Raw genomic sequence first — 54862 nt, 5'->3', positions numbered from 1 at the left:
CGGATGTGCTCGACGAGCTCGGCTTCCGGCGGCACCCCGTACTGCGTCAGGTAGAAGGCGATGGCGCCCGGCCACAGCCAGGTGCCGTCGGTGTGCCAGGTGCCCGGCACGGACGCGGTGCGCTCCGGGTCGAGCTGGTCCTCCTCGTCCTCGCGGGACGCGAGCACGATCGGGGCGTTCTCCAGGTACTGGCGCAGCGCCCCGACCTCTTCGGCCGGGATCGGCTCGCGCTCGGCGACGACCGGGCGGCCCTGCTCGTCGTAGTCGTCGAAGACGTTGGCGACCTGGAATCCGTCGGCCGGCTCGGCGATCCCCGGCTCCGGGATCGGCGTTTCGGCGACGGCGGGTTCGGCCGCCGGCGGGGTCTCGAGCTCGATCGGGTCGACGACCGGTGCCTCGGCGATCGGCGGCTCGACGTTCGGTGCCTCGGTCACCGGCGCCTCGGCGACCGCCGGCTCAGCGGTCGGTGGCTCGGCGACCGGCGGCTCGGCGGGCTGGGACTGCGCGGGGCCGTCGAAGCGGTCCCGCATCCAGTCCGGGATGTTCTCCTCGGCGCGCGGGTAGCGACGCAGCTCGTCGACGTACGCGGCGCGCGGCAGCGGGCGGTGCCACTGCGGTTCGGAATCGAAGTTGATATCGATGCGGTAGCTCGACGGGCGCTCCACGACGTAGAGGGCGCTGAGCCAGGTGCCCACATCGGGCCGGTACATGCCTTCGCGCAGGCGCTCGAAGATCTCCTGCAGTTCGGTCGGCGGCTCCCAGGGGTGGGAGCTGCCGTCCTGAGCGGCGACCTCACCCAGCAGGTCGTGGTACTCACCGGTGGCGCGGTACTCCACCGTGATCTCCTGCCAGTCCTCGGGAGCGCCCTGTAACAGCAGAACCCCGATCCTGCGGGCGATCTGCTCCTGCTCTTCCGGACTGATCGCTGTCGGACGCGACATGGGTGACATCCTCCCCCTCTCGACGAGGCAACCCGACTCCACCCCGCCAAGACGCTACTCGACGCGGGTGCGGTCATGTGCGCTGTGTGCGAGTTCGGTGCCGTTCATCCAGCACACGTCCTCGCGCACAAGATCCTTGTCACAGCGCGCGGTGATCTCGTCACGAAAGCCTGCCTGTTGGGCGGGCGGATGAACATCACACCACCAGGTGTATCGATCAGCGGCGCCACGTCGGCGGCGGACGGTCGACGAAATTCGGTAGCGGCACGGGCGTGCCAGAAGCCAGAGTGAGGCACGTGCTTCGTCCCTACCGACTTCTGGCGGCGGTTCCGCATGCGTCGAGCCTGATGGCCTTCAGCCTGCTGGGACGCCTGCACATGCCGGCGCTGGCGATGGTGCTGGCCTTCCTGGTCGTCGACTGGACCGGTTCGTACGCCATCGGCGGCGTCATCGGGATGATGGTGACGGTCGGCCAGGCCATCGCCGGACCGCTGCGCGGCCGGGCCGCCGACCGCAGCTCGGCGCCGAAGCTGCTGGTCGTGACCGGTCTGGGCTCCGGGCTGGGGATGGTGGCGCTGGTCCTGGTGACCCGCTGGGTGGATCCGGCGCAGTGGTGGCTGATCCTGCCCGTGGCGATGTTCACCGGGCTGTCGCACCCGCCGATCACCCAGATCGGCCGGGCGATCTGGCCGCGGCTGACCGATGGTCCGGCGCGGGAGGCGGCCTTCGCGGTGGAGGCGACGCTGCAGGAGCTGCTGTTCGTCGTCGCGCCGATGCTGGCGACCTTCGTGGTCGCGATCTGGGGCACGGTCGTCGCGATGCTCGCCTGCGCGGCTTGGGCGACTCTCGGATCGATCATCTTCGCGGCGTCCTTGCTGCGCGCCGGGCTGCGCGAGGCGCCCGCGGAGGGCACGAGCGGCGCTCGTGAGGCGGGATCGCTGTTCCGGGTGCGCGGTTTCACGTCGTTGCTGCTGTTCTACGCCGCGTTGGTGGGCGGCCTGATCTCGATCGACCTGGTGCTCGTCGGCTGGGCCCGGGAGCGCGGTGCGCCCGAGCTTGCGGGGCTGCTGGCCATGGTGTGGGCGGTCGGGTCGCTGACCGGCGGCCTGGTGTCGGGCGGCTTCGCGGCGCGACCGCGGCTGTGGCTGCGGGTTCTGCTGGCCGCGCTGGGGATGGCCGCGCTGGTGCCGGCGCTGCCGCCGATCGCCGATCCCGGTTCGCCGTGGCTGGTCGGCGCCATCCTGCTGATCGGCGGCGCGGCGATCGCGCCGACGCTGGCCGCGGGCAACGGGCGGATCGCGGACCTGGCGCCCGCCGAGCGGCGCAGCGAGGCGTTCGGCTGGCTGACCAGCGCCACCACGCTGGGCGGGGCGATCGCCTCGCCCCTGGCGGGCTGGATGCTCGACATCTCCGGCCCGGCGATGGCCGCCGCAGCGGCGGCCGGGCTGGCCTTCGTGGGCTTCGGGTTTGTCGCACATCACAGCGCCCGGGCGTCGCGTGCGCCGCGGGAGAGGGAGCAGACTGCGGTTACGTGACTGTTTCTGCGTTGCGACACCAGGAAGACCGGCCGAAGACCCGGGAACGGACGCTCGGCATGGTCGGCGCTGCTGGGGTCGGGGTGTTGCTCGCGATCCAGGCGCGGATCAACGGCGCGCTCGGCGTGCGGATGGACGACGGCATCGCAGCCGGGCTGATCTCGTTCTTCGGCGGTTTCGTCGTGCTCCTGGCCGCCACCTTCGCGTTCCCGCAGGCGAGGCGCGGGTGGCGGAACCTGCGCACGGAGCTGCGCAGGCCGGGCGGGTTGCGGCCGTGGCAGTGCCTCGGCGGCGTGTGCGGCGGATATCTGGTGTTCACCCAGGGCATGGCGGCGGCCGCGCTCGGCGTCGCGATGTTCACCGTCGCGGTGGTGGCCGGGCAGGTCAGCAGCGGGCTCGTCGTCGACCGGCTCGGGTTGGGCCCCGCCGGGCCGCAGCACGTGACGCCCGCGCGGCTGCTGGGAGCGGGACTCGCCGTGGTGGCGGTGGTGATCGCGGTGTCCGCGAAGCTGGGCAGCGGCGAGGCCAGCTGGTTGGTGCTGCTGCCCGCGCTGGCCGGGATCGGGCTCGGCTGGCAGGCGGCGGTGAACGGCCGGATGAAGCAGGCGGCCGACTCGGCGGTGTTCGCGGCCATGTTCAACTTCGGCATCGGGATGACGGCCCTCGCGGTGGCCTTCGCGGTCGAAGTGGCGCTGCGCGGCCTCCCGCACTTCCCGGCGGAGCCGTGGCTCTACACCGGCGGTTTCCTGGGGATCTTCGTGATCGGCGGCTCGGTGGCGCTGGTGCGCTTCACCGGCGTGCTGGTGCTCAGCCTCGGCATGATCGCCGGCCAGCTGGTCGGCGCGCTGCTGCTCGACGTGTTCGCCCCGGCCGCCGGGACGGGCATCCCGGCGTCCACCGTGCTCGGCGTCCTGCTCACGCTGGTTGCCGTCGGCGTGGCGGCATTGCCGGACCGGCCGGGACGCGCCGGGCGCCGTCTGCCACGATGAACAGCCGTGAGCGCGACGATTCTGGACGGCAAGGCCACCAAGGACGCGATTTTCGACGAGCTGCGACCGCGGGTCGCCCGGCTCGTCGAGCAGGGGCACGCCCCCGGACTGGCCACGGTGCTGGTCGGCGATGACCCGGGTTCGCAGTCTTACGTGCGTGCCAAGCACAACGACTGCGCCAAGGTCGGTATCAAGTCGATCCGCAAGGACCTGCCCGCCGACGTCAGCCAGGCCGACGTCGAGGCGGTGCTGGACGAACTCAACGCCGACCCGGCCTGCACCGGCTACATCGTGCAGCTGCCGCTGCCCAAGCACCTCGACGCGGGCCCGCTGCTGGAGCGCATCGCGCCGGAGAAGGACGCGGACGGGCTGCACCCGATCAGCCTGGGGCGCCTGGTGCTCGGCGAGGAGGCGCCGCTGCCGTGCACGCCGCGCGGCATCATCGAGCTGCTGCGCCGCTACGACGTGCCGTTGAACGGCGCGCAGGTCGCCGTCGTCGGCCGCGGCATCACGGTCGGCCGCCCGATCGGCCTGCTGCTCACCCGGCGCAGCGAGAACGCCACCGTCACGCTCTGCCACACCGGCACCAGGGACCTCGCCGAGGAGGTGCGCCGCGCGGACATCGTCATCGCGGCGGCCGGCAAGCCGCACCTGATCATGGCCGACATGGTGAAGCCGGGCGCGGCGGTGCTGGACGTCGGCGTGAGCCGCACCGACGCCGGGCTGGCCGGGGACGTGCACCCGGACGTCGTGCAGGTCGCCGGTTTCGTGTCGCCCAACCCGGGCGGGGTGGGGCCGATGACCCGCGCGATGCTGCTGACCAACGTCGTCGAGGCCGCGGAACGCAACGCCGGCTGATCCGCAGACGGCACGACGATGGGAGGAACGGCGTGAGCGAACGGTTCGACGGCAGGTCGCGCCTGTCGGTGCACGTGCCGTTCGGCCTGGTGCTGCTGATCGTGCTGATCGGGCTGCTCCTGGTCTCGATGGGGCACTGGCGGCGGGGTACAGTGCTGCTCGGCGTCACGCTGCTGCTCGCGGCGACGATGCGCGCCGTGATCCCGCCGGAGCGGACGGGGCTGCTGGCGATCCGCAGCCGGGCCGTGGACGTCCTCGTCTACAGCGGGTTCGGCTTGGCGATCATCGCAGTGGCGATCACCATCAAGGACAGACTGCTGGGCTGAGCCCCCGTAGGGTTCCCCGTCGTGAGCATCGATCACCGGGCGGATGAGCCGGTTCGTTCCGGAATCCCGGAACACGGCCGGATTCCGCGCTACTACGCGGCGAAGATCGAGCTGCTCGAACTGGTCGAGGAGCTCGGAGAGGGAGCCGCGCTGCCTGCGGAGCGGGAGCTCGCGGAGCGGTGCGGCGTCTCGCGGGTGACGCTGCGGCAGGCCGTCACCGAGCTGGTGCTCGAAGGCCGGCTGATCCGCCGGCAGGGTAGCCGGACCGTCGTGGCGCCGCCGAAGATCGTGCAGCCGTTGGCGCTGGCCAGCTACACCGAAGGCGTCCGGGCGCAGGGCAAGGAGCCCGGCCGGACGGTGATCACCGTCGAGTCGCGGTCGGCGGATCCGCGCTTGGCGGCGGATCTCGGGCTGGCGCCGGGGGCCGAGGTGGTGCACCTGGAGCGGGTGCTGATGGCCGATGGCGAGCGGGTCGGGCTGGAGTCGAGCTATCTGCCGAAGCAGCGCTTTCCGGAGTTGCTGGGGGAGTTCGACCCGACCGGTTCGCTGTACGCGTTCCTGCAGGAGAAGCTGGGTGTGCGGTTCGGCGAAGCCGAGGAGCGCATCGAGACGGTGCTGGCGACGCCGCGCGAGGCGCTGCTGATCGGCACCAACCCGGCGACGCCGATGATCCTGCTGCACCGGTGCTCGTGGACCCCGGACGGTGAGCCGATCGAGCGGGTCCGCTCCCTGTTCCGCGGCGACCGCTTCAGCCTCGTCACCCGCCTCCGCGACTGAAAACCCCTTTGCGGCCGTGTCGTCGCCGGTGCACACGTGAGTGCTTTGTGTCGCTATAGAGGCTGTTCTGGATGTGGTGGCGCGGCGTCGTGGTAGGTCGGCTGGTGGCTTCGAGGTGGCGGAGTGAACGGCCTATTCGCCCCACCTATCGAGATGAACGGGCCGTTCACTCCACACCGACCGATCCCCGCCGACGCCGGACGGCTGCAGTGAACGGACCGTTCACCTCACCTATCGAGGCGAACAGGCCGTTGACTCCACACCAGCCAACGACGACTCATCACTGCGCCAACGGGTCAAACTGTCGCCATAGCAGCCAAAAGTACGCATGGCAGCTGACCAGGCCGAACCTTTCTCCGAAGACATCAAAAATAACGAACAGATAACTGATCTAGTCCTTCTGGTGGTGTTCACCTGGGGTTCGCCGCGCCTGCACTGGCTATTCGTCGTCGGCCGCGAGTGTTTGCGCCGTGCGAGTTCTGATTGTTGGCGGCGGCGTGCTGGGCACCATGCACGCGCTGCGGGCCCTGGAGCGGGGCCACGAAGTGGTGCACCTGGAGCGCGAGGCAGAGGCTCGCGGTGCCTCGGTCCGGAACTTCGGGCTGATCTGGGTCAGCGGCCGGGAAGCCGGCCCGGACCTGGAGGTCGCGATGCGCGCCCGCCAGGACTGGGAGCGCATCGCCGCGGACGTGCCGGAGCTCGGCTTCCGCGGCAACGGCTCGCTGACCGTGCTCCGGACGCCGGCCGAGCTGGCGGTGGCGGAGGAGTTCGTCGCCCGCCCGGACGCCGCCGAGCGCGGCACGAAGCTGCTCGACCCGGCCGAGGCGAGGACGCTGAACCCGGCGCTGCGCGGCGAGATGCTGGCCGCGCTGTGGTGCGAGCAGGACGGCGCCGTCGAGTCGCGGACCGCGCAGCCCGCGCTGCGCGCGCACCTCGCCAAGACCGGCCGCTACTCCTGGCTGCCCGGTCGCGAGGTTCGCGACGTCGGCGAGGGCTGGGCGCGGGACGACACCGGCGAGCGGCACGAAGCCGACGTCGTGGTTCTCTGCACCGGCGCGGCCCTCGGCGGTCTGGTCCGGGAACTGCGGCCGGAGCTGCCGGTTCGCCGGGTCCGGCTGCAGATGATGCAGACCGATCCGCTCGGCGAAACCCTGACGACCTCGATCGCCGACGGAGACAGCATGCGCTACTACCCCGGCTACCGCGGCGCGGCGCTGGACGCACTCAACGCCACCGAGTCGCAGCCGCAGGTGGCCGCGGACAACGGCATGCAGCTGCTGATGGTGCAACGAGTCCACGGTGGACTGACCATCGGCGACACCCACGAGTACGACGCACCGTTCGCGTTCGACGTTCACGAAGATCCCTACGAGCACCTCAAGCAGCGCGCCGAGGAACTGCTCGGCCGCCCGCTGCCGCGGATCGCGCGCCGCTGGGCCGGGGTTTACGCGCAGACCGCGGACAAGTCGCGCGTCGTGCACCGCGAGCAGGTGCTCCCCGGCGTCTGGCTGGTGACCGGTCCCGGCGGGCGCGGCATGACCTGTTCCCCGGCGATCGCCGCCGACACCTGGCAGGAGATCGACGCATGATCAAGCTGGTAGTGCTGGACATGGCAGGCACGACGGTGGCCGACGACGGCCTGGTCGAGCGGGCGTTCACGCAGGCGATCGGCGAGGTCGGCGTCGCCGAGGACGACGCCGCGTTCCCGGGCATGCTCGACTACGTCCGCCGCACCATGGGCGAATCGAAGATCACCGTCTTCCGGCATCTGCTGAGCGGCGACGAAGACCTCGCGCAGCGGGCGAACCAGGCCTTCGAGCGGGCGTACGCCGAACGCGTCGCGGACGGCGACTGCCGGGAGATCGACGGCGCCGAGGCGGCGATCCGGCGACTCCGCGACAACGGCATCAAGGTCGCCCTGACCACCGGTTTCTCCGAGACGACGCAGCGCCAGATCCTCGACGCGCTGGGCTGGGGCGGGCTGACCGACCTGACCCTGACCCCGGCGCAGGCCGGCCGCGGACGGCCGTACCCCGACATGGTGCTCACCGCCCTGCTGCGGCTGGGCATCGACGACGTGCGCGAAGTCGCCACCGTCGGCGACACCGCGTACGACGTGCGTTCCGGCCTGTGCGCCGGGGCGTCGATCGTCGCGGGCGTGCTCACCGGCGCGCACGACCGCGCCGCGTTCACCGAAGCCGGTGCCACCCACGTCCTCGAATCCGTCCGCGACCTCCCCGAACTCGTACTGCCAGCAAAGGAAGATCTGCAGTGAAACGCATCAGCCGACTGGTCGTCGGACTCGCCGTGCTGGGCCTGCTCTCGGCGTGCGGGCCGAGCGCGGCCGAGCAGGGCGGCGAGTCCGACGAGCTCGTGTTCGCCGCCGTCCCGTCCGAGGAATCGGCCAGCCTGCAGCAGGACTACCAGCCGGTGCTGGACCTGCTGGCCAAGGAGACCGGCAAGAAGATCACCTTCCAGAAGGCCACCGACTACGCCGCGATCATCGAGGGCCAGCGCGCCGGGAAGATCGACATCGCGAAGTACGGCCCGTTCTCCTACGTGCTGGCCAAGAAGCAGGGCGTGCCTGCGAACGCGGTCGCCGGCCAGGTGGAGGCGAAGGGCGAGCAGCCCGGCTACCGCTCCTACGCGATCACCCGCCCGGGCAGCGGGATCACGTCGCTGGCCGACTTCCGCGGCAAGAAGGTCTGCTTCGTCGACCCGACCTCGACCTCCGGCTACCTGTACCCGAAGGCGGGCCCGCTGCAGGCGGGCATCAACCCGGATACCGACGTGCAGCCGGTCTTCGCCGGCGGCCACGACGCCTCCGCGATCGCCGTCGCCAAGGGCGACTGCGACGCGGGGTTCGCCTACGACAGCATGGTCGACCGGCAGCTGGTCGAGAAGGGCCAGCTGCAGCCCGGCCAGCTGACCGCGGTGTGGAAGTCGGTGGTGATCCCCGGCGACCCGGTCGCCATCTCCGACGACCTGGACCCGGCGCTGAAGGGGAAGATCATTACCGCGCTGCGGGACAAGGCCAACAGCGATTACCTGCGCGCCAACGGGTTCTGCACCGGGGAGTGCAAGATCGGCGACGTCGACGGGTACGGGTTCGCCCCGGTCGACGACGCGTTCTACAACGGCATCCGCGAGGTCTGCGACGTGACCAAGGACAAGCAATGCCAGTGATCGCCTTCGACCGGGTCGGCAAGTCCTTCGGCAGCGTTCGGGCGCTGGACGAGGTGTCGCTCGACGTGGAGCGGGGCGAGGTCGTCGTCCTGCTCGGGCTTTCCGGATCGGGCAAGTCCACCCTTCTGCGCCACGTGGACGGGCTGCAGCGCGCGACTTCCGGAAGCGTCCGCGTGCTCGGCGAGGACGTCGGCTCGCTGCGCGGATCCGGCCTGCGAGCGCTGCGCCGCCGGGTCGGGTTCGTGTTCCAGCAGTTCCACCTCGTCGGATCGCTGACGGTGCTGGAGAACGTGTGCACGGGCGCGCTGGGCAGCCTGCGCGGCCCGCGGCTCGGGCTCTTCGCCTACCCGAAGCGGATCCGCTACGCCGCGATGGAGCAGCTGGAGCGGGTCGGCCTCACCGACCAGGCGCTGCAGCGCGCGGACACCCTCTCCGGCGGGCAGCAGCAGCGTGTCGCGGTGGCGCGGGCGCTGCTGCAGAAGCCGGAGGTCCTGCTCGCGGATGAGCCGGTCGCGTCGCTGGACCCGGACTCGGCGGCGCAGGTGATGAACCTGATCGCGGAGATCGGCCGGGAGGACGGGCTCACCGTGCTCTGCAGCCTGCACCAGGTCGACCTGGCGTTGAGCTGGGGGCACCGGATCGTCGGGCTGCGCTCCGGGAGCGTCGTGCTGGACACCCCGGTCGACGGGTTGAGCCGGGACGCGGCGATGGGGATCTACGCCAAGGTCGGATCGGCCGAGCTCGCGACGGCGGGGTGAATTCCGTGACCACGACAGCAGAAGCGCCGGCCCGCCGGGCCGGGGCGGCGCCGCGCCGCCGGACGCTGGCCCGGACCCGCCCGGAGGGCGCGGCGGCGGCACTGGTCGTGCTCGCCCTGCTGGGCGCCGCGATCTGGGCGTTCAGCGACCTGCGGCTGAACCTGGCGACCATTGTGGACGGACTCGGCAACGCGGCGGACTTCGCGGCCCGCACGCTGCCGCTGGACTTCCCGCCGATCGGCGAACTGCTCGGCCTGGCCGGGCAGACGCTGGCGATCGTGGTCTGCGCGACGCTGGTCGCGTCGCTGATCAGCGTGCCGGTGGCGGTCCTGGCGGCGCGCAACACCACGCTCGGCGGCGCCGGCCGGTTCGGCGCACGCGTGGTGATCGTGGTGGCCCGCGCGGTCCCGGACGTGGTGCTGGCGATCGTGTTCTTCCGGATGTTCGGCTTCGGCGGGCTGACCGGCGTGCTCGCCATGGGCCTGCACTCGGTCGGCATGATCGGCAAGCTGTACGCGGACGCCATCGAGCAGGTCGACGAGGGGCCTCGCACCGCGATCCGCGCGGCCGGCGGCACCCGGTTGCAGCAGCTGGTCAGCGGCGTCCTGCCGCAGGTGCTGCCGTCGTTCGTGGCGACCTCGCTGCACCGGCTGGACATCAACCTGCGGGTGTCGGTGGTGCTCGGCTTCGTCGGCGTCGGCGGGCTCGGGCAGGCGATCGCGGATTCGCTGCGCACCCTCGACTACCAGCGCGGGATGGCGTTGGCGTCGGTGGTGTTCCTGCTGTGCGTGCTGGTCGAGATCGTGTCCGGTTCGATCCGCCAGGCGTTGCTGGGCGTGCGCGAGGAGCGCGGCCGGAAGCCCGGCGTGCTCGCGGCGCTGACCGGGCGGAAGCTCGGCGTACAGGTGCCGGTTCAGCGGGTCGCGGGGCTCGTGAGCGGCGATGCCGGTTCTTACCGGAACGAGCGCTCACGACCACCGATCAGTCCTCAGTGGACGACTGCCCGGCTGCGGCGCACCGGCTACTGGCTGCTGACCGCCCTGATCGTGGCCGCGTCGATCTGGGGCGCCGACATCTCGTTCGCCCAGTTCGAGCGCGCGATCACCAACTTCGGCCCGACGCTGGCGCTGTTCTGGCCGCCGGAAACCGGCGGCATCCTCGGCGAGCTGCTGGCCGAGCTGCTGGTGACCGTCCAGATCGCGCTGGCCGCGACGCTGATCGGCGCGGTGCTGGCGCTGCCGATCGGCGCGCTGGCGGCGGCGAACGTGGCGCCGAGTCCGGCGGTGGCGAAGTTCTTCCGCGGCGTGGTGCTCGCGGTTCGCGGGGTGCCGGAGCTGGTTCTGGCCATCGTGTTCGTGGTGATCACCGGCCTGGGCGCGGTCGCGGGCGCGTTCGCGCTGGGCGTGGGATCGGTGGGCCTGCTGGGGAAGCTCGTCGCGGATTCCCTGGAGGAGGTGGATCGCGGTCGCGAGCAGGCGCTGCGCGCGACCGGGGCGAACCGGCTGCAGGTGTTCTTCGCGGCGACGGTGCCGCAGGCAGCTCCGGCGTTCGTGGCGCACGTCCTGTACCAGCTGGACACGAACTTGCGCGCGGCGACGCTGCTGGGACTGGTCGGCGCGGGCGGCATCGGCTACTACCTGCTGAACGCCTCGCGGGTCCTGGAATTCGGCGTGGTCACAACGGTTCTGCTGCTCACCTTCGCGGTGGTCATGCTCGTCGAACTGCTGGCCCTCTGGCTCCGCAAGGTCCTCCACGCCTGAGGGGTCCCCATCCGGGTGTCGGTCCGCAATTTCAATGGAAATCGGACCTTCGATTTCCATTGAAATTGCGGCGGAACACGGCGCCGGAACCGGTTCCCGCAGGTCGACGCCCGTGAGGGTGTTGAGTTGCTATAGCGCCCCAAAGCGCTCACGGGCCTCTAGCGGGTGAGTCGGGCTCACTCCCACCAGAAGGACCAGGTGCGGCGGCCGCGGATCTCCTGGGCGTAGGCCTCGATGGTGCCCGTCTCCTGCAGGATCCGGTCCGGGCAGAAGGTCCAGTGCTCCGCCGCGACGGCCGCGGCGTGGTCCGCGTCCTGCGGCGGCGCCGCCACGCTCAGGTCCAGCCGGTCCGGGCCGAGGCGCAGCAGGCGCGCCCCGAACCGCTCCTCCCAGCTGCGGGCCATCGCCGAGAGCCCGGCCGTGCGCGACACGTGGTTCGCCGCGCCGGACCAGCCCAGCGCCGTCAGCACGTCCGCGCCGCGCCGCACCGGGATGAGCGCGAGCCGGGTGTCGGCGTCGATGAAGCGCGGCAGCTGCTGGTTGGCCAGGACGTCCGGATCCGCCAGCAGGTTCCCGCCCCGCGCCGGTCCCGGGCAGTGGTAGTCGAACGGCGCCAGCACTTCCAGGTCGTACGCCGGGCCGAGCTCGTCGTCTGCCTGCACCAGGCCGTCCCAGATCCGGGCCATCACGTCGACCACCCGCCAGCGGTCGATGTGCTCCAGCGGCTCCGGCGGCACGACGCCGACCGTGCACCGCTCCCCGTAGACCTCGTCGCTGTCGCACAGCAGCAGCGGCAACAGCCCGGTGATGCGGTGTTCGGCGCGAAGGGCGGCGACGAGCTGCGGCGCCGGGGCGTCGTCGCTGATCCAGCACAGCGGCTCGGGGTTGTCGGTGAGGGTGGTCTGCTCGGTCAGGACCTCGCCGGGCGGTAGCGGGACGGAAACTCCTGCACCGGTGCCGAAAACCGCGGACAGGTCGGCAGGAGCCCCCGCTTGCCGGTCGTCTCGCAACACTTCACCGCCTCCTAGGCAAACGCCCCTCGTCGCGGACCACCTTAGAGCCTGGCCTCGACCCGTTTCGCGTGGCGTGCGCAGCCCGCGGCCGTCAAGCCCCGGCGCGATCCGGGGAAAGTCCCGGGATCAGCAGGATTCGGCCGGTCCGGCTGCCCGAGATGTGCAGGTCGAGCGCGCGTGCCGCGGATTCCAGCGGCAGCCGCTCGGCGACCAGCGGCCGCAACTGTCCACTGGCGACCATTCGGAACAGCCGGGCCAGGTCCGTCCGGAACTGCGCGTTCGGCCTGATGTAGTACATCCGGGCGCGCCGACCGCCGGTGCGCCCGAGCAGCCGTGCCAGCTCCCACCGGGCGAGCCGCCGGGTCAGGCCCAGGTAGGGGCGCCACCACGGCCCGTCGTCGTGCAGCGTCGCCGAGCTGCCGTAGGCGTGCAGCGAGCCACCCGGCGCGAGGAGTCGCCAGGATCGGTCCAGGCTCTCCGGGCCGAGCGGGTCGAAGATGGCGTCCACGCCGCCGGGCGCGAGCTCGGCCACGCGGGCGTCGACGTCCTCGGTGCGGTGGTCGATGAGCTCGATGCCGATGTCCCGCAGCTCTTCGTGCCGGCTCGCGGACGCCGTCCCGATTACCCGCGCGCCGGCTGCGAGGCCGAGCTTCGCCAGCAGGACGCCGACGCCGCCGCCGACGCCGTGCACCAGCATCGTCTGTCCACTTCGGATATTCGCGGCGCGGTGCAGCATCTGCCACGCCGTGACGCCGTTGACGATCATCGCGGCCGCGTCGTCGGCCTCGACCCCGTCCGGCACGGAAACCAGTTCGGCGTCCCGGATTTCGGCGTACTCGGCCCACGCGCCGGTGCGCGGCATGGCCGCGACCCGCTGGCCCGGCCGCCACCCGGTGACCGCCGAGCCGACCGCGACGACCTCGCCGACCAGGTCGTAGCCGGGCACGAACGGGAACTTCGGCTGGGCCGGGTAGCGCCCGCGCAGCATCTGCACCTCGGCGAAGGACACCCCGGTGGCCTCGACCCGGACCAGCACGCCGTGCGGTCCCGGCGCGGGCGGAGCGCTGCGCCGCGTGGTGACGACTTCGGTCCCGCCGAGGCCGGTGAGCACGATCTCGGTTCCGGTGGTGGGGATGCTCATGACGCCTCCGTGTAACAAGCTCGTTTGATTGTTAGAAGTTCTAACGTGACTATGAGCCTGTTACGGTGTGGGTGTCAAGGGGAGGGGACATGGACGCAGCGCCGCGCAGCCCGCGGGAGCGGTTCCGGGAGCAGATCCGCAACGAGGCCAAGCGGGTCGCGCTCGACCAGCTCGCCGAATCGGGACCTGCGGGGATCTCGGTGAACGCGATCGCGAAGCGGATGGGCATCACCGGCCCCGCGCTGTACCGGTACTTCGACAGCCGGGATGCGCTGCTGACCGACCTGGTCGTGGACGCCTACAACGACCTCGGCGATGCGATGGAAGCCGCGACGCAAGCGCACCGCAGCGCGGAGCCCGCGACGAGGTTCCGCGAACTCGGCGCCCGGTTCAGGGCCTGGGCGCTGGCGCAGCCGCACCGGTACCTGCTGCTGTTCGGCACGCCGGTGCCGGGCTTCCAGGCCCCGGAACTCACCATCGGCCTCGCCGACCGGGCTTTCCGGCCCGTCCTCGACGTCGTCGCCGACCTGGCTCCCGGCGGGCTGCCCGCGGAGCGCACCGCGTTCGACCGGCAGCTCACCGCCTGGCGCGAGCGGCGCGGCGGATCATCGCTCCCGCCGGCCGTCCTGCAGCGCGCGCTGCTGGCCTGGTCGCGGATGCACGGCCTGATCAGCCTCGAAGTGGAGGGGCAGTTCGGTGCGATGCTCGTTGACCCGGAGCCGCTGTTCCGGGCGGAGCTGGAATCGGTGCTCGACCAGCCCTGGCAGTGAGGCGACTCCTCGGGGGTGCCTCGCTGGGGGAGAGGTCTGGAGCTGCGAGGCGACGCCCGGAGGAGCCGCGCGACTCAGGCGGATCCGCCGTCGTGCGAGGCGGAGCGGCCGAGAGGTCAGTCCCCTTCGCGGGGACGGGGAGTCTCGATCGAGCAATCGCCGCCCGGGAAGACCAGGCCCTCGTGGCCGTCCTTGAACCGGACCTTGTACGGCGGGGCGCCGTCCTCGCCTCGGACCTCCAGGATCTCGGCGATCTGGTCGGCCTCGTCGACGTGCCTGCTGTGCACGTGCAGTCGATCACCAACGGCTGCTTTCATCACCCATCACCTCCGCGGTCCCAGACTAAGTGACCGGGGCCACATCGCACATCGGGTGCGCCGCGGAGGTGCGGGCGGCCGCCTCAGTTGCCGATCTGCGAGCAGGTGGTGGTCACCTGCTGGTACCGCTCCAGCTGGGCGGTGGTCCACTCCGCGCTCGACTCCAGCGTGATCTCGCCGGAGGCGACGCGCTGCACGGACTGCTCGACCTCGAGGAGGTTCTGGCGCAGCGTCTGGTCGGCCGTCTGCTCGGCCAGCTTGCGCAGTTCCTCGGCCTTCGCCTCCGCGTCGGCCTTCGCCTGTTGCGGGTCGGCGAAGTTGGGCATGAAGCTCGCGACGTTGATCGCCTGCGCGCAAGCGGAAATCGAATCCAGGTTCTGCTGCGCCTGCTGGATCTGCTCGTCGGCGTTCTGCAGGCCCTGCTGAACCTCCTGAACCTGGCCGCACGCGGCGAGGCCGGTCAGCAGCGGCAGCGACAGGGCTGCCACCACGAACCTCTTTCGAGCTCGCATCTTCCCTCCGGGGCTTCGGGCGGCGCCGAAGTGGTGCCGCTCTTGTACCCTATCGACCCCGGAACGAGCGATGGGCGAAATGTCGCATCCAGCGGGCCCGAGATCGGCTAAATCCCGTGGATTCGGGAGCGGAACCGATCAGGACGGGGAGATCCAGGCCATGATCTCGGGCGGCAGGTCGAGCTGGGCGATCCACGGGGCCGCGCCGATCCGGTAGAGGACGACGGCGCTCAGCACCACCGCGGCGATCGTCAGGCCCGGGCCGACGAGCACCATCTCCACCTTGCCGCCGGTGCGCATCCGCAGCGCCTTCGGCGGCGCCACCGGGTACCAGGTCTTGCCGCTCAGCGGGACCGGCCAGAGCATCGGGCAGCCCTGCTCGGTGATCGCGTCGCCGATGAAGTGCGCGATGCAGCCGATCATCACCGCTACCCCGAAGGCCGCGGCGTTGGTGGGCTGGTCGCCGGCCCAGGCCCAGCAGGCGAGGGTGAGCAGCACCGAGGCCACCGTGATCATCAGCGCGTCCTTGCCGGACGACCAGGTGTGCAGGAGCCCCCGGACCGCGAGCCCGGCGAAGAAGAACATCAGCACGCCGAGCGCGGTGCCCTGGCTGGTCTGCACGATGGCCGTGGTGATCAGCCCGGCGAGCACGGCGAAGACGACGGTGTGGGTGAAGCCGCGGTGGGTGCCCTCCCGGTTGCTGTCGTGCTTGGTGCGGGTCAGCCGGTAGACGAAGCCGCTGAAGCCGCTGATCCCGGCCGACGCGCCGCGCGAGACGGCGCCGAAGGTGCTGGCCACCGTCGACTTCGGGTGATCGATGTCGGGCAGCAGCGCGGCCCCGGCGGACAGCGTGGCCCCGACCACCCAGGTCTTCGGGGATAATTGCCCCAGCGCGTGAGTGTCGGCCAGGGCGGTCACTGCCGCCCAAGCGGCCACCCCGCTCATCGCGTGCGTCGGTCCGGTCGCCACGGCCCCTCCAAGATCGCTCGGTCGGTGTCGAGCGTAGAAGAAGATCACGACACCTGGTCGCGGTCGGGAACAGTGGCGCAACGCGCGTCCGCCGGGGTGGTGGCGGACGACGGGGGCAAGGCACAATCGAAGCCGATAGCAGTACGCTTGTACCGCTTGCATTCTCGCGAGAGGAGCACCCCGCCACATGAGCAAGATCAAGGTCCAGGGCACCGTAGCCGAGCTCGACGGCGATGAGATGACCCGGATCATCTGGTCCTTCATCAAGGACAAGCTGATCCACCCGTACCTGGACATCAACCTCGATTACTACGACCTCGGCATCGAGCACCGGGATGCCACCGACGACCAGGTCACGGTCGACGCGGCCAACGCCATCGCCAAGCACGGCGTCGGCGTGAAGTGCGCCACCATCACGCCGGACGAGGCCCGCGTGGAGGAGTTCGGCCTGAAGAAGATGTGGCGGAGCCCGAACGGGACGATCCGCAACATCCTCGGCGGCGTCATCTTCCGCGAGCCGATCGTGATCTCCAACATCCCGCGCTACGTGCCGACCTGGACGAAGCCGATCGTCATCGGTCGTCACGCGCACGGCGACCAGTACAAGGCCACCGACTTCAAGGTCCCCGGCCCGGGCACCGTCACCGTCACCTACACCCCGGAAGACGGCGGCGAGCCGATCGAGTTCGAGGTCGCCAAGTTCGGTGCGGACGGCGGCGTCGCGATGGCGATGTACAACTACCGCAAGTCGATCGAGGAGTTCGCGCGCGCGTCCTTCCGCTACGGCCTGGAGCGCGGCTACCCGGTCTACATGTCGACCAAGAACACGATCCTCAAGGCCTACGACGGCATGTTCAAGGACGTGTTCCAGGAGATCTTCGACAGCGAGTACAAGGCCGAGTTCGACGCCAAGGGCATCAGCTACGAGCACCGGCTGATCGACGACATGGTCGCCAGCGCCCTGAAGTGGGAGGGCGGCTACGTCTGGGCCTGCAAGAACTACGACGGTGACGTGCAGTCCGACACCGTGGCGCAGGGCTTCGGCTCGCTGGGTCTGATGACCTCGGTCCTGATGACCGCCGACGGCAAGGTGGAGGCCGAGGCCGCGCACGGCACGGTCACCCGCCACTACCGCCAGCACCAGCAGGGCAAGCCCACCTCGACCAACCCGATCGCGTCGATCTTCGCCTGGACCCGCGGCCTGCAGCACCGGGGCAAGCTGGACTCGACCCCGGAGGTCGTCGGCTTCGCCGACACGCTGGAGAAGGTCGTCATCGAGACCGTCGAGAGCGGCAAGATGACCAAGGACCTGGCGCTGCTGGTCGGCGGCGACCAGGCGTTCCAGACCACCGAGGCGTTCCTCGCGACGCTGGACGAGAACCTCCAGAAGAAGATGGCCAACCGCTGATCTTCCGCACCGCGAACGCCGCTCCCCACCAGGGGGGCGGCGTTTTCCGCTTTCCGGGCGCCCGGGGCCGGGCGCGGCTTCAGGACCAGATGCCCTCGACCAGCAGGGTCAGGAAGCGGTCGATGCTGTTCGGGCTGTGCTCGTTGGCCCACGAGATCGACGCCACCAGCAGCAGGAGTTCGCTCGCCAGGAGATCGGGGCGGACCTCGCCGGCCTGCTGGGCGCGCGCGAGCAGCTGTTCCCCCACCTCCCGCATCGCGTGGCAGGACGCGTAGAGCCGGGAGTCCTCGTCGTTCAGCGTTGCCATCACGGAGGCGGGCAGCCCCTGGTACCTGTTCGACGACTTCGCGAATTCCCGCAACCAGGAGACCAGCGCGGTCCGTGGTGACTTCGCGCCCAGCAGGTCGGCGCCCATCTCGCACAGCGTGGCGAAGCGGTCGTGCAGCAGTGCTTCGAGCAGCGCGTCCCGCGTCGGGAAGTGCCGGTAGAGGGTGCCGATGCCGACTCCGGCGCTGCGCGCGATCTCCTCCAGGGAAGCGTCGGTTCCGCGCTCGCGGAAGGCGGCCTCGGCTTCCGCGAGCAGTCGTTCGTAGTTCCGGCGCGCGTCGGCCCGCATCGGTCGTCGCTCGGTCGTCATGTCCTCACCCATCGGGAATCTCGTTGCCAACCGGAGGCTCCCTCCGTATTCTTTCGGGGAACCGGAGGATGCCTCAGCTTAATCGGAGGGTGGCAGAACATGTCCCACGCACAGCACGACCCCGGCCGGCTCGGAATCTGGACGTTCGCGTTCGATCCGCACCCCGCCGCGCGGGTCCGCGATGCCGCGGCGGAACTGGAGGAACTGGGCTACGGCGCGGTGTGGTTCGGCGAGGCGTTCGGCCGGGACGCGGTGTCCCAGGCCGCGCTGCTGCTCGACGCGACGAAGCGAATCGTCGTGGCGACCGGTATCGCGAACATATACCTGCGGGATCCGATCGCCACGGCGGCTGCGGAACGCTCGCTCGGTGAGCAGCACCCCGGCCGGTTCGTGCTCGGCCTCGGCGGGCACCGGGTTCCCAGCTCGCCGACCGCGTTCGCCGGCTACCGCATCCCCTTCAGCGGCAAGCCGGTGTCGAGCATGCGCGACTACCTCGACAACCTGGACGAGGTTCCGCTCAACGCCGCCGCGGCAACGGTGCCGCCCCGGCGGCTCCTAGCCGCGCTGGGGCCGAAGATGCTGGACCTGGCCGCCGAACGCACCTGGGGAGCGCACACCTACTTCGTGCCCGTCGCGCACACCGCGATGGCGCGCGAACGCATGGGCACGGAGGCGTACCTCGCGGTCGAGCAGGCCGTCGTGCTCGACCCGGACCGGGATCGGGCTCGCCGGACGCAACGCGAGCACGTCGGCGGCTACCTGCAGGCCCCGCACCAGCGGAACAACCTGCTGCGGCTCGGCTTCGACGAAGCCGACCTCGCCGACGGCGGCAGCGACCGGCTGGTCGACGCGGTCGTCGCCGGTGGCGACATCGAGAGCATCGCCGAACGGGTGCGGGAGCACTTCCAGGCTGGTGCCGACCACGTCTGCCTGCAGGTGCTGACGGCGACGCCGGGCGAACTGCCGATGCCCCAGTGGCGAGAGCTGGCGGCGCTCGTCCAGGGGTAGCGGGCGCTCAGGGAGCGAAGGCGCAGAACTCGTTGCCCTCGGGGTCGGCGAGGATGTCCCAGCCGATCTCCTCGTCCCGGGCCCGGACCAGGGTCGCGCCCAGCGCGAGCAGTTCGTCGCGGTCGCCGACGACGTCCAGGTGCATCCGGTTCTTGCCGTTCTTCGGCTCGCGCACCGGGTTGAGCCAGATCAGCGGCCCGACGCCGGCCGGGTCGACGATCGGCACCGGCCACTCGGCGGGGCGATCGCCGGCGTCGGCGAGGCTGTCCCGGCGGACGTAGCCGATCGCTCGGCACCACCAGTCCGCCAACGCCTGGTGGTCGAGCGCGTCCAGTGCGAGGTCCTTGAAGCGTGCGGGCATGCCGGGATTCAACCGGACTACCGCCTGCGCACGGGTGCCGGGCGGGCGACACCCGAGCCGCTGAACCGGGCGTGCCGACGGGTGCCCGGGGTTCCGCCCTCGCCGCCGGGCCGGTTATAGCTGGTTTGACCGTGCCGGACCAGGAGGTATGCCGTGTTCCTGTTGCCTCGTCCGTTGTTGCTCCTCGGTGCCGGTGTGCTCGGGGTGAGCTATCTGGCCGGCACCGGCCAGGTCGGGTTCGGCGTCGGGGAGCCCGGGCCGTGCACTTTCCACGTCACCGCCGACGTCCTCAACGTCCGCTCCGGGCCCGGTTCCGGGGAGGCCCGGGTGGGCAGGCTGGGCAACGGCGAAGAGGTGACGGCGACGCCCAACGTGGTCGGCGGCTTCCGCGATCTGGGCGGCGCGCGCTGGGCGGCCGCCGAGTTCCTGGCGCCCGTGCCGGGCAGCTCCTGCGATCCCTGACGGAACCGGTGCGCGGTGCGCATCGTTGGACTCCTGGGACGTGTTCGAACGGGCGGGAGTGCCGATGCCGTACCAGTACAAGGTCGTGGAGCTCCGGGAGAAGTGGCTCGGCGGCAAGATGTCGGGCGACAAGCTGGAGCGGGTCCTCAACGACCACGCAGCCGAGGGCTGGCAGCTGAAGGCGATCACCGGGGCCGACGTCAAGGGGCGGGTCGGCCCGGGTGGCGTCGAAGGGCTCCTGGTCACCTTCGAGCGCCAGGTGTGAGGCGGGGTGGTGCACGGCCGCTTTCGCGGGTCGGCTAAGCTGAACCCCGCAAGCGGCCGAGCCGCCCGGCGCGATTAGCTCAGCGGGAGAGCACTACCTTGACACGGTAGGGGTCACTGGTTCAATCCCAGTATCGCGCACCACCATTCGAACCCTGTCGGTGATCTCCACCGGCAGGGTTTCGTCGTTCCGGAGGCCTTCGCGGCCGCAGCGACTAGTCGTCCACTGTGGATCCGGCTGGGTCGACGTGTCGACTTGTTGCCCGATGGGGAACCTGTCCCGTTCTGCCGGTGACCGCGCGCATCGGCCTGACTACATTGGTTCAGACCAACATCCCCGAGCCCCGAGGTGGGACATGCGCAGCAGGGCGATCACGGCAATGGTGCTGGCGCTGGCGGCGGTGGCCCCCGGCGTCGCCGGCGCGGGGAATCCCGCGCCGGTGGCGGATCCGCCGCCCGCCACCTGGCAGGAGCACTGGTTCGAGCACGACCAGAACCTGCGGCTGATCGACCACAACGACACCGTGGCGCTCTACTTCGACCAGGACGTCGACCCGGCCGCGCGGGAATGGCTGATGCCGTACCTGACCTCGATGTGGCAGTACTCCCAGCAGACCTACGGCAACTCCGGCAACCAGATGACGGCCGACCGGCTGTACTCGATCCACCACGAGGGCAAGTACTACGGAGGCCACCCGTCGACCGTCTACGACGAGTCGCACGACTTCCGCAACGTCAGCGACGTCGGTGGCGACGACTGGACCACGCCGCAGTACGAGATCGTGACGCACGAGGCGGGGCACGTCGTCGAGAGCATCGCCGCCGGGAAGCACGGCTCGCCCGCATTCGGCCTGTGGGGCGACAGCAAGTGGATGGAGTTCTACATCTACGACGTCTACAAGTCGCTCGGAATGGCGGCCGAGGCCGAGGACTTCTACAACCGGAAGACCGCCGACGATCACGTGGACGACTTCCCGCGCGCCGGCACGCACTGGTTCCGCGACTGGTTCCACCCGCTGTGGCGCGACCACGGCGGCGCCCAGGTGATGGTGCGCTACTTCGACCTGCTGGGGCGGTACTTCCCGGCCAACGGCGAGGAATTCGCCCGCGACATGAACTGGGGCGAGTTCGTGCACTTCATGAGCGGCGCGGCCGGGGTGAACCTGAAGGGCCTCGCCACCGAGGCGTTCGGCTGGCCTGCGGAGTGGGAGGAGCAGTTCCTCAAGGCGCAGCGGGACTTCCCGGACGTCCGGTACTCCTGACAGCGGCATCACGCGGCCGCCCGGTCCCGTCACCTCACGCGATCGGGTAGCCGCACGCCCGGGCACCGGCTAATCTGAAACAAGACTCACTTTTCGCATTTTTGACCGTTGCCAAAACGTGTCCATTGAGGACCGTTATCTGCTTTGATCTAGGCGTCGTTACCGATGTCGCGCAGTGGCCACACGTTGTAGTGACCCGGTGCGATATTTCCTTCCGGTGCTGGTAGAGATCTTATTCGGACGGTCGGAAAACCGATCGCCAATCCCGAAGAAGTTTCTGTCTGGAGGGGTTTGTAATGACGCGTGCTCGCTGGATGTTCGGTGCTATCGGTGCTCTGGCTGCGATTTCCCTCGTGCCGGCGGGAGCCCAGGCCGCTTCGGCTCCTGCCCCGGCGTACCCGGGGGCGGAGATCAGCAGCGTCGTCGACGGGTCCCGGTGGGTCGACTTCGGCAGCGACTCGGTGGTCAAGACCGCCCCGTTCGGCGTCCTCGGCGAGGCCGACAAGTGGGTCGTCTCCGACCGGTTCGACGGCAGCTGGACCATTCGGAACCAGCAGACGAACCGTTGTGTGCAGGCCAACTCGCAGGGCGGGCCGCAGGTCCTCTCCCTGCCGTGCCAGCCCGGAAACCCGAGCCAAGACTGGGTTTTCGCGCGGGATGAAAACGGCTGGATCATCAGCCCCAAGCTGGACCAGGACGTCGCGGTGACCGTCGAGCCGCACGCTCCGGTGGGGACCTGGCTGAAGCTCGAACCGCGCTGGCAGTCGTTCGGCAACACGAACGTCTTCCGGTTCGACGCCTGAAGCTGATCCGGCCGGCCCCGCCGGGGCCGCGGTAGCGACCCGCTGATCCGACGCGCGCAGCCGCCGGATCAGCGGGTTTCTTCATGCGCGCGGCGCCGCTGATCACCATTTGGAGTGATCAAGAGGTTTCGGTCCGCCGCCGAATGCCAATGCGCCGGTAGGTTTCTGTTGCCCCATTTCGGGGGGCGGATTCCAAGGTGCCCGGGTGCTTCGCAATTCCGATCGCCGCGGGGCGCCCTGGACGGCGCGAAAATCGATTGGTCTACGAAGGGAATCGGTTGATGAGTACTGCGAAGCAGGCGCTCGCCGCGGCCGCTGTGGCGTTGCCGCTGCTGCTGGTGGCCTCCGGCACGGCGTTGGCGGCCAACGGTCCTTCGGCGAGCCCGCCGAAGGCCTCCTGGATCGTGAAGCAGACCCAGGAGCAGGCCGAGCAGAACCACACGGTGCAGAACAACATCAACGTCTCGCCGATCACCCAGGTCAGCACCAGCGGCAAGGGTGAGCAGTCGGCGCTGACCTTTACCCAGCAGAACAACTACAACAGCTCCGAGCAGACCGAGGGCGAGCTGCAGGTCGAGGACTAGTCCGGCGGATCCGGGCGAGCACCGCGGCGGCGGGTGGGGATGAAAAAGGGCTTGGCCCGGCGACAGGATCGCCGGGCCAAGCTCTTCTCAGATGCGGGAGGACTGAGGTAGCGAGGGGGCCGCTATCGTCACCAGTCTTCCTGCACGCCAACCTCGGTCTGGTCGGTGTCGGCGTCGTTGGACTGGTTGCTCCAGCTCACCGAGTTCGCCTCACCGCTGCCCACGTTGAACGTGTACTGCGTCGGCACGTTCACGTTGGCCTGGTCGGTGCTGGCGTGCTGGTCCTGGTCGATGTTCTGGTCATCGCTCTTCTTGTGGCACTTCTGGCTGTGGCAGGGCTTGCCGTGCCCGTGACCGCCGTCGTCGGCCAGCGCCATTCCCGGGGCACCGAGCATGAGGGGGAGTCCCAGAGCGGTTGCAGCAATGACGCGCTTGGCAGAAAGCATAACCTAAAACCCCTTCGTACTTACTTTAGTGGATGACGCCGCAAGGAATCCTTTTGCCGACTTTGCGTCGTGCTGAATCGGCAGCGGATTCCCGTCGGGATTAAGAAACCCTGCCGCAGCGGGGCCATCTAGAACATAGCGTGGCCGCAAATCCGTGCAACCCGAGATTTTGGTCGCTCACCTCATCTGATGATCTCGATCGGTGTGCTTGCGCAGTGGGCCACCTGACGGAGATCTGCGCCAGGAGCAAGGCATTGCGCAGTGCAGCAGCCCGCCGCTCGACTGCCTGGAGACGATCACGCGATCGGCAGGCCGTGCCCGGTTGGGGGCGCGTTGCGGCTACGTTCCGTCCGCGGTTCCGGGTGTGCATTCGATTTGCGCGGCGCAGGCGTCGTCGGGGCCGATGTCCGCTCGGAATAAGAAAAATCGACGTGAAACGTCGTCGCTTCTTTTCGGGTCCGGGACACTGGCGGGTTAATGGTGCCTACCCGGTGTCGCCGAGCGGCACGATGCCGTCGCCGAATCGGAGCGGGTAGATCGTCGTGGTGGACCGGCCGGGTGCGAGATCGCCGCTCGGCGGTGGCTGGCCGTAGTGACGACCGCTTCGAGGGAGCCCGATAGGTGATCGTTTGGACTTCGCGCGGAGAGATCGTTCGGCGTGCGGTAAGGAGGACGGGGGTTTTCTTTCTGTTCGGACGGAGGATGCAGGAAATGACCGATTCCCGGTTGTTCGGACGCGGTGTGGTGAGCATCGTCTTCGCTGCTGCGGTGCTGGTTCCAGGAGTTGCTTCGGCCACGTCCGACGGTGCGGGGCAGAGCACGTTGAAGTTGACGGTGACGGAATCCCGGAAAACCCGGACGGTCACGCTGACCTGCGATCCGGCGAGAGGAGAGCACCCGCGCGCGACCGACGCGTGCGCGGAGCTGCAGCGGGTGGACGGGAAGTTCGAGCGGTTGGACCCGGGTGAGCCGAAGAGCTGCACCAAGGAGAGCCGCCAGGTGAACGCGTCCGCGGAGGGCACCTGGCGCGGTCAGCCGGTCGGATACCAGGTGATGCTGGCCAATCCTTGCGCGCTGAAGGCCGCGACCGGTTCCGTGTTCGACTTCTGATCACCCGTGCCGCCGCACCCCAGGGATTGCCGAAAGGCAAGGAGTGCAGCGTGAAAGTCGCCGCCCGTGGTCGCGCACGCCACGCGGCGGAACCAAGGTGGGATCGCATTCGCAGGGCGTGACTCTGGCCCTTCGGCCCGCCTGCGCCGCACTCGCAGTGGCTTCACCGGCAGGCCCCGGTGAAGCCACTGCGTTTCTTTCCGGCGATGTGATTCCCGGCCGACCGCAGCAGAACGTCGGGGAGCGGAATTCCTCCCGCTCCCCGACGTTCTGCTGCTTGCTGTTCCCGGTCAGCAGCGTCCCGCGATGGTCCGGTCGAAGATGACGGTCGGGCCCGTCGCCACGACCACCCGGGAGTTCTTGCCGTTGGCGATGCTGACGCTGTTGATGGACATGCCGTTACCGCTGACGGAGCCGCTGGCCCGTTGTTCTCCGTCCACCGTGACGACGTAGGAGTGCTTCTGGCCGTCGTTGGTGGCGCTGCGGACGGTCAGCCGCACCGTGGACGACGCGGAAACCTCCTGCATGGCAGCGATTTTCGGTGCTGCGGCCACGAACGGGAGGTCGGCCGCGTGCAGGCACCTGGCCTCGCCCACCTCGATGGTCAGCGGTGGCCCGGCCGCCCAGGCCGTCGCGGCGACCACCGAGGCGCCGGCGGTCAGAGTTCCCAGTGCGGCCAGCACGACTGCCGTCTCGCGGCGAATTCCCATGACTTTCCTCCTGAAACGAGATTCGGATCCTGAGCAGTTACGAACGCTAGGGGCGACCCGCGCGCCGTGCCCGGCGGGCCTTCCCGGCATGGCCCCAACGTGCGACCTCCGACGGTCTGGATTTCGCGAGATCGACTTGCGCAAGTCACTGTGGGGCAACGGTTTTGCATGTCCTTCTTGATCATTTCGTGATCGGGATCGAGATTCTACTTCTTGATCTATTTCCTCGTGGTCGATCTCCTTCATCTGATCAGTTGAGTTGTGCGGGGTCGATTCCCGGCGCGTCGGACGCACTGCGTGATCGTGCATCCGCACGGGTGGCGAGTGATTCTCTTTGGTGTGGCTCGACATGCCGGACCGACCAAATCAATGGCAACGTTTGTCGTGCCGGTCGGCGCACCCCAAATTCCCGGAATTCCGGGAACTCAGACCGCCGGTCCGGCGAATGTCCAACATGGATGGGAGCTATACGAATGCGTACTTCGATTCGCCTTCTCGGTGTCACCGCTGCTGCTGCTGCGATGCTGGCCATGGGCTCGCCCGCCTTCGCCGACGGCGGCAAGCACAAGGGTGGGAAGGACGACCACTCGGTGACGGCCTCCGAGGCTGAGGGTGGCAAGGGCGAGGGCGGCAACGGTGGCCTCGGCGTGAACGTCCTGTGTGGCATCGGCGTCGGCGTCCTCGGCGAGGGCACTGGCTCGTGCTCCGCCGGCAACGGCGGCAACGGAATCGGTGGCGACGCCGATTCCAGCGCGTACAGCGAGGACTGATCAGGACGCGGGCGACCCCCAGCCCGCACGTCCCGATGAGAGCGTGTCGACCGGTCTGCGAGCTGGTCGGCACGCTCTTTTTGTTGGAGCAACGAAATCCGGTAGCACCTACGGGTGACTGGTGTGTCGATCTGCATGTCGTTGGAGGTGTTCCGCGGGCTCCGGTGAAAGGGTCCACGCGTTGATTTCGGTACCGCCGAATCCTTCCGGGCAGCAGTGGCGGAGCCGTTCAACCAAAGTGGTATCCATCCAGATTGGAGTTCACAGTGCGCAGGTCTGTTCGTGTTCTGTTCGCCGGGGCCGCCGCAGTCGGGTTGCTCGCGATGGGAGGGTCTCCGGCGCTGGCCGCCAAGGGCAAGGAGAAGGCGTCCGACGACGACTCCACCGTGACCGCTGCGGCCGAAGGTGGTGCCGGCGGCAACGGCGGCAACGGTGGCTTCGGGGTGAACGTTTGCCCGTCCATCGCCGTGCTGGCTCCGGCGAAGGCCGACTGCGGCGCGGGCAACGGCGGCAGCGCCAACGGCGGCGACGCCGAAGCGACCGCGGAAGACGACAGCAAGGACCGGAAGTACTCCAAGGACGACGAGTGATCCTGGGAATTTCCTAGGGGCGCGGAAGCCGCGTCGGTCGCTGCGCGGCCGACGTGTCGCGCCCGAGGTTCTCGCTGGTAGCGGGCAGGCCACGTCCGAAGAAATCCCACGGCCTGCCCGCTTTTCGAGCGTAAGGCCGCCGGTTCGACCGCGATCGGTCGAACCGGCGAAGCCGCCCGGATCGGGCGATCCGGGCGCGCGAGGTCTGGACCACAATGGACGGTTCCGATCCTCGGTATTCATGAAAATGTGTCGGCCTCTTTGTGGAGACCGACACACGTTCATTTCTCGTCCTGCGAACTATTTTCGGGCGTCAGTCCTCGTCCTCGTCTTCGCCATGGCTCTTGGCATCGGCATCGGCGGATCCGTTGGAGCTCGTGCCGTTCGGTGCCACCGAGCACTCGGCCGTGATCTGGCCGCCGGTGAGGGAGAGCGGTCGGCAGAGGCTGAACCCCTGGCCAGATTCGCCGTCGCTGCCGGGTTTTTCGGTGGTGCTCCGCTCGGCCTGCGCGACCGGCTGGGTCGCCAGGCCGGCCGCCAGCACGCCGACGCCGAGTGCGGCGGCGGTGCCGAGGAGGCGTGCAGAAATGATCACTAGTACTCCGTTCCACGTCGTCGCCCCGGACTCGTCATCGGCAGCAGGCCTGGCGTTCCGGTTCGGGGCGAAGACTTCGGTGGCCGGACTGCTCCCGTTCGGGCGGGAGCATCCGGCCGCGATTCCAGTGTCAGTCGTCGGATTCGGTGTCCCGGCTGTCGTCCTCCGCCTCGGCCCACGCGTCGCCGCCGTTCGCGCTGCCGCCGTTGCCGGCGCCGCAGTGGGCTTCGGCCTTCGCGAGGATGCCGATCGCCGGGCAGATGTTCACGCCGAATCCGCCGTTGCCACCATTCCCGCCGTTGCCGCCCTGGGCCGCGGCCGTGACGGTGGAGTCGTTGTCGGACTCCTTGCTCTTGCCCTTGGCGGCCAGCGCCGGGGAAGCCCCCATCGTGAGCAGGCCGACGGCCGCGACCCCTGCGAACAGGGCACGGGTTGAACTGCGCATGTCAGACTCCGATCTGGATTTTTCCGGTGGTGTCACGGCCGGCCGCGATTCGTCGGGGCGGGCGAATGACGCGGCAAACCTTCCACCGGTGTCGCAGATCGACACGCCAACACGCCGGGAAATTCGGGCGACCACCCATTAGTTGAACGGAACCCCGGAATATTCCAGTCTACTGTGGACTGCTGGTCGATCCGGCGCCTCAGCCGCCGGCCATCGCACCGACGATCAGGTACGGCTGCTCGCCCGCCGCCACCGCCGGCGGCAGCGGGGCGTCCGGCGGCTCGTTGGAGAGGTCTTCCTCGCAGGCGAAGAACCGGATGAAGGCCCGGCGCAGCTGGGTCTCCTGGTTCCGGATCGTGCCGCGCAACATCGGGTACCGGGTCTCCAGCGCGTCGAGCACCGCGCGCTGCGTCGGCCGGCCGTCGACGTCCAGCTCGATCTCGCGGTCCGCGATCTTGGCGAGCGTCCGCAGGTGGGCGGGAAGCACGACCCGGATCATGGCAGCGTCTGCACCTCGACGGACAGGACCGCCGGGAGGTCCCGGACGATCGGCTGCCAGTTGTTCCCGGCGTCGGGAGACACGTACACCTGGCCGCCGGTGGTGCCGAAGTAGATGCCGCACTCGTCCAGCGAATCCACGGCCATCGCGTCGCGCAGCACGTTGACGTAGCAGTGGCTCTGCGGCAGGCCGTTGGTCAGCGGCTCCCACTCGTGGCCGCCGGTCCGGCTGCGGTAGACGCGCAGCCGGCCCTCCGGCGGGTAGTGCTGCTCGTCGCTCTGGATCGGGACGACGTAGACCGTGTCCGGCTCGTGGGCGTGCACGTCGATCGGGAAGCCGAAGTCGGACGGCAGGTCACCGCTGATCTCGTACCAGGAATCGCCGGCGTCGTCGCTGCGCATCACGTCCCAGTGCTTCTGCATGAACAGCACGTCCGGGCGTTCCCGGTGCAGCGCGATGCGGTGCACGCAGTGGCCGACCTCGGCGTCCGGATCGACGATGCCCTCCGAGTGCAGGCCGCGGTTGATCGGCTGCCAGCTCTTGCCGCCGTCGTCGGTGCGGAAGGCGCCCGCCGCCGAGATCGCGGTGAACATCCGGTTCGGGTCGTCCGGCGCGTGGATGATCGTGTGCAGGCACATCCCGCCGGCGCCCGGTTGCCAGCCGGCGGCGGAGCGGTGCTCGCGCAGTGCGGGCAGCTCGTGCCAGGTCTTGCCGCCGTCGGTGGTGCGGAACAGCGCGGCGTCCTCGACCCCGGCGTGCACGGTGTCCGGGTCGGTCGGCGACGGCTCGAGGTGCCAGACCCGCTCGAACTCCCAGGGGTGCGGGGTGCCGTCGTACCAGAGGTGCGTGCCGGGCGTGCCGTCGTAGGAGAACCGGTTCCCCACCGGCTCCCAGGTCCGGCCGCCGTCGTCGGAGCGCTGGATCAGCTGGCCGAACCAGCCGAGCGACTGCGAGGCGTACAGCCGGTCCGGGTCCGCCGGCGAGCCCTTGAGGTGGTACAGCTGCCAGCCGCCGAAGTGCGGGCCGCTGATGTCCCACCGCTCGCGGGTGCCGTCCGCGGTCAGGATGAACGCGCCCTTGCGGGTACCGACGAGAACTCGAACACGGCTCATGGGGACACTCCCTGGTCAGCGGTGAGCAGCGGGCCCACCGCCGGTCAATGTAGGACCGCGGACCGCCGATGTCCTGTCGAACGCTCGCGAGCGCTTCGGGCCGCCGTGCCGGCCCGAAGCGCTCCCGCGTCAGGCCAGCGCCGGTTCGTGGTCGGCCACCGGGCCGAACAGGGCCTCGGAGCGCAGGGCCGCGTAGCCGGGCTTGATCACCTCGTTGATCAGCGCCAGGCGCTGGTCGAACGGGATGAACGCCGACTTCATCGCGTTCACCGTGAACCACTGCAGGTCGTCGAGCGAGTAGTGGAAGTTCTCTACCAGCTCGGTGAACTCGCGGGTCATCGACGTCTGGCTCATCAGCCGGTTGTCGGTGTTCACCGTGACCCGGAAGCCCAGCCGCCGCAGCAACGCGATCGGGTGTTCCGCGACCGACGCGACGGTGCCGGTGTGCACGTTCGAGCGCGGGCACATCTCCAGCGGGATGCGCCGGTCCCGCACGAACGACGCCAGCCTGCCGAGCCGGGCGGTGCCGTCCTCGGCGAGGTCGATGTCGTCCACGATGCGCACGCCGTGGCCCAGCCGGGCCGCGCCGCACCACTGGATGGCCTCCCAGATCGACGGCAGCCCGAAGCCCTCGCCGGCGTGGATGGTGAAGTGGCAGTTCTCCCGCCGCAGGTACTCGAACGCCTCCAGCGAGCGGGTGGGCGGGAAGCCGGCCTCCGGGCCCGCGATGTCGAAGCCCACGACGCCCGCGTCGCGGTACCGCACGACGAGTTCCGCGATCTCCCGGGCGCGCGCCTCCTGCCGCATCGCGCACAGCAGCACGCCGATGCGGATGCGGTTGCCCGCTTCTCGCGCCCGCGCCGCTCCGCGCCGGAACCCGTCGAGCATCGCCTCGACGACCTCGTCCAGCGACAGCCCCTGCTGGGTGCTCAGCTCCGGTGCGTGGCGGACCTCGGCGTACACGACGCCGTCCGCGGCCAGGTCTTCGGCGCATTCGGCGGCGACCCTGCTGATCGCGTCCGCGGTCTGCATGACGCCGACGGTGTGCACGAACCGCTCCAGGTACTCCTCCAGCGAGCCGGCCCCGGCCGCGGCGGCGAACCACTCGGTGACCCCGGCGACGTCGGACGTCGGCAGTGCGCCGTAGCCCTGCTGCTCCGCCAGCTCCACGACCGTCTCGGGGCGCAGCCCGCCGTCGAGGTGGTCGTGCAGCAGCACCTTCGGGACGCGGCGGAGCTGGTCGGCGATCGGCGAGTCGGGCACTTGTTCCCTCCTGGGGTTCGGTGTTCCCGGCGACCTCGGCCGGGATTTCCTGTCTGACATGTTAGGCATGTTGGCGGAAGGATCTACCCGCCGAAGGTGACCTACGTCAAGGTGTGGTCTCCGGTTCTTCTCCCGCTTGCCGGAGTTGACGTGCGGGACCATCTCTCTTAACTTGTCTGACATCAACCCGGCAGGAGGTGCGGCGTGGCTTCCAGACGACCTCAGCGTCGACCGGTCGTGGACCTCTACGAGCGGATCGCCGAGGCCATCAGGCAGGGCACCTATCCGCCGGGTTCGACGCTGCCGTCCGAGCTGGACCTCGCGACCGAGCTCGGCGTGAGCCGGCCGGCGCTGCGGGAAGCGTTGATCCTCCTCCAAGAGGACGGCGTGATCACCGTGCGGCGGGGAGTGGGGCGGACGGTCAGCGACCGCCCGGCCCGGCGGGGCTTCGAACGGCTGCAACCGGTCGAGGACCTGCTGGGCGCGGACAGCACCAAGGTGCGGCCGCTGGTGCGCGACATCGAGCAGCCGACCGACCTGGTGATGCAGCACCTGCCGGTGCCGGCCAGCTGCGAGATCCGGTTCTGGGAGAGCGTCGTCGACGTCGACGGCGTGCCGTCCTGCCTGGTGGAGGAGTGGAGCGTGCACGACGAGGCGCTGGCCGCCGTCGATCCCGCGCTGCCCGGAGCCCTGGCGGCGGCCGAAGCCCGGCCGAGCACGATGCTGCACGTCATCGGCTCGATCGACCCGCACCTGCCGCTCAGCGGCGCCAGCACGATCAACGCGACCGTGCTGGGGCGGCGCCGCGGGGAGGTCTTCGACCGGTCGCCGGACACGCCGGTCGTGCTGGTCACGCAGGTCGTCTCGATGGAGCGGACCCCGCTGATCGCCGCCAAGTACGTGCTGCCCAGCGGCGCGCCGGGCCTCCCGGTGCGCCAATCCCGATGAACACCGAACAACCACAGCCGGAGCTCCGCGGGCCCGTCTCGATCTGACGCGATCACCCGCTCCGCTTCCCGGGGCAACGCTCGTGCGCGTTTTGGATCGCCATAGCGCTCCAAAACGCGCACGAGTCCCGCGAGACTCCGCTCCCAGCAGAAAGGCGCGCTACCGATGGCGTCCAAGGAAACCCTGATCGTCGACTGCGACACCGGAATCGACGACGCGTTGGCGTTGCTCTACCTGCTGAGGGACCCGGACGTCGACATCCGGGCTGTGACCACGGTCTTCGGCAACATCGACGCGGTCACCGCGGCCGACAACACGCTGCGGGTGCTCGAACTGGCCGGGCGGCCGGACATCCCGGTGGCCATCGGCGCCCGCGACAACTGGCTCGGGAACGCGCACTTCGCGCCGTACGTGCACGGCGCGGACGGTCTCGGCAACACGGACCTGCCCGCGCCGACGGCCAGGCCGGTCGCCGAGCCCGCCGCGGAACTCATCGTGCGCCTCGCCAGGGAGAACCCCAGCACGCTGCACCTGCTCGCGGTCGGTCCGCTGACGAACCTGGCCACCGCCGTGCTGCTCGAGCCCGAACTGCCCGGGCTGGTCAAGCACGTCACGATCATGGGCGGCGCGATCCGGCATCCGGGCAACGCCACCCCGGCGGCCGAGGCGAACATCAGCAACGACCCGGAGGCGGCGCGAACGGTGCTGACCGCCGGCTGGCCGATCACGCTGGTGCCGCTGGACGCGACCATGGGCGAGCGGATCACCGAGGGGCACCAGCGCCGGCTCCGCGAGACCGGCACGCCGGTCACCGCATTCGCCGCGCAGATGCTGGACCAGTACTTCGACTTCTACGAGGGGAACGTGTTCGGCGACCGCAGCGCGGCCTGCCACGATCCGCTGGCCGCGGCCATCGCGGTCGGCGACGTCTCCCCGGTGCTGGCGCCGGTCGTCGCGGTCGACGTGGAGACGAGCCAGGGGCCGGGGCGCGGCGCGACCGTCGCCGACGTCCGCGGGCAGTACCGGAACTTCCCGGCCCAGGATGATGCGCACGTGCGCGTGGTGCTGGAGACCGGCGGCGACTTCGCCGAGCTGCTGGCCGATCGGCTGTGCGACGACCCCACCCCGACGCGACGCGTGGCGTGAGAGGGGATTTGCGATGACGCGCACCGAAGACGTCGTCGTGGTCGGTTCGCTGAACGTCGACCTGACCGCGCGCGTGCAACGCCATCCGCTGCCGGGCGAAACGGTGCACGCCGCATCGCTGGCCACCAGCGCAGGCGGCAAGGGCGCCAACCAGGCGGTCGCCGCGGCACGGCTCGGCGCCCGAACGGCGCTGGTGGGCCGGGTCGGCGCGGACGCGCACGGCGAGATGCTGCTGGCCGCCCTGCGCACCGATGGCGTCGGGACCGAGCACACCCGCCGCGACGCTGAAGCGGTCACCGGCACCGCACTGATCACCGTCTCGGACACCGGCGAGAACAGCATCATCGTGTCCGCCGGGGCGAACGCGCGCCTGTCGCCGACGGACATCGCGGCCGCTCAGTCGCTGATCGAGGCGGCGCGGGTGGTGTCGGTCGTGCTGGAAGTGCCGGTCGAAACCGTCGTCGCCGCCGCCCGTGCCGCGCGGGCGGCCGGGGCGCGGTTCGTGCTGAACCTGTCCCCGGTGGTCGACCTGCCCGCCGAGGTGCTGGAGCTCGCCGACCCGCTGATCGTCAACGAGCACGAAGCCCGGGAAATCCTGCGGCGCAACGGCTTTCCGGTGCCCGCCGACAACGTCGGGCACGCGACCGGGCTCCTCCGGGTCGGTGCGCGTTCGGTGGTGGTCACCTTCGGCGCGGACGGCGCGGCGGTCGCGGATGCCGGTCATGTCGAGGAAATTCCCGGTGCGCCGGCCGACGCGGTCGACACCACCGGGGCGGGTGATGCTTTCGCCGCCACCGCAGCATGGCGGCTGAGCCAGGGTGATTCGCTTCCCACTGCCGTGTGGTGGGCGACCCGCGTGGGGGCCTGCAGCGTGCAACATTCCGGTGCGCAAGCGTCCTATCCCACGCTCGACCGCGTGCTGAGCGGGGCCGGGCTGCCGAAGTAGTCGCCCCTGGCCCAGCGGCTGGCGGAGGGCGTGCCGAAACCCACGATCGTGCTCGACATCGACAACTACGCGGACGAAGGCGTCCTTCCGCCGGCGGTCTGGGCCGATTCCGGCCATGAGCAGGATCCGGACGCCTCGGGTCTCGCGCAGCGGGCGGGGGCGATGCTCGAAGGCTCCAGTCTCCTGCACCACTACCTGGACGACGAATCTTTACATTGACAAGATACGGCCCGGGTGGGCATCTTGTCACTGACAAGTTTGCTTTCTCCGGGGAGGTCGAGATGGCTCCGTTGATCATCCTGTTGGCCGTCACGCTGGTGCTGCTGGTGGCGGGCGCCGTCGGCGTCCGCGGCCTGAGGCCCTGGCCGGTAGCCGTGCGCGGCGGGCTCTCGGCGATGTTCGTGGCGACCGGCATCGCGCATTTCGTCGGAATGCGGGAGCAGCTCATCAGCATGGTGCCGCCGGCGCTGCCCGCACCCGGCCTGCTCGTGACCGTCACCGGGATCCTGGAGCTGGTGGGTGCGGCGGGGCTGCTGTGGCACCGCACCGCGCCGTGGGCCGCGGGCGGGCTCGGGCTCATGCTCATCGCGATGTTCCCCGCGAACGTCTACGCGGCGCTGGAAGGAATCCTCACCGCCGCGGACGACCAACTCGTCCCGCGAACCGCGATGCAGGTCGTCTTCCTGGCCGCCACCGCCGTGGTCGTCGTCCACCACGTGCGCGCTCGCAATGGGCGCGCAGTCGAGGCGAACTGAGTTTTTCCCACTCACGGGTCATCGTCGCCGGGCTCAACGGGGGCGGAGAGCCGGTAGATGTCCTCGGGCGGCGGGGCGTTTCGTCGCAGGCCGCGAAAGGCGTCTGCGGTGGGGCGGGGTCGTTGTGCTCGCCTCGTGCGGAAAACCCCGATCGAGTTCCCGCGGCGGGGCGCCGTCGCGCGGGAACTCGATCGTTTCGGGGGTTCCGGTGCCAGGCAAAGTCCACTGAGGACTCCGGCGCCGGGGTCGGGGCGGGGTCTTGGCGGCTGGCCGGCGTCAGGCGGAGGCGGCCAGCCAGGTCGAGCGGCCCGCGTGGGTCGGCAGCCAGCAGCCCGTGGGCTGGGCGCCGAGGTCCGGGGCCGGTTCGGACAGTGCGAGCAGCTCGGCGATCACTTCGCGCGCGGGACCGGTGGTTCGCCACAGGACCTTGCTCGGGAAGAGGACGTCCGGCTCGTCACCGGGGATCCGCGCGGCATCGGCTTCGTGCTCGCTGAACAGCTGCACGATGTCGAAAACCCCGCGGTGGACCCGGATTCCCACCACGGCGACCAGGCCGCCGTCGGCGTCGCGCGGGTGCGCGAACTGGAAATCGCGGGCTACCAGGGCTTGCAGGCCGTTGGTAATCTCGTTCATGGCGCCACCGAGTTTCGTCGTCAAGGGCTTCAACCATGGCTCCGCGCGGAGCGTCGGGACGGCTCGTCAGACGAGGTCGTCGAACTCGCCGTCCTTGGCCCCGTGCAGGAATGCGGCGATCTCATCCCGGCTGTAGACCAGTGCTGGACCCTCGGGGTAGCGCGAGTTTCTGACGGCGATGCCGCCGTCGACCAACGGTGCCAATTCAACGCAGTTGCCCACCGCTCCGCTGTGGCGGCTCTTTCGCCACACCACGTTGGGAAGCTGCTGCGCGGGCATACCGTTCTGGACGTTCGTCATCCGAACCCCACCCTTCCCCGACTAACGCTGCACGATCATCTGCACGTGCAGTTGATCGTGCACCCAAGGTAGCAGGTGCAGATGCACGATTGAATGCACGTGCATCTCAATGAGACGTTGATCACTCGACAGGAGGTATCTTGTTCCCAGTTAAGTGACCCGCGGTCAGTGAATGAGTGCTATGCGCAGTCATCGGCGCACATGGAAGTGCCACCGGGTGCGGATCCCGGTGGCACGTCGATCAGCTGTGCTTCAGGGCCTTGAGCAGCGTCTTGCGGGTCTGCTCCGGCGTCTGCGCGTCGACCGCGAGCCGGTGGCTGACCTTGCTGTAGACCTCGACCTCGTCCGGCTTGTCCAGGTAGAGCGCGCCGCAGAGGTGTTCCAGGTAGACGATGTCCGGCAGCTCCGGCTCAGCGAACCGCAGGATCGTGAACGCGCCCTCCGCGCCCGACCGGCCGAGCTCGAACGGCAGGATCTGCAGCGTTACCGCGGACATCGCCGTCGCATCGAGCAGGAACTGGATCTGCTCGCGCAGCACTTCGCGGCCGCCGATCGGCCGGTGCAGCACCGATTCGTCGATCACCGCCCACAACCGCGGCGCCTTCGGCTGGGTGAACAGCTTCTGGCGCTGCATGCGCAGCCGGACGCGCCGGTCCAGCTCGTCCTCCGGGAACTCCGGACGCCCCTGGGTGGCGACCGCGCGGGCGTACTTCTCGGTCTGCAGCAGGCCGGGCACGAACTGGATCTCGTAAGTCTGGATGCGGGAGGCCGACTCCTCCAGCCCGACGTAGTCCTGGAACCACGAGGGCATCAGGTCGTTGAACCGGTGCCACCAGCCGGGTTCGTTGGACCGGCGGACGAGGTCCAGGAAGGACTCGTGCTCGGACGGGTCCGTCACGCCGTAGAGGGTCAGCAGGTCGGCGACGTCGCGTTCCTTGAAGCCGACGCGGCCGAGCTCCAGGCGGCTGATCTTCGATCCGGACCCGCGGATGGCGTATCCGGCGTCCTCGCGGGAGATTCCGCTCGCCTCGCGCAACCGGCGCAGCTGACTGCCCAGCACGAGACGGCGGGCGGTGGGGCCGCTTCCCGTGGCACTGTCCGGAGCCACGCGGAACCTCCTGTGGGAATGGGCTCTACGACCCACTGTCGCGATCCAGTGGTTGAACGTTACGCGTGGGCATAGTAGTGGAATCCGGCCGCAGGTCGAGCGGCTTACCCGGATTGGCGGTATCTACCCGCACGTACGCTATCGGCCGTTGATCCCCTAACCTGGGGTTGTCGGGGGCGGAAATTCGGGGTTGGGGAGTGGCATGACACGAACCGGCGAAGGGCGCGGGGGCGTGCCGTCTGGCATCGATCCCACGAGGCCGAGCAGTTCGCGCGTCTACGACGCGATCCTCGGCGGCAAGGACAACTACAGCGCCGATCGCGGATTGCGCGACGCGCTCGCCGAAGTCACCCCGGAACCCGGCGCGCTGGCCAAGGACAACCGCGCCTTCCTGCAGCGGGTCACCCGGTACCTGGCCGGAACCGTTGGCATCGACCAGTTCCTGGACTGCGGATCCGGGCTGCCGACGCTGGAGAACACCCACGAGGTGGCGCAGCGGGTCAACTCGGACGCGGCCGTCGTCTACGTCGACAACGATCCGACCGCCATCGTGCACGGCCGCGCCCTGCTCGTGGAGAACGACAGCACGCACTTCGTCGCCGCGGACATCACGGATCCGGATCGCCTGCTCGCCGAGCGGGCCGTCGCCAGGTCGCTGGAGTGGTCCCGGCCGATCGGGCTGTTCCTGTTCAGCACGCTGCACCACATCGCGGACGAGGACGGACCGCAGGAGCTGATGGCGCGCTACATCGACGCGCTGCCGGCCGGTTCCTACGTCGGGATCAGCCACTTCTGCCGCCCCGAGGACGCCGAGGCGGCCCGGCTGGCCGACCTGATGGAGGAGGCGTACCTCGGCGCGATGGGCAGCGGCTGGTTCCGGTCCCGGGAGGAGATCGAGCGCTACTTCGGCGGGCTCGAACTGCTGGCACCGGGACTGGTGCCGGTGGCGACGTGGTGGCCGGACGGGCCGGGGGTGCCGGTGAACGCCTTCCACCGCTTGCTGATCGGCGGCGTCGCCCGCAAACCCTGACCGGTCGCAGGCGCTTTCGGGTCGTCAGTACTCGATGGTCTGGACCGAGGTCGGAGAGTCGTGCCAGGTCGCGATCACGGACGACCCGTGCTGGCCGGCGGTGAACTCCACCCGCAGCCAGCCGGCGGCCTGGTCCCAGGTCTGCACCGTGTAGCCGGGCCGCGGCGTCGCGGAGACCAGCTTCGCGCCGTCGGCGTGCACGGAGAGCACGACCTTGCCGCCCTTGGCGTAGTAGGTGCGCACCTCGCCGGAGTCGGTGGTCCGTGACGGGCTCGGGGTGGGCGTCCGCTCCGGTGCCGGAGCGTCCATTGTGGTCGATGTCGGCTCGGGGCTCGGCTCCGTCGTCGGCGGTGGCGGCGGGGGCGGTGCCGTCGTGGTCGGCTGGACCAGCGGGATCGCGTCGGGCGGCTCGAACATCGCGCCGCGGATGACGTCGCGGACGCCGAGCCAGGACAACGTGACTGCGGCGGTGGTCGCGGCCAACCACACGCCGATGTAGGCGACCGCTCGTTTCATGCGCACGGGTTTACCCGACTGCGGCGCGTAATGCCTCCCTGGGGTGCGGGATTCGGCGGTGCCGAACGCCGGCCACCGCTCGCGGTGCGGCGCGGCCCGCCCGCGGACCGGAAGGCGAAGAACTCTCACAGTCCCCGTATCGTCCCCGCCATGGCTGTGGTTCTGGTTGTTGAGGACGATCCAGTGGTGCGGGCGGCGATGATCAGGGATCTGACCGCGCGGGACTGGGTGGTTCGCAGCGTCGGAACCGCCCTGGCTTCGTTGCGCGAAGTAGCCGAGCACCCACCAGAGGTCATCATCCTCGACCTCGGCCTGCCCGACCTCGACGGCGGCGAGACGCTCAAGATGATCCGCGGCGTCTCCAACGTGCCGACGATCGTGGCGACCGCCCGCGACGACGAGGGCGAGATCGTCCGCCTGCTGCGCGCGGGCGCGGACGACTACATCGTCAAGCCGTTCTCCAGCGAGCACCTCAACGCCCGCATCGAAGCGGTGCTGCGCCGCGCCCGCGGACCGCAACCGGCGCAACTGCTGGAGATCGCCGGGCTGCGCATCGACCTGGGCAGCCGGGTCTCGACGCTGGACGGCGCCGAGCTGGAGCTGACGCGGCGCGAGTTCGACCTGCTGGCCTACCTCGCGGCCCGGCCCGGCCGGGTGGTGCCGCGCCGCGAACTGCTCGCCCAGGTGTGGCGGCAGTCCTACGGCGACGACCAGACCATCGACGTCCACCTGTCCTGGCTGCGGCGCAAGCTCGGCGAGAGCGCCGCCGAACCGCGGTTCCTGCACACCGTGCGGGGCGTCGGCGTGAAGCTCGTGGAACCGGAATGAGGCGCACGATCGTCCTGGTGGCGCTGGCGGTGACCTCGATGGTCGCCCTGGCGTTCCTCATCCCGCTCGGCCTGATGATCAAGGAGATGGCCCGCGACCAGGCGATGTCCGATGCCGAACGGCAAGCCGTCGCGCTGGCACCGGTGCTGGCCACCACGACCGATCACGCGCTGGTCGGCAAGGCCGTCGCCAGCACGCGCGCCGGGCAGTCCGGGCGGGTCGCCGTGTACCTGCCGGACGGCGGTGTGGTGGGCTCGGGCCGGGTCGGTGCCGGCGACGTGCATCTGGCGATGTCCGATGTGCGGACCTCCAGCGTGGAAGTGGCCGGCGGCACGGCGTTCGTGCAGCCGATCGCGCTGGACGGCGGCCGCACCGCGCTGGCCGAGGTGTTCGTGCCCGCCGCGGACCAGACCCGCGGGGTGCTGCGGGCCTGGCTCGTGCTCGGCGCCGTCGGGTTGGTCCTGGTCGTCGGGTCGCTGCTGGTCGCGGACCGGCTGGCGGCCCGCGTCGTGCGCGCGACCACCCGGCTCGCGGAGGCCTCGTCCGCGCTCGGCGCCGGAGACCTCAGCGTCCGGGTGCATCCCAGCGGTCCGCCCGAACTGGTGGAGGCCGGGCGCGCGTTCAACACCATGGCCGACCGGGTCCGCCAGCTGCTCGCCGCCGAGCGCGAGATGGCCGCGGACCTCTCGCACCGCCTGCGCACCCCGCTGACGGCGCTGCGGCTCAACGCGGAGGCGCTGGGCGACGATCAGGCGGCCGAGCAGACCAGGGTCGCCATCGACCGGCTGGAACGCGAGGTGGACCTGGTGATCACCAGCGCCCGCCGGTCCGGGCCCGGCGAGGAAGCCGACTGCGACGTCGCGGAGCTGCTGCGCGAGCGGCTCGGGTTCTGGTCGGCGCTGGCCGAGGACCAGCAGCGGCCGTGGAGCCTGCGCGGCGCGGAGGGCGAGGTCCACGTCCCGGTGCCGAGAGCGGAGCTCGCCGCGTCGGTGGACGCCGTGGTGGGCAACGTCTTCCGGCATACCCCGGAGCGGACCGAGTTCGTGGTGTCGGTGCAGCAGAAGGACGGCGTGGTCGGGGTGATCGTGGAGGACGCCGGGCCCGGGGTGGCGGAGTCCTCCGACGCCGTGCAGCGCGGGCGCAGCAGCGCCGGATCGACCGGACTCGGCCTGGACATCGCCCGCCGGGTCGCCGAGTCCACCGGGGGACGGCTCGCGGTCGACCGCTCCAGCCTCGGCGGCGCCCGGGTGTGCATGTGGCTGTGGCAGCGCCCGGCGGCGCCGAAGCCCACCCGCCGCCGCGACCGCCGCCGACGCACCCGCGAAGCGTTCTGGCTGGCCTGACGGACGAAGATCGTTCCGCCGGGGCGGGTGACCGGGCGGGTTGATCGTCGGTGCCGGTGGTTACCCTCGCTGGCGTGCTGACTGTGTCGACCGTGAACGTCAACGGCCTGCGCGCCGCCGCGAAGAAGGGTTTCGTGGAGTGGCTCGCCGCCACCCGAGCCGACGTGATCTGCCTGCAGGAGACCCGCGCGGAGCCCGAACAGCTCGCGCCGGAGGTCCGGGAACCGGCCGGCTGGCACACCGTGCTGGCCCCGAGCTCGGCGAAGGGCCGCGCCGGGGTGGCGATCTACAGCCGCGCGGAACCGGAGGCGGTTCGCATCGGCTTCGGCTCGGCGGAGTTCGACGAGAGCGGCCGCTACGCGGAGATCGACCTGCCGGGCCTCGTGGTCGCGAGCCTGTACCTGCCCAGCGGCGACGTCGGCACCCCGCGCCAGGACGAGAAGGAACGCTTCATGAAGGAGTTCCGCGCGTACCTGGACGACCTGCGCGAACGAGCCGCGGCGGAGGGCCGGGAGGTGCTGGTCTGCGGCGACTGGAACATCGCGCACCAGCAGATCGACCTGAAGAACTGGAAGGCGAACCAGAAGGAAGCGGGCTTCCTCCCGGAGGAGCGGGCCTGGCTGACGGAGCTCTTCGAGAGCGGCTACGAGGACGTGGTCCGGAACCTCCACCCGGAAGGCCCGGGCCCGTACTCCTGGTGGTCCTACCGAGGCAAGGCCTTCGACAACGACTCGGGCTGGCGGATCGACTACGTCGTCAGTTCGCCCGACCTGGCAAGCCGCTGCACGGATGCGTACGTGGAGAGGGCCGGGAGCTACGACCAGCGCTGGAGTGACCACGCCCCGGTAACCGCCGTGTTCGATCGTTAGCGTCAACCGGGCCCACCTGGTGCGACGTGCACCGGAGCGACCGTGACCAGCCAGGTTGGTCGAACGCGCCGGATCGAGTCCGTGCCGGATCTGGTGCGTCGTCGGGGTTGACTTCGCGTTTGGTCGAAGTTCGACACTGGAGCCATGCTGTCACCACTAGAAGGTCCGATCCTTTTCCGCAACACCATGCAGATCGCAGACGGCCACTTGGAGGGATTCAGGCTCGCCGTGCGGCAGGCGGTCGAGTTCGTCGAAGAGCACGGCCCGCAGCTGATGGTGGACGTGTTCATCGATGAGGAGCACATGGTGGCCTACAGCTACCAGCTCTACCGCGACTCGGATGCGATCTTGACGCACTGGCAGATGTCGGATCCTTACATCCGCGGAGTGATGGAACACTGCACTGTGCGGCAGTTCGACGTTTATGGCCAGCCCGATGAAGCGGTGCTGGAGGGGGTTCGATCGATGGCCAACGAGGGAATCCCGTTGACGATCAACCCGCGTTTCGTGGGTTTCGCCCGCTTCACGTAGGAAAGCCACGACTCCTATCGGGCGATGTCGTCCGGGATGGGCAGTTGAGCGATCCAGCCGCTGCACGGATGCGTACGTGGAGAGGGCCGAGAGCTACGACCAGCGCTGGTCGGATCATGCTCCGGTCACCGCGGTGTTCGACGTCTGAGCCGAGAAGGCACCTACTTGATCGTTGTAGGTGTCTTACTCTCTTCGCGTGACAGCGCCTCAAGATCCTTGGTCGCAGCAGCAGCAGTCCCAGCCGGCGGATTACCAACAGCTTCCGCCGCAGCAGCAGTTCGGCCGACCGAAAGCGCCCGGGACGGTGACGTTCGCGACCTTGATCGGCATCGTGGTGCCGGCCCTCTCGGCGGTGCTGACCATCATCAGCTTCGTGGTCGTCGCGCTGCAAGTCATCAGATACCTCGATACCTGGCAAGGCCCGCTCATCTTCAACGTGGTCAACACGTTGGGCACCCTCGCTCTCGCCGCGCTGTGGGTGATCTTCGCGCTCCGGATGCGCGTCGGCCGGAACTGGGCTCGGACCACACTCGCGATCCTCGCCGTGGTCTGGCTGCTCTACGGCCTTTTCGGCATCAGTCAGATGCTCATCTCCGTCGATTTCCAGCTGGGGGCTCTCGCCGGCCAGCCGGGCGCGATCATCGCCAGCGTCGAGTTGTCGATGGTGCTGGTTGCGATGCCGCTGTTCCTCGTCTTGGTGTTCCTCAAGCCCTCGAACCAGTACTTCAAAGCCGCAAGCAGTCGATGAGCGTTCTGTACCGGCGGATTGCCTTGGTGCCTCCGCCGATCGGCGCTGATCTCGGCCGACGTAGCGGTACTCCCGGTCGCTGAACAGCTCATAGCACCACACGAGGTCGGGTTACCCGTCCTTGTCCCAGAAACGTGGCATGCCAGCGGAGGCTAGAGGGCCTACCACCAGCGCCGTCGGTTACGGTTGTGTTCGACTTCTGATCGTTTCGCGTGGACCCGGACGTTGCGATTTCCAGGACTCCCAGGCCAGTCCGATCGCTATGAGGACGACGATGGTGACCAGGACCAGCGACGCCGTCGCGGACTCCTGTCCGGAGAGCTCCGCCGTGTTCCGGAAGATCTCTCCGGCGCCGTTGAATGCGAAAGCTGCGGCACCGCAACCGAAGACGAGCCCGGCAACAGCGACGACGACGGTGACGGTCTTGCCGATGCCCGTCGGCAGGAATCGAACGAGACCGGCGCACAGCAAGCCGACGATGACGACATCGGCAACGGCGACGCTCAATATGGCGACGCTGTGCAAGTCATTGTCCCCGTAGCTCTCGAAGTACCCCCAAGTGCGGCCGGCATCGGGGAGCCCGGCGGTACCGAGTGCGGTGATGATCGCCATCAGCGCGGCAACGCCTTTGGGCTGCCACCTCTTCGGCTTTTCGCGCGTGGGGAGGATCTTGGTGCCACGTTGCACGTGGATCTTGGTGGCGGGCTGCTCACCTGTCATGGTCAGCGCTTCGGCGACCGTCGGCCTGCGATCCGGGTCCTTGTCCAGGAGCCGGGTGATGAGCTCCGTGAGCGGTCTGGTTCGTCGCGGCGCCGGGACCTCCTCCAGCAGTACCGCGGCCAGCGTCGCTTCCTGGGTATCGCGCCGGAACGGCGAGACGCCTTCGACAGCCTGGTAGAGGGTCACGCCGAGGGAGAACAGATCGCTCGCGGGAAGTCCGTCGGTGCCGCGCAACCGCTCGGGCGCCGTGTACTCCGCCGAGCCGATGAACATCCCGGTGGCGGTCAGCGCGGTGTCGGTGTGGTGGATCGCGGTCCCGAAGTCGGTGAGCAGGACCTTCCCGTCCTCGGCGAGCATGACGTTGGCCGGTTTGATGTCGCGGTGCACAACACCTTCCCGGTGTGCTGCGCCCATCGCCGTCAGCAGCGCAATAGCCACTTCGGCTGCCCTATCCGCCGGAAGCGGCCCGTGCTGCTCGATGTGCTCGCTCAGCGAGCAGCCGTCGACCAGCTCCATGACGATCCAGGGAAGGCCGTCCTCGACGACGACATCGTGGATCGCGACGATGCCGTCGTGCTTGCGCAACCGGGCGGCGTTGCGGGCCTCGCGAGTGGCACGCGCTAGCCGCTCGGCCCGTTCGGTTTCCGGCATTCCTGGCGGCAGCTGCATTTCCTTGATCGCAACGTCGACGTCGAGGGTCTCGTCGCGGGCCCGCCAGACCCGCCCGAAACCACCGGACCCCAGTTCGGCGGCCAGCCGGTAGCGCCCGCCGACCACGTCACCGGACCGCCTCGAAGTCATGACCACCCCGCCCGCCTCGCCAGCACGACAGTTGATCACGGTACCCCGGCCGGCATGAGCATTTCGCCCGTTCGCACGACCTGGCCGGAACGCGAGGGCGGCCGGTCGACCTCGGCGAGTCGACTTGTCCGAGGACGTTTCGCCGACCCGTCAACGCGTAGGGGCTGACCATCGGCGCAGGTGGGGTTTCTCTGCGCCCTCGCCGTAGGTTCCGGCCAACACGCTGCTGATCAGCAGTTCGAAGCGGATGTAGCGGTCCTGCGCCGGGAATCCTCCTGGCGCCAGCTCTTTTCCAAGAGCATCGTCGTTGACGCGCCGAGCGATGCCTCGCAAGGAGAATTCGCCGCCGGTGCCGTGGTCGTCGTCGACCGTCGCGTGCAGGGCGAAGCGGGGATCACGCGCCAGGTCCGCACCCTTGGGCGAGGTTGGGTACATGTAGAGGACGAGGTTCCCGCGAACTACCTTCGGACTGACCGGATGCACTCGCGCCGAACCGTCGCGTCGCACGGTCCCGAGGTTGCAGGGACCTGCCTGCAGGCGCTGCCGTCCGAAATCGCCGAGTTCCGGCGCGGCTGCCTCGAACTCCCGCCACCGGACCGCCTGAACTGTTCCCATCCTGGGTTTCCTTCCCACGTTCGATTCTCCACGTGTGCCGGTGTCGATTCGCGCGAAATCGACCAGCCCGTGGGGACAGCCGAGTCGGTGCCGTCCCGAGGCGCCGACCGATCAAGACTGCGTGAGGGTGTTCTGGCGGGCCGCGATCCACCAGCGGTTCTGTTCCTTGACCAGGACGTAGAGGGCGATCATCGCCGGGGCGACGTCGATCAGCTCGCCATCGGCCTTGGTGGCCCACGCGTTCTTGTGCGCGATGGCGACGTCGGGGCGGAGGAAGAAGATGTCGCCGACCTCGTAGCGCGCGTGCTCGTCGCGCAGGAATCCGGCCAGGCCCTTGCGGTTGGCTTCGAGCAGGGTGTCCCGGCCGGACATCAGCATCCCGACCGCGTTGACGACCGATGCGTTCTGGGCGAAGTGAGCGGTCAGCAACTCGGGATCGTTGGTGTTGAAGGCGGTTTCGACGTCGGCGATCAGCTGCTCGATCGCGACGATGTCCCGCTCGTGGTCGGTGGTGGTGTCCTCGATGACGGGAGGCTGCGTGGCGTTAGCGGTCATGGACAAGAGCTTGAAACCTCCATAGAACTAGAGGTCCATGCCATTGTGCTGATCGTCACCGCCACCGGCTTTCGCGGACTACCACGCCCGATCGGGCACAATCGCGCCGAGGGGAGGCGATCGTGAACGAGTCGATCGAAGCGAGGCGGTTCGAAGACGTTGTGCCGGTTCCAGGTGGGGGAGTCGTGTGGGCTGAGCGCGCCGGCTCGGGCACTCCCGTTGTGCTCTTGCACGGCGGCGGGATGGACAGTCGGCTGTGGGATTCGGTCTTTCCCGCGTTGGCAAGGCGGCACACCGCTATTCGTTTCGACGCCCGCGGTCTCGGCCGGTCGTCGTTGCCGGCGGAACTCTACTGGGACGTGGCCGATCTGCTGGCCGCGCTCGACCACTTCGGCATCGAACGCGCGGCGCTGGTCGGGTTGAGCCTGGGCGGCGAGACGTCGCTGGACTTCGCGCTCGCCGGTCGTTGGGGTGACCGGTTCCGCTCACGACGGTCGGCTGCTCGTGGTTGGGAGCGTCCGTCTGGGGCAGCCCTTCCCGGTCAGCGCTTGGTGTAGGTCAGGTGGATCACGCCGCTGTCGAACACCTTGGTTTCGGCCAGGTCGAACAGCTCGGGGGAGAATTCCCTGCTGAACAGCGGGGTTCCGGAGCCGGCGACGATCGGGTGGAGCTTGATCACCAGTTCGTTGATCTCCGGGCGCAGGGCCTCCGCCAGCTTTCCGCCGCCGCAGAGCCAGATCCCCATGCCCTCTTCCCGCTTCAGCTCCCGCACTCGCTCGATCGGGTCGGTGGCGACGAATTCCACCGTGGGATCCGGGCTTTCCGCGACGCTGCGGGAGAACACGATGTTGCGGCGCATGTGCTGGTAGGCGTTCGTCATCCCGTCCTGCACGCCGACGTCCCAGGTGCTGCGGCCCTGCAGGACGGTGTCGAAGTGCTTGTTCGGCGCGTCGGCGAGGCCGATCAGCGGGCGGATGTGGGTCGGCATGATCTCCGGGTATTCGGCCCGGATGAAGTCGCCGTGGTCGCCTTCGTGCAGGAAGAAGTCCGGCTTGCCGTCGGGGCCGGTGATGAAGCCGTCGATGGTCGCCGCGATCAGGTAGGTCAGCTTTCGCACGATGCCTCCAATGAGAACCACTGTAACTACAGTGCTTTAAATTTAGTACTATGACTGTAGTGATTGCAAGCGGGTTGCTCAGGAGGAGCGATGGTGCAGAACACCGCGAGGCGAACGGCGCTGGTCGACGCGGCGGTCGAGGTGCTGGCGCGGGACGGCGCGCGCGGCCTGACCTTCCGCGCCGTCGACGTCGAGGCCGGCGTGCCGAAGGGGACGGCGTCGAACTACTTCGCCAACCGCGCGGACCTGCTCGACCAGGTCGGTGCGCACATCCACCGGCGGATGACCCTCGATCCGGGGCAGTACGACCTCGACCGCCCGCCGTCGCCGGATCTGCTCACCGAGGTGATGCGCGCGCTGTTCCACCACATCTCGGACGACCGCACCGGCTGGCTCGCCCTGCTGGAACTCCGCCTGGAGGCGATCCGGCGCCCCGAGCTCCAGGAGGCGCTGACCGAAACGCTGCGCGCCAACCTGACCGCGAACATCGAGGGCCGTCGCGAATCCGGGTTCCCCGGCGACGACACGTCGACGATGCTGCTCTACTACGCGATGACCGGCGTGATCCTGGAGCACCTGACGGTGCCCGACGTCCTGGCGCGGTTCGACGTGGACGACCTGATCGCCGCGTTCGTGCACCGCTCCGTCGCGGAGTCGTGATCCGGCGGCGCGAGGTTCAGCGGGCGATGAGCTCGTTGAGCGGCGTGTCCGGGTCGGCGAGCGCGTTCGGGTCGATCGTCGTTCCCGAGGTGATCAGGGTCTTGATCTGGTCCTGGACGTCCCAGATGTTGACGTTCATGCCCGCCAGGACCCGGCCGCCGGCCAGCCAGAACGCGATGAACTCGCGGGCCGCCACGTCGCCGCGGAACACCACCTGGTCGTAGCCGCCCGGGTCGGCGTGGCCGAGGTACTCCATGCCCAGGTCGTACTGGTCGGTGAAGAAGTAGGGCAGTTCCGCGTACTTGCCGTCGCGCCCCAGCATCGACGCCGCCGCGGTGGCCGGCTGGTTGAGCGCGTTCGCCCAGTGCTCCACGCGGATCTGCTTGCCCAGCAACGGGTTGAACGCGTTCGCCACGTCGCCCGCCGCGACGATGTTCGGGTCACCGGTGCGCAGCGAGGCGTCGACCAGGATGCCGTTGTCGACCCGCAGGCCCGCATCCCTCGCGAGCGCGACCTCCGGCTCCACGCCGACCGCGACCAGCACCGCCCCGGCCGGGACTTCGGCGCCGTCCGTCAGCCGGACCCCGGCCGCGCGGTCGCCGTCGACCAGGATCTCGCTGACCGCGGTGCCGAACCGGAAGTCCACGCCGTGGTCCCGGTGCAGCGCCGCGAAGACCTCGGCCACCTCCGGCCCGAGCACCCGCAGCAGCGGCAGCTCCGTCGTCTCGACGACGGTCACGGCCACGCCCGCTTCGCGTGCGGCGGCGGTGACTTCGAGACCGATCCAGCCCGCGCCGACCACCACGAGCCGCTCGATGCCCGCCAGGGTCCGCTTGATCCGGTCGGAATCCTCGACCCGCCGCAGGTACAGGACGCCCTCGGCGTCGATGCCGGGCACCGGCAGCGAACGGGGGTTGGCCCCGGTCGCGATCAGCAGCTTGTCGAAGTCGAGGCGTCCGCCGTCGGTGAGCTCCACCTGCCGCAGCGCCCGGTCGATGCGCCGCACCGACACCTCCAGCTGCAGATCCACCCGGTTGTCGGCGTACCAGGACTCGTCGTGCACGTACGCGCTGTCGAACCCTTCGTTGCCCATCAGGTACGCCTTGGACAGCGGCGGGCGCTCGTACGGGCGGTGCGGTTCGTCGCCGAGCAGGGCGATGCGCCCGTCGAATCCCAGATCGCGCAGCGCCTGCGCGCCCTTGGCCCCGGCCATGCCGGCACCGACGATCACGAAGGTCTCCGAATCAGCCACGACAGCGCCTCACTCCCGAGCGACAACCCTCCGGACCGCCAGCGTCCTGCCGTCAACTCGCCCAGGCAACCCCAGATCGTGCGAAATGCGGCAACGCGAAGGGCGCCTCCGACCGGATCGGCCGAAGGCGCCCTTCGGGTGTCACCCTTTGCGGCTTACTTCTGGACGGCGTCCAGGGCGTCGATGAGGCCCGCGCCGTAGAAACCGGCGCCGCTCTTGCCGCCCGAGCACACCGCGTCCGGCTTGCCGTCGCCGTCCGGGTCGTAGCTGGTCGGGCACTCCAGGGCGTCCGCCTGGTTGGTCAGCGCGCCGGCCACCTGCTGGGCGTTCCACTCCTGGTGGGTGCTGCGCAGCAGCGCGACCACGCCGGCCGCGTGCGGCCCGGCCATCGAGGTGCCCTGCATCCAGCCCCAGCCGCCGCCGGGCACAGTGGACAGCACGCGACCGTTCTGCGACGGCGTCTGCGGGATCTGGTTCTTGTCGCCGCCCGGGGCGGTGACCGTGATCGAACCCAGTCCGTAGTTGGAGTAGTACGACTTCACCGCGTCCGAGCCCACCGCGGACACCGAGACCACGCCCGGCAGCTCACCGGGCAGGACGTGGCACTCGTGCCCGGTCTTGCGGTCCTGGGTCGGCCCGCCGTTGTTCGGGCTGTTGGTGTCGCGGATCGGCTTGGACAGGTCCCAGTTGCTGTTGCCCGCCGAGACCACGTTCACGACGTCCTTGCCCTGCGCGTACGCGACGGCGCGGCGCACCGCTTCGGCCGCGGCCTTCTGGTCCGGGTCGCTGTCGCACCACAGGTACCAGGGGTCGACGAAGTAGGAGTTGTTGGTGACGTCGAAGCCGTGCTCGGCGGCCCAGATGAAGCCGCAGACCGCGTATTCGGGGTAGATGAAGCCGCCGTCGTCGATGACCCGCACCGAGGCCAGCGTCACGTTCGGGGCGACACCCGCGATGCCGACGCCGTTGCGCGCGGCGGCGATGGTGCCCGCGGTGTGGGTGCCGTGGTCCTGCGTCGGGTCCTGCGGCTGCCAGGCCTCCTGCCTGGTGTCCGGGACGCCCTCGTTCACGCAGCTCACCGACTTGGTGACGTCCAGGTTCGGCTTCAGGTCCGGGTGCGTCGGGTCGATGCCGTAGTCCAGCACGCCGACCGTGATGTCCTTGCTGCCCTGGGAGACCGCGCTGGCCTGCTCGGCCTTGATCTGCCGCATGTCCCACTGCTCGGGCTCCAGCGGCTCCTCGCCGGGAACGGCGGCGAAGGGGATGGCGCCGACCGTGCCCTCCAGCGCCTCCAGCCGCTGCGACTGCGCGGGCGGCAGCTGCTCGGCGAGGTTTCGGCTGGCACCGGCCTGTTCCACGGCCGGCTGGGTGCGAACTGCGGCGGCGAACCCGGGATCCGTCGAGGTCGCGACGATCACGCCGATCTGGGGCCAGCTCTGTACGACGGTTCCGCCGACCGCGCGGACCGATTCCTCGGTCTGCTGCAGGCCGTCGCCGGTCGGGCCGAGCACGACGAAGTGAACCGGCGCGGCGGTGGCCGCGGGCGCGGATTCGGCTGCGCCGACGATGCCTGCGGGTACCAGCAACGCCAGCGCGAGCGCCGAGCCGGCGATGCGCATCGCCCGGCCGCTCCTTCTAGTGCGTGACACGTGTCCCTCCTATGGAGACAGAGTGTGATTCACCCAGTGGTATTCGTCGGATTTTGCGCCTGATTCGGTGAGTACCGGTAGGGCAGAACGGAGTAATTCAATAGCCGATAGTGAGGTGTGTGGCACGTCTACGACGGTTGGGTGGTGCGTGCTCGGAGACTTAGAGTCGGCTGGTGTCCGTTGCAGATCTGGAACTTGCCCCGCCGGAACCCACTCCGAGCGCCTCGGCGATGCGCCGCGCGCTCCGCCGCGCCACGGACGGCGTTTCGCTGGACGCCGCCGAAGCCGCGGTCCTGCTGCACGCCCGCGGCGATGACCTCGAAAGACTGCTGGCGGCGGCCGGTCGCGCGCGGGACGCGCACCTGGTGGCCGAGGGACACGAAGGCGTGGTCACCTACAGCCGCAACGTGTTCATCCCGTTGACCCGGCTTTGCCGGGATCGTTGCCATTACTGCACGTTCGCCACCGTTCCGCACCGCGTGGAGTCCGCCTACCTGGAACGCGACGAGGTGCTGGAGATCGCCCGCCAGGGCGCGGCGGCGGGGTGCAAGGAGGCCCTGTTCACCCTGGGAGACCGGCCCGAGGAGCGCTGGCCCGCAGCCCGGGAGTGGCTGGAGGTGCGCGGTTACTCCTCCACAGTGGACTACGTGCGGGCCTGTGCCATCGCGGTGCTGGAGGAGACCGGCCTGCTGCCGCACCTGAACCCCGGCGTGCTCAGCTGGTCGGAGCTGACCAGGCTCAAACCGGTCGCGGCGAGCATGGGCATGATGCTGGAGACCACGTCAGAGCGGTTGTGGCGGGAGAAGGGCGGCCCGCACTTCGGCAGCCCGGACAAGGAGCCCGCCGTCCGGCTGCGGGTGCTGGCCGACGCCGGCCGCGTCGCGGTGCCGTTCACCAGCGGAATCCTCATCGGAATCGGTGAAACCCGCGCCGAGCGCGCCGAGTCGCTGCTCGCGCTGCGCGGCGTCGCCCGCCAGTACGGGCACGTCCAGGAAATCATCGTGCAGAACTTCCGGGCCAAGCCGGACACCGCGATGCGCGGCATGCCCGACGCCGACCTGCAGGACCTGGCCGCCACCATCGCGGTCGCGCGGCTGCTGATGCCCTCCGGGGTGAGCGTGCAGGCGCCGCCGAACCTCATCGGCGACGAGCAGCTGCTGATGCTGCGCGCCGGGATCGACGACTGGGGCGGGGTTTCGCCGGTGACGCCGGACCACGTCAACCCGGAACGGCCGTGGCCGGAGATCGACGAGCTCGCCGCGAAGACCCGCGAGGGCGGTTTCGAGATGCGCGAGCGCCTCACCGCCTACCCGCGCTACGTGCGCGCCGGGCTGGCCGGGGACAGCACCCAGTGGCTGGACCTGCGGGTGGCCGGTCACGTCGCGGCGCTGTCCGATTCGGACGGTTTCGCCGCCGCGGACGCCGCACCGGTCGGCCGGGAGTGGCAGGAGCCGGACGGCGGGTTCGAGTCCATCGGCCGCACCGACCTGCACCGCAGCATCGACACGACCGGTCGCACGGACGATCGCCGCGGCGACTTCGACACGGTCTACGGCGACTGGGACGAGCTGCGCAGGCAGCTGCCCGCCGACGCGGCACCGGAGCGGCTGGACGCCGACGTGCGCGAGGGCCTGCGGCTGGCCGAGGCCGATCCCGCCGCGCTGCTCGACGAGAGCCGCACCGCCGCCGCGATGGCCTTGATGACCTGCGACGGAGCCGCGATGGACGCGCTCGCCGGGATCGCCGACGGGCTGCGCCGGGACGTCGTGGGCGACGACATCACCTACGTCGTCAACCGCAACATCAACTTCTCGAACATCTGCTACGTCGGCTGCCGCTTCTGCGCCTTCGCGCAGCGCGAGCGCGACGCCGACGCCTACCGGCTCTCGCCGGAGGAGGTCGCCGACCGGGCCGACGAGGCGTGGCGGGCCGGGGCGACCGAGATCTGCATGCAGGGCGGCATCGACCCGCGGCTGCCGGTGTCCGGCTACGCCGACCTGGTGCGCGCGATCAAGCAGCGGGTTCCCGAGATGCACGTCCACGCGTTCAGCCCGATGGAGATCGTCAGTGCCGCGGCGAAGGCCGGGGCGAGCATCGCCGACTGGCTCGCCGAGCTGAAGGAGGCCGGGCTGGGCAGCATTCCCGGCACCGCGGCGGAGATCCTCGACGACGAGGTGCGCTGGGTGCTGACCAAGGGCAAGCTGCCCGCCGCCGAGTGGATCGAGGTCGTCAGCACCGCGCACCGGCTGGGCATCCCGTCCTCGTCGACGATGATGTACGGCCACGTCGACACCCCGGAGCACTGGCTCGGCCACCTCCGAACCCTGGCCGGCGTGCAGGACGCCGCGGCCGAGCACGGCAACGCCGGGTTCACCGAGTTCGTCCCGCTGCCGTTCGTGCACCGCAACGCGCCGATCTACCTCGCCGGGCTGGCGCGCCCGGGCCCGACCCGCCGCGACAACCGCGCGGTGCACGCGATGGCGCGCATCCTGCTGCACGGCCGGATCGACAACGTCCAGTGCTCGTGGGTGAAGCTCGGCGACGAAGGCACGTCGGAGGTGCTCAACGGCGGTGCCAATGACGTCGGCGGAACGCTGATGGAGGAGACCATCAGCCGGATGGCCGGCTCCGAGCACGGCTCGGAGCGCAGCGTCGAGGAGCTGCACGAACTGGCCGCGCGGGCGGGCCGCTCGGCGCGGCAGCGCAGCACCACTTACGAGCGAGGCGGCCGGGTCCAGCTGGGCATCAGCCCGGCATAACTCGATTCGGTGTGTCGTAGAACACAGGTGAATTTTCGGCCGGGGTCGCCCCTCGGGATGATCCCGGCCGCTGGCCTGCGCGATTTCATGATCGGCGGACCCGGCGACAGCGGCCACAGGCCGGAAAATATGATCATTGCGTCGTGGCCGGTTTACGCAAAGCGACCACGCTGGCAATGAGTGGTCGGTACGGTCCGCCACCGAACTCAGACGAGTGCTGACCTGATCGGGTCAACTGTCGCAGGGAGGGCACGCCCGTGCGTAGCCGAATATCTCGCGTGGCAACGCGAGCCTCCGTGCTTGGTGCCGCGGCCGCCGCCGCGCTCCTGGCGACCGCCGGCGCCGCTGCCGCCGAGTCGACCGCTCAAGCGGCCGGCCCCCTGGATTCGCTGAGCGCCCCGGTCGGCCTCACCGCCGTCGGGCTCGGGGTGGTCGGGATGGTCGCGGGCATGTTCCGGAAGAAGAAGATCCAACCGGAGAACCAGCGCAAGAGCTGACCCGCCGGAGAACCGGAGAGGTCGCTCCCACCAGCTTCGCGGGGCTTGCGAGAATCACCACGTGAGCAGCGACAGCCCCGCAACCCAGACCGGCGACCAGCCCGCGGCGCGGCCGCGCGTGCTGTCCGGCATCCAGCCCACCGCCGACTCGTTCCACCTCGGCAACTACCTGGGTGCCCTGCGGGAATGGGTCACCATGCAGGATGACCACGACGCCTTCTACTGCGTCGTCGACCTGCACGCCATCACCGTCGCGCAGGAGCCGGAGCTGCTGCGCCAGCGCACCCGGCTGTCCGCCGCGCAACTGCTCGCCATCGGCATCGATCCCGAGCGGTCGACGCTGTTCGTGCAGAGCCACGTCCCCGAGCACGCCCAGCTCAGCTGGGTCCTGGAATGCCTGACCGGATTCGGCGAGGCCGGCCGGATGACGCAGTTCAAGGACAAGTCCGCCCGCCAGGAAGCCGACCACGTCAGCGTCGGGCTGTTCACCTACCCGGTGCTGCAGGCCGCGGACATCCTGCTCTACCAGGCCGACGCGGTCCCGGTCGGCGAGGACCAGCGCCAGCACCTGGAGCTCACGCGCAACCTGGCGCAGCGGTTCAACTCCCGCTACGGCAAGACCTTCACGGTGCCGGCCGCGCACATCCCGAAGGACACCGCCAAGATCTACGACCTGCAGGACCCGACCTCGAAGATGAGCAAGTCGGTGCCCGCCGGGGTCGTCGAGCTGCTGGAGTCGCCGAAGCGCTCGGCGAAGAAGATCCGCTCCGCGGTCACCGACCTGGAGCGGGAGATCCGCTACGACGTCGAGAACAAGCCGGGCATCAGCAACCTGCTGGTGATCTACTCGGCGCTCACCGGCCGCAGCATCGCCGACCTGGAGGCCGCCTACGAGGGCAAGGGCTACGGCGACCTGAAGAAGGAGCTCGGCGAGGTCGTGGTCGAGTTCGTCACCCCGTTCCAGGAGCGGGTCCGCGAGTACCTCGACGACCCGACCGAGCTGGACAAGGTCCTGCACCGGGGTGCCGAGCGGGCGCGGGCGGTGTCCGCGGAGACGCTGCGGACGGTGTTCGATCGGGTGGGCTTCCTTCCGCCGATGGGCTGAACTGATCATCCACGGGTAGCCTGCCACCGTTCGGGGGATGCCGTTGCGGCGGGAGGCGCACCGTGGCCGGTCAGGAGCAGGAAGCGAAGCCGGGACGACTGGCGCTGCTGCGCCGCCGCCACGAGTGGCTGGACCGGATCATCCGCGCGTTCGAGCGCTACCAGAGCCAGTACGGCGACTACTACGCCGCCGCGATCACCTATTTCAGCGTGCTCGCGATGGTGCCGCTGCTGATGATCGCCTTCGCCGTGGCCGGTTTCGTGCTGAGCGGGAACCCGGAGCTGCTGGGCAGGCTGCAGACGTCGATCACCACGGCGGTGCCCAGCCCGGCGATGAGCGACATGCTCAACCGCGTCGTCGAGCAGGCGATCAGCCAGGCCGGAACCGTCGGCGTGATCGGCCTGCTCGCCGCGCTGTACTCGGGGCTCGGCTGGATGACGAACCTGCGGGAGGCGCTGACCGCGCAGTGGACGCAGGAGCCCATCAAGCAGTCGATGGTCCGGCGGATGGCCGCCGACCTGGGATCGCTGATCGGGCTCGGCGCGGCGATGGCCGTCTCGCTGGGCATCAGCGCCCTCGGCGGCGGGGTCGGGCGGTGGTTTTTCGAGCTGGTCGGGATCGAGGACAGCCCGGCCGCGGTGCTCGTGCTGCGAGTGCTGTCGATCCTGCTGTCGCTGCTGGCGACCTGGCTGGTGTTCCTGTGGGTGCTGGCGCGGCTGCCGCGAAAGCCGGTCACGCTGCGCAGCGCGGTGTGGGGTGCACTGTTCGCCGCCGTCGGGTTCGAGATCCTCAAGCAGGTCGGCGTGGTCTACCTGAACAGCGTCACCAGCTCGCCGGCGGGCGTGGCGTTCGGCCCGATCCTCGGTCTGCTGGTGTTCGCGAACCTGACCTCGCGGTTCATCCTGTTCGTGACGGCGTGGACGGCATCGGCCCGGGAGAACCTGGAGGTGGCGCCGCCGCAGCCGCCGGGCCCGGCGATCATCCGCCCGGTCGTCCAGGTGCGGGAGCGGGCGGGCGTGCGCGCCACGATGGGCCTGGTGGGTCTCGGAGCCGTCGCCGGCTGGGCCTGGCGCCGCAAGCGCTGACCGCCGCAATTTCAATGGAAATCAGAGGTCCGATTTCCATTGAGGTGATCTCAGTGGATTCGGCCGTGTTCGTGGTGGGTGAGGGTGAGGGCGGCTTGGACGATGGCGGTGATTTTGCGTGGGCTGGCGGTGATGTGTTGCAGGGTGCGCCAGCGTTGGGTGAGG

At 69.7% G+C, this 54862-nt stretch carries 63 protein-coding genes, 1 tRNA gene and 1 pseudogene (1 of these 65 cut by a window edge); 40 read left to right on the top strand and 25 right to left on the bottom strand.

The window, feature by feature from the left end:
* Positions 1–941, bottom strand: the 5' end (the start) of a protein-coding gene (locus E1288_RS17530; RefSeq protein WP_132486366.1) for a TNT domain-containing protein. Its footprint begins 1504 nt before the window's first position; only the first 941 of its 2445 coding nucleotides appear in the window; its start codon is at positions 939–941; its stop codon lies off the left edge, out of view.
* A gap of 296 nt (positions 942–1237) precedes the next feature.
* On the opposite strand from E1288_RS17530, the gene E1288_RS17525 reads away from it, so the two are divergent.
* From E1288_RS17525 to phnE, 10 genes are all read left to right on the top strand, one after another.
* A complete protein-coding gene (locus E1288_RS17525) occupies positions 1238–2476 on the top strand; it encodes an MFS transporter (RefSeq protein WP_132486364.1) in 1239 nt (412 codons plus the stop codon).
* Positions 2473–3465, top strand: coding sequence for a DMT family transporter (locus tag E1288_RS17520; RefSeq protein WP_235883622.1), 993 nt, complete (start codon positions 2473–2475; stop codon positions 3463–3465). Before E1288_RS17525 ends, E1288_RS17520 begins: the two co-directional genes overlap by 4 nt.
* Before the next feature lie 6 nt (positions 3466–3471).
* A complete protein-coding gene (locus E1288_RS17515; RefSeq protein ID WP_132486362.1) occupies positions 3472–4323 on the top strand; it encodes a bifunctional methylenetetrahydrofolate dehydrogenase/methenyltetrahydrofolate cyclohydrolase in 852 nt (283 codons plus the stop codon).
* A gap of 32 nt (positions 4324–4355) precedes the next feature.
* Entirely contained in the window at positions 4356–4649 is a 294-nt protein-coding gene (locus E1288_RS17510) for a DUF3017 domain-containing protein (protein WP_132486360.1), read from the top strand.
* 21 nt (positions 4650–4670) lie between these two features.
* Positions 4671–5426, top strand: a complete 756-nt coding sequence (locus E1288_RS17505; protein ID WP_132486358.1) for a GntR family transcriptional regulator — start codon at positions 4671–4673, stop codon at positions 5424–5426.
* Positions 5427–5896: 470 nt separating this feature from the next.
* Positions 5897–7015 carry a TIGR03364 family FAD-dependent oxidoreductase gene (locus tag E1288_RS17500; protein ID WP_132486356.1) on the top strand — a complete coding sequence of 373 codons (1119 nt, stop codon included), beginning with the start codon at positions 5897–5899 and terminating at the stop codon, positions 7013–7015.
* Positions 7012–7701 (top strand): phosphonatase-like hydrolase, encoded by a 690-nt coding sequence (locus tag E1288_RS17495; RefSeq protein WP_132486354.1) that lies wholly within the window; start codon positions 7012–7014, stop codon positions 7699–7701. Before E1288_RS17500 ends, E1288_RS17495 begins: the two co-directional genes overlap by 4 nt.
* Positions 7698–8612, top strand: a complete 915-nt coding sequence (locus tag E1288_RS17490) for a phosphate/phosphite/phosphonate ABC transporter substrate-binding protein (protein ID WP_132486352.1) — start codon at positions 7698–7700, stop codon at positions 8610–8612. The genes E1288_RS17495 and E1288_RS17490 overlap by 4 nt, the downstream gene beginning before the upstream one ends.
* Positions 8603–9370, top strand: coding sequence for a phosphonate ABC transporter ATP-binding protein (gene phnC, locus E1288_RS17485; protein WP_132486350.1), 768 nt, complete (start codon positions 8603–8605; stop codon positions 9368–9370). Before E1288_RS17490 ends, phnC begins: the two co-directional genes overlap by 10 nt.
* Positions 9371–9375: 5 nt before the next feature.
* Positions 9376–11130, top strand: a complete 1755-nt coding sequence (phnE, locus tag E1288_RS17480) for a phosphonate ABC transporter, permease protein PhnE (RefSeq protein ID WP_132486348.1) — start codon at positions 9376–9378, stop codon at positions 11128–11130.
* Between the two features lie 176 nt (positions 11131–11306).
* On the opposite strand, the gene E1288_RS17475 is transcribed toward phnE, so the two are convergent.
* The gene (locus E1288_RS17475; protein ID WP_132486346.1) at positions 11307–12143 is read right to left on the bottom strand and encodes a DUF4253 domain-containing protein; all 837 of its coding nucleotides are present in this window, start codon (positions 12141–12143) and stop codon (positions 11307–11309) included.
* A 91-nt stretch (positions 12144–12234) separates the two neighbouring features.
* Positions 12235–13284: a medium chain dehydrogenase/reductase family protein gene (locus E1288_RS17470; RefSeq protein WP_132486344.1), complete on the bottom strand. Its 1050-nt coding sequence runs from the start codon at positions 13282–13284 to the stop codon at positions 12235–12237.
* Positions 13285–13373: 89 nt separating this feature from the next.
* On the opposite strand from E1288_RS17470, the gene E1288_RS17465 reads away from it, so the two are divergent.
* Positions 13374–14054: a TetR/AcrR family transcriptional regulator gene (locus E1288_RS17465; protein ID WP_132486342.1), complete on the top strand. Its 681-nt coding sequence runs from the start codon at positions 13374–13376 to the stop codon at positions 14052–14054.
* A gap of 116 nt (positions 14055–14170) precedes the next feature.
* Here the strand turns inward: E1288_RS17465 and E1288_RS17460 are convergent, their stop codons facing one another.
* From E1288_RS17460 to E1288_RS17450, 3 genes are all read right to left on the bottom strand, one after another.
* The gene (locus tag E1288_RS17460; RefSeq protein WP_132486340.1) at positions 14171–14371 is read right to left on the bottom strand and encodes a DUF1918 domain-containing protein; all 201 of its coding nucleotides are present in this window, start codon (positions 14369–14371) and stop codon (positions 14171–14173) included.
* Positions 14372–14454: 83 nt separating this feature from the next.
* Entirely contained in the window at positions 14455–14883 is a 429-nt protein-coding gene (locus E1288_RS17455) for a hypothetical protein (protein WP_132486338.1), read from the bottom strand.
* Positions 14884–15021: 138 nt separating this feature from the next.
* Entirely contained in the window at positions 15022–15852 is an 831-nt protein-coding gene (locus tag E1288_RS17450; protein WP_132486336.1) for a metal-dependent hydrolase, read from the bottom strand.
* Between the two features lie 187 nt (positions 15853–16039).
* Between E1288_RS17450 and E1288_RS17445 the strand changes: the two genes are divergently transcribed.
* Entirely contained in the window at positions 16040–17260 is a 1221-nt protein-coding gene (locus tag E1288_RS17445) for an NADP-dependent isocitrate dehydrogenase (RefSeq protein ID WP_132486334.1), read from the top strand.
* 79 nt (positions 17261–17339) lie between these two features.
* On the opposite strand, the gene E1288_RS17440 is transcribed toward E1288_RS17445, so the two are convergent.
* A complete protein-coding gene (locus E1288_RS17440) occupies positions 17340–17909 on the bottom strand; it encodes a TetR/AcrR family transcriptional regulator (protein WP_235883621.1) in 570 nt (189 codons plus the stop codon).
* Positions 17910–17996: 87 nt separating this feature from the next.
* On the opposite strand from E1288_RS17440, the gene E1288_RS17435 reads away from it, so the two are divergent.
* Complete coding sequence (locus E1288_RS17435; RefSeq protein WP_132486330.1) at positions 17997–18905, top strand: TIGR03620 family F420-dependent LLM class oxidoreductase; 909 nt, start codon at positions 17997–17999, stop codon at positions 18903–18905.
* Between the two features lie 7 nt (positions 18906–18912).
* On the opposite strand, the gene E1288_RS17430 is transcribed toward E1288_RS17435, so the two are convergent.
* Positions 18913–19266, bottom strand: coding sequence for a VOC family protein (locus E1288_RS17430; RefSeq protein ID WP_132486328.1), 354 nt, complete (start codon positions 19264–19266; stop codon positions 18913–18915).
* A 153-nt stretch (positions 19267–19419) separates the two neighbouring features.
* Here E1288_RS17430 and E1288_RS17425 point away from each other — a divergent pair, with 153 nt between their 5' ends.
* From E1288_RS17425 to E1288_RS17400, 6 genes are all read left to right on the top strand, one after another.
* Complete coding sequence (locus E1288_RS17425; RefSeq protein WP_132486326.1) at positions 19420–19728, top strand: SH3 domain-containing protein; 309 nt, start codon at positions 19420–19422, stop codon at positions 19726–19728.
* A gap of 25 nt (positions 19729–19753) precedes the next feature.
* Complete coding sequence (locus E1288_RS17420; protein WP_235883620.1) at positions 19754–19993, top strand: DUF4177 domain-containing protein; 240 nt, start codon at positions 19754–19756, stop codon at positions 19991–19993.
* Between the two features lie 68 nt (positions 19994–20061).
* Positions 20062–20136: transfer RNA gene (locus E1288_RS17415), tRNA-Val, on the top strand.
* 212 nt (positions 20137–20348) lie between these two features.
* A complete protein-coding gene (locus E1288_RS17410) occupies positions 20349–21254 on the top strand; it encodes a hypothetical protein (protein ID WP_132486324.1) in 906 nt (301 codons plus the stop codon).
* A gap of 353 nt (positions 21255–21607) precedes the next feature.
* Positions 21608–22057 (top strand): RICIN domain-containing protein, encoded by a 450-nt coding sequence (locus E1288_RS17405; protein ID WP_165968155.1) that lies wholly within the window; start codon positions 21608–21610, stop codon positions 22055–22057.
* A 281-nt stretch (positions 22058–22338) separates the two neighbouring features.
* Complete coding sequence (locus E1288_RS17400) at positions 22339–22641, top strand: hypothetical protein (RefSeq protein ID WP_132486320.1); 303 nt, start codon at positions 22339–22341, stop codon at positions 22639–22641.
* A 128-nt stretch (positions 22642–22769) separates the two neighbouring features.
* On the opposite strand, the gene E1288_RS17395 is transcribed toward E1288_RS17400, so the two are convergent.
* Positions 22770–23036, bottom strand: coding sequence for a hypothetical protein (locus E1288_RS17395; RefSeq protein WP_132486318.1), 267 nt, complete (start codon positions 23034–23036; stop codon positions 22770–22772).
* A gap of 762 nt (positions 23037–23798) precedes the next feature.
* Here E1288_RS17395 and E1288_RS17390 point away from each other — a divergent pair.
* A complete protein-coding gene (locus E1288_RS17390) occupies positions 23799–24197 on the top strand; it encodes an SSI family serine proteinase inhibitor (protein WP_132486317.1) in 399 nt (132 codons plus the stop codon).
* 290 nt (positions 24198–24487) lie between these two features.
* On the opposite strand, the gene E1288_RS17385 is transcribed toward E1288_RS17390, so the two are convergent.
* Positions 24488–24907 carry a hypothetical protein gene (locus E1288_RS17385; RefSeq protein WP_132486315.1) on the bottom strand — a complete coding sequence of 140 codons (420 nt, stop codon included), beginning with the start codon at positions 24905–24907 and terminating at the stop codon, positions 24488–24490.
* Between the two features lie 473 nt (positions 24908–25380).
* Here E1288_RS17385 and E1288_RS17380 point away from each other — a divergent pair, with 473 nt between their 5' ends.
* Entirely contained in the window at positions 25381–25677 is a 297-nt protein-coding gene (locus E1288_RS17380; RefSeq protein WP_132486313.1) for a hypothetical protein, read from the top strand.
* Positions 25678–25943: 266 nt separating this feature from the next.
* Positions 25944–26267, top strand: coding sequence for a hypothetical protein (locus tag E1288_RS17375; RefSeq protein ID WP_132486311.1), 324 nt, complete (start codon positions 25944–25946; stop codon positions 26265–26267).
* 313 nt (positions 26268–26580) lie between these two features.
* Here E1288_RS17375 and E1288_RS17370 read toward each other — a convergent pair whose 3' ends face one another.
* From E1288_RS17370 to E1288_RS17350, 5 genes are all read right to left on the bottom strand, one after another.
* On the bottom strand, positions 26581–26862 hold the full coding sequence (locus E1288_RS17370; RefSeq protein ID WP_132486309.1) for a hypothetical protein: 282 nt from the start codon (positions 26860–26862) through the stop codon (positions 26581–26583).
* Positions 26863–26992: 130 nt separating this feature from the next.
* Positions 26993–27307: a hypothetical protein gene (locus E1288_RS17365; protein WP_132486307.1), complete on the bottom strand. Its 315-nt coding sequence runs from the start codon at positions 27305–27307 to the stop codon at positions 26993–26995.
* Positions 27308–27506: 199 nt separating this feature from the next.
* Positions 27507–27806: a MoaD/ThiS family protein gene (locus E1288_RS17360; RefSeq protein WP_132486305.1), complete on the bottom strand. Its 300-nt coding sequence runs from the start codon at positions 27804–27806 to the stop codon at positions 27507–27509.
* Positions 27803–28918, bottom strand: coding sequence for a WD40/YVTN/BNR-like repeat-containing protein (locus tag E1288_RS17355; protein WP_132486303.1), 1116 nt, complete (start codon positions 28916–28918; stop codon positions 27803–27805). The genes E1288_RS17360 and E1288_RS17355 overlap by 4 nt, the downstream gene beginning before the upstream one ends.
* Before the next feature lie 129 nt (positions 28919–29047).
* Positions 29048–30181 (bottom strand): adenosine deaminase, encoded by a 1134-nt coding sequence (locus E1288_RS17350; RefSeq protein WP_235883619.1) that lies wholly within the window; start codon positions 30179–30181, stop codon positions 29048–29050.
* A gap of 204 nt (positions 30182–30385) precedes the next feature.
* Here E1288_RS17350 and E1288_RS17345 point away from each other — a divergent pair, with 204 nt between their 5' ends.
* The 5 genes from E1288_RS17345 to E1288_RS17330 all read left to right on the top strand — a co-directional run bounded on the left by E1288_RS17345 (position 30386) and on the right by E1288_RS17330 (position 33976).
* Positions 30386–31129 (top strand): GntR family transcriptional regulator, encoded by a 744-nt coding sequence (locus E1288_RS17345; RefSeq protein WP_207954402.1) that lies wholly within the window; start codon positions 30386–30388, stop codon positions 31127–31129.
* Between the two features lie 165 nt (positions 31130–31294).
* Positions 31295–32275 (top strand): nucleoside hydrolase, encoded by a 981-nt coding sequence (locus tag E1288_RS17340; protein ID WP_132486299.1) that lies wholly within the window; start codon positions 31295–31297, stop codon positions 32273–32275.
* Positions 32276–32288: 13 nt separating this feature from the next.
* The gene (locus tag E1288_RS17335; RefSeq protein WP_132486297.1) at positions 32289–33221 is read left to right on the top strand and encodes a ribokinase; all 933 of its coding nucleotides are present in this window, start codon (positions 32289–32291) and stop codon (positions 33219–33221) included.
* Positions 33222–33269: 48 nt separating this feature from the next.
* Positions 33270–33440, top strand: a complete 171-nt coding sequence (locus E1288_RS46990) for a hypothetical protein (protein ID WP_165968154.1) — start codon at positions 33270–33272, stop codon at positions 33438–33440.
* Positions 33441–33502: 62 nt separating this feature from the next.
* Positions 33503–33976, top strand: a complete 474-nt coding sequence (locus E1288_RS17330) for a DoxX family protein (RefSeq protein ID WP_132486295.1) — start codon at positions 33503–33505, stop codon at positions 33974–33976.
* A 276-nt stretch (positions 33977–34252) separates the two neighbouring features.
* On the opposite strand, the gene E1288_RS17325 is transcribed toward E1288_RS17330, so the two are convergent.
* The 3 genes from E1288_RS17325 to E1288_RS17315 all read right to left on the bottom strand — a co-directional run bounded on the left by E1288_RS17325 (position 34253) and on the right by E1288_RS17315 (position 36017).
* On the bottom strand, positions 34253–34609 hold the full coding sequence (locus tag E1288_RS17325; RefSeq protein WP_132486293.1) for a hypothetical protein: 357 nt from the start codon (positions 34607–34609) through the stop codon (positions 34253–34255).
* Positions 34610–34675: 66 nt separating this feature from the next.
* Positions 34676–34909, bottom strand: a complete 234-nt coding sequence (locus tag E1288_RS17320) for a DUF397 domain-containing protein (RefSeq protein WP_132486291.1) — start codon at positions 34907–34909, stop codon at positions 34676–34678.
* Between the two features lie 241 nt (positions 34910–35150).
* Entirely contained in the window at positions 35151–36017 is an 867-nt protein-coding gene (locus E1288_RS17315; RefSeq protein ID WP_132486289.1) for a helix-turn-helix domain-containing protein, read from the bottom strand.
* 202 nt (positions 36018–36219) lie between these two features.
* Between E1288_RS17315 and E1288_RS17310 the strand changes: the two genes are divergently transcribed.
* Positions 36220–37047 (top strand): SAM-dependent methyltransferase, encoded by an 828-nt coding sequence (locus tag E1288_RS17310; RefSeq protein ID WP_132486287.1) that lies wholly within the window; start codon positions 36220–36222, stop codon positions 37045–37047.
* A 24-nt stretch (positions 37048–37071) separates the two neighbouring features.
* On the opposite strand, the gene E1288_RS17305 is transcribed toward E1288_RS17310, so the two are convergent.
* The gene (locus tag E1288_RS17305; protein ID WP_235883618.1) at positions 37072–37563 is read right to left on the bottom strand and encodes a hypothetical protein; all 492 of its coding nucleotides are present in this window, start codon (positions 37561–37563) and stop codon (positions 37072–37074) included.
* 150 nt (positions 37564–37713) lie between these two features.
* On the opposite strand from E1288_RS17305, the gene E1288_RS17300 reads away from it, so the two are divergent.
* The 6 genes and pseudogenes from E1288_RS17300 to E1288_RS17275 all read left to right on the top strand — a co-directional run bounded on the left by E1288_RS17300 (position 37714) and on the right by E1288_RS17275 (position 41882).
* The gene (locus E1288_RS17300; RefSeq protein WP_132486283.1) at positions 37714–38391 is read left to right on the top strand and encodes a response regulator transcription factor; all 678 of its coding nucleotides are present in this window, start codon (positions 37714–37716) and stop codon (positions 38389–38391) included.
* On the top strand, positions 38388–39734 hold the full coding sequence (locus tag E1288_RS17295) for a sensor histidine kinase (RefSeq protein ID WP_132486281.1): 1347 nt from the start codon (positions 38388–38390) through the stop codon (positions 39732–39734). Before E1288_RS17300 ends, E1288_RS17295 begins: the two co-directional genes overlap by 4 nt.
* A gap of 74 nt (positions 39735–39808) precedes the next feature.
* Positions 39809–40603, top strand: a complete 795-nt coding sequence (locus E1288_RS17290; RefSeq protein ID WP_132486279.1) for an exodeoxyribonuclease III — start codon at positions 39809–39811, stop codon at positions 40601–40603.
* A gap of 186 nt (positions 40604–40789) precedes the next feature.
* Positions 40790–41134, top strand: a complete 345-nt coding sequence (locus E1288_RS17285; protein ID WP_235883617.1) for a hypothetical protein — start codon at positions 40790–40792, stop codon at positions 41132–41134.
* Positions 41135–41189: 55 nt separating this feature from the next.
* Positions 41190–41282 (top strand): annotated as a pseudogene (locus E1288_RS48805) (exodeoxyribonuclease III); the annotation flags it as partial.
* Between the two features lie 156 nt (positions 41283–41438).
* On the top strand, positions 41439–41882 hold the full coding sequence (locus E1288_RS17275) for a hypothetical protein (protein ID WP_207954401.1): 444 nt from the start codon (positions 41439–41441) through the stop codon (positions 41880–41882).
* A gap of 180 nt (positions 41883–42062) precedes the next feature.
* Here E1288_RS17275 and E1288_RS17270 read toward each other — a convergent pair whose 3' ends face one another.
* The 3 genes from E1288_RS17270 to E1288_RS17260 form a co-directional block, all read right to left on the bottom strand.
* Positions 42063–43403, bottom strand: a complete 1341-nt coding sequence (locus tag E1288_RS17270; protein ID WP_132486273.1) for a serine/threonine-protein kinase — start codon at positions 43401–43403, stop codon at positions 42063–42065.
* Positions 43404–43553: 150 nt separating this feature from the next.
* Positions 43554–44018, bottom strand: coding sequence for a pyridoxamine 5'-phosphate oxidase family protein (locus tag E1288_RS17265; protein WP_132486271.1), 465 nt, complete (start codon positions 44016–44018; stop codon positions 43554–43556).
* 111 nt (positions 44019–44129) lie between these two features.
* The gene (locus tag E1288_RS17260; RefSeq protein WP_132486269.1) at positions 44130–44573 is read right to left on the bottom strand and encodes an SgcJ/EcaC family oxidoreductase; all 444 of its coding nucleotides are present in this window, start codon (positions 44571–44573) and stop codon (positions 44130–44132) included.
* Positions 44574–44695: 122 nt separating this feature from the next.
* Between E1288_RS17260 and E1288_RS17255 the strand changes: the two genes are divergently transcribed.
* Positions 44696–45130 (top strand): alpha/beta fold hydrolase, encoded by a 435-nt coding sequence (locus E1288_RS17255; RefSeq protein WP_235883616.1) that lies wholly within the window; start codon positions 44696–44698, stop codon positions 45128–45130.
* Here the strand turns inward: E1288_RS17255 and E1288_RS17250 are convergent.
* The gene (locus tag E1288_RS17250) at positions 45115–45690 is read right to left on the bottom strand and encodes a dihydrofolate reductase family protein (protein WP_132486267.1); all 576 of its coding nucleotides are present in this window, start codon (positions 45688–45690) and stop codon (positions 45115–45117) included. The two genes, E1288_RS17255 and E1288_RS17250, sit on opposite strands and share 16 nt — an antisense overlap.
* 90 nt (positions 45691–45780) lie before the next feature.
* Between E1288_RS17250 and E1288_RS17245 the strand changes: the two genes are divergently transcribed.
* On the top strand, positions 45781–46350 hold the full coding sequence (locus tag E1288_RS17245) for a TetR/AcrR family transcriptional regulator (protein WP_132486265.1): 570 nt from the start codon (positions 45781–45783) through the stop codon (positions 46348–46350).
* A gap of 16 nt (positions 46351–46366) precedes the next feature.
* On the opposite strand, the gene E1288_RS17240 is transcribed toward E1288_RS17245, so the two are convergent.
* Together E1288_RS17240 and E1288_RS17235 are read right to left on the bottom strand one after the other, a co-directional pair.
* A complete protein-coding gene (locus E1288_RS17240; RefSeq protein ID WP_132486263.1) occupies positions 46367–47602 on the bottom strand; it encodes an NAD(P)/FAD-dependent oxidoreductase in 1236 nt (411 codons plus the stop codon).
* A gap of 155 nt (positions 47603–47757) precedes the next feature.
* A complete protein-coding gene (locus E1288_RS17235; protein WP_132486261.1) occupies positions 47758–49221 on the bottom strand; it encodes a S8 family peptidase in 1464 nt (487 codons plus the stop codon).
* Positions 49222–49481: 260 nt separating this feature from the next.
* On the opposite strand from E1288_RS17235, the gene E1288_RS17230 reads away from it, so the two are divergent.
* The 4 genes from E1288_RS17230 (at position 49482) to yhjD (ending at position 54697) form a co-directional block, all read left to right on the top strand.
* Complete coding sequence (locus E1288_RS17230; protein WP_235883627.1) at positions 49482–52010, top strand: bifunctional FO biosynthesis protein CofGH; 2529 nt, start codon at positions 49482–49484, stop codon at positions 52008–52010.
* 278 nt (positions 52011–52288) lie between these two features.
* Complete coding sequence (locus E1288_RS17225; protein ID WP_132486258.1) at positions 52289–52507, top strand: hypothetical protein; 219 nt, start codon at positions 52289–52291, stop codon at positions 52505–52507.
* Between the two features lie 61 nt (positions 52508–52568).
* On the top strand, positions 52569–53612 hold the full coding sequence (gene trpS / locus E1288_RS17220; RefSeq protein ID WP_132486256.1) for a tryptophan--tRNA ligase: 1044 nt from the start codon (positions 52569–52571) through the stop codon (positions 53610–53612).
* Positions 53613–53674: 62 nt separating this feature from the next.
* A complete protein-coding gene (yhjD, locus tag E1288_RS17215) occupies positions 53675–54697 on the top strand; it encodes an inner membrane protein YhjD (protein WP_132486254.1) in 1023 nt (340 codons plus the stop codon).
* Positions 54698–54862 lie beyond the last annotated feature (165 nt).

This window comes from Saccharopolyspora elongata, from assembly GCF_004348985.1.
Taxonomy (GTDB): Bacteria; Actinomycetota; Actinomycetes; order Mycobacteriales; family Pseudonocardiaceae; genus Saccharopolyspora; species Saccharopolyspora elongata.
The sequence above is the reverse complement of the archived record's forward strand: the minus strand, read 5'-3'. Positions and strand labels throughout refer to the sequence as shown.

Excerpts from the sequence above, each read along its gene's own strand:
- E1288_RS17245 (WP_132486265.1), top strand. The coding sequence starts at position 45,781 with ATGGTGCAGAACACCGCGAGGCGAACGGCGCTGGTCGACGCGGCGGTC.
- E1288_RS17390 (WP_132486317.1), top strand. The coding sequence starts at position 23,799 with ATGACCGATTCCCGGTTGTTCGGACGCGGTGTGGTGAGCATCGTCTTC.
- E1288_RS17380 (WP_132486313.1), top strand. The coding sequence starts at position 25,381 with ATGCGTACTTCGATTCGCCTTCTCGGTGTCACCGCTGCTGCTGCTGCG.
- E1288_RS17265 (WP_132486271.1), bottom strand. The coding sequence starts at position 44,018 with ATGGGAACAGTTCAGGCGGTCCGGTGGCGGGAGTTCGAGGCAGCCGCG.
- E1288_RS17235 (WP_132486261.1), bottom strand. The coding sequence starts at position 49,221 with ATGCGCATCGCCGGCTCGGCGCTCGCGCTGGCGTTGCTGGTACCCGCA.
- E1288_RS17325 (WP_132486293.1), bottom strand. The coding sequence starts at position 34,609 with ATGAACGAGATTACCAACGGCCTGCAAGCCCTGGTAGCCCGCGATTTC.
- E1288_RS17360 (WP_132486305.1), bottom strand. The coding sequence starts at position 27,806 with ATGATCCGGGTCGTGCTTCCCGCCCACCTGCGGACGCTCGCCAAGATC.
- E1288_RS17385 (WP_132486315.1), bottom strand. The coding sequence starts at position 24,907 with ATGGGAATTCGCCGCGAGACGGCAGTCGTGCTGGCCGCACTGGGAACT.
- E1288_RS17230 (WP_235883627.1), top strand. The coding sequence starts at position 49,482 with ATGCGCCGCGCGCTCCGCCGCGCCACGGACGGCGTTTCGCTGGACGCC.
- phnC (WP_132486350.1), top strand. The coding sequence starts at position 8,603 with ATGCCAGTGATCGCCTTCGACCGGGTCGGCAAGTCCTTCGGCAGCGTT.
- E1288_RS17285 (WP_235883617.1), top strand. The coding sequence starts at position 40,790 with ATGCAGATCGCAGACGGCCACTTGGAGGGATTCAGGCTCGCCGTGCGG.
- E1288_RS17435 (WP_132486330.1), top strand. The coding sequence starts at position 17,997 with ATGTCCCACGCACAGCACGACCCCGGCCGGCTCGGAATCTGGACGTTC.
- E1288_RS17260 (WP_132486269.1), bottom strand. The coding sequence starts at position 44,573 with ATGACCGCTAACGCCACGCAGCCTCCCGTCATCGAGGACACCACCACC.
- E1288_RS17270 (WP_132486273.1), bottom strand. The coding sequence starts at position 43,403 with ATGACTTCGAGGCGGTCCGGTGACGTGGTCGGCGGGCGCTACCGGCTG.
- E1288_RS17340 (WP_132486299.1), top strand. The coding sequence starts at position 31,295 with ATGGCGTCCAAGGAAACCCTGATCGTCGACTGCGACACCGGAATCGAC.
- E1288_RS17310 (WP_132486287.1), top strand. The coding sequence starts at position 36,220 with ATGACACGAACCGGCGAAGGGCGCGGGGGCGTGCCGTCTGGCATCGAT.
- E1288_RS17460 (WP_132486340.1), bottom strand. The coding sequence starts at position 14,371 with ATGAAAGCAGCCGTTGGTGATCGACTGCACGTGCACAGCAGGCACGTC.
- E1288_RS17470 (WP_132486344.1), bottom strand. The coding sequence starts at position 13,284 with ATGAGCATCCCCACCACCGGAACCGAGATCGTGCTCACCGGCCTCGGC.
- E1288_RS17400 (WP_132486320.1), top strand. The coding sequence starts at position 22,339 with ATGAGTACTGCGAAGCAGGCGCTCGCCGCGGCCGCTGTGGCGTTGCCG.
- E1288_RS17495 (WP_132486354.1), top strand. The coding sequence starts at position 7,012 with ATGATCAAGCTGGTAGTGCTGGACATGGCAGGCACGACGGTGGCCGAC.
- E1288_RS17335 (WP_132486297.1), top strand. The coding sequence starts at position 32,289 with ATGACGCGCACCGAAGACGTCGTCGTGGTCGGTTCGCTGAACGTCGAC.
- E1288_RS17465 (WP_132486342.1), top strand. The coding sequence starts at position 13,374 with ATGGACGCAGCGCCGCGCAGCCCGCGGGAGCGGTTCCGGGAGCAGATC.
- E1288_RS17320 (WP_132486291.1), bottom strand. The coding sequence starts at position 34,909 with ATGACGAACGTCCAGAACGGTATGCCCGCGCAGCAGCTTCCCAACGTG.
- E1288_RS17455 (WP_132486338.1), bottom strand. The coding sequence starts at position 14,883 with ATGCGAGCTCGAAAGAGGTTCGTGGTGGCAGCCCTGTCGCTGCCGCTG.
- E1288_RS17355 (WP_132486303.1), bottom strand. The coding sequence starts at position 28,918 with ATGAGCCGTGTTCGAGTTCTCGTCGGTACCCGCAAGGGCGCGTTCATC.
- E1288_RS17330 (WP_132486295.1), top strand. The coding sequence starts at position 33,503 with ATGGCTCCGTTGATCATCCTGTTGGCCGTCACGCTGGTGCTGCTGGTG.
- E1288_RS17305 (WP_235883618.1), bottom strand. The coding sequence starts at position 37,563 with ATGAAACGAGCGGTCGCCTACATCGGCGTGTGGTTGGCCGCGACCACC.
- E1288_RS17410 (WP_132486324.1), top strand. The coding sequence starts at position 20,349 with ATGCGCAGCAGGGCGATCACGGCAATGGTGCTGGCGCTGGCGGCGGTG.
- E1288_RS17300 (WP_132486283.1), top strand. The coding sequence starts at position 37,714 with ATGGCTGTGGTTCTGGTTGTTGAGGACGATCCAGTGGTGCGGGCGGCG.
- E1288_RS17430 (WP_132486328.1), bottom strand. The coding sequence starts at position 19,266 with ATGCCCGCACGCTTCAAGGACCTCGCACTGGACGCGCTCGACCACCAG.
- E1288_RS17295 (WP_132486281.1), top strand. The coding sequence starts at position 38,388 with ATGAGGCGCACGATCGTCCTGGTGGCGCTGGCGGTGACCTCGATGGTC.
- E1288_RS17395 (WP_132486318.1), bottom strand. The coding sequence starts at position 23,036 with ATGCTCGGTGCCCCGGGAATGGCGCTGGCCGACGACGGCGGTCACGGG.
- E1288_RS17365 (WP_132486307.1), bottom strand. The coding sequence starts at position 27,307 with ATGCGCAGTTCAACCCGTGCCCTGTTCGCAGGGGTCGCGGCCGTCGGC.
- E1288_RS17445 (WP_132486334.1), top strand. The coding sequence starts at position 16,040 with ATGAGCAAGATCAAGGTCCAGGGCACCGTAGCCGAGCTCGACGGCGAT.
- E1288_RS17440 (WP_235883621.1), bottom strand. The coding sequence starts at position 17,909 with ATGGGTGAGGACATGACGACCGAGCGACGACCGATGCGGGCCGACGCG.